General features: G+C 58.8%; 56 protein-coding genes (1 of these 56 running past the window's edge). 31 read left to right on the forward strand and 25 right to left on the reverse strand.

The annotated features are described in order from the left end of the window. Positions 1 to 550 precede the first annotated feature (550 nt). Entirely contained in the window at positions 551 to 1,372 is an 822-nt protein-coding gene (locus GOV88_RS07025) for an MBL fold metallo-hydrolase (protein WP_171239972.1), read from the forward strand. 38 nt (positions 1,373 to 1,410) lie between these two features. After that, entirely contained in the window at positions 1,411 to 2,862 is a 1,452-nt protein-coding gene (locus tag GOV88_RS07030; protein WP_171239973.1) for an FAD-binding oxidoreductase, read from the forward strand. On the opposite strand, the gene GOV88_RS07035 is transcribed toward GOV88_RS07030, so the two are convergent. The 3 genes from GOV88_RS07035 to GOV88_RS20605 form a co-directional block, all read right to left on the reverse strand. Then, complete coding sequence (locus tag GOV88_RS07035; RefSeq protein WP_171125662.1) at positions 2,863 to 3,345, reverse strand: fasciclin domain-containing protein; 483 nt, start codon at positions 3,343 to 3,345, stop codon at positions 2,863 to 2,865. Positions 3,346 to 3,514: 169 nt separating this feature from the next. Beyond that, positions 3,515 to 4,054 carry an adenine phosphoribosyltransferase gene (locus GOV88_RS07040; RefSeq protein ID WP_171121877.1) on the reverse strand — a complete coding sequence of 180 codons (540 nt, stop codon included), beginning with the start codon at positions 4,052 to 4,054 and terminating at the stop codon, positions 3,515 to 3,517. An 80-nt stretch (positions 4,055 to 4,134) separates the two neighbouring features. Next, positions 4,135 to 4,269, reverse strand: coding sequence for a hypothetical protein (locus GOV88_RS20605; protein ID WP_255431662.1), 135 nt, complete (start codon positions 4,267 to 4,269; stop codon positions 4,135 to 4,137). A 106-nt stretch (positions 4,270 to 4,375) separates the two neighbouring features. Here GOV88_RS20605 and GOV88_RS07045 point away from each other — a divergent pair, with 106 nt between their 5' ends. Further along, positions 4,376 to 4,549 carry a hypothetical protein gene (locus tag GOV88_RS07045; protein ID WP_219635839.1) on the forward strand — a complete coding sequence of 58 codons (174 nt, stop codon included), beginning with the start codon at positions 4,376 to 4,378 and terminating at the stop codon, positions 4,547 to 4,549. A gap of 4 nt (positions 4,550 to 4,553) precedes the next feature. Here the strand turns inward: GOV88_RS07045 and GOV88_RS07050 are convergent, their stop codons facing one another. Together GOV88_RS07050 and GOV88_RS07055 are read right to left on the reverse strand one after the other, a co-directional pair. After that, positions 4,554 to 5,183 (reverse strand): LysE family translocator, encoded by a 630-nt coding sequence (locus tag GOV88_RS07050; protein ID WP_171239974.1) that lies wholly within the window; start codon positions 5,181 to 5,183, stop codon positions 4,554 to 4,556. Positions 5,184 to 5,235: 52 nt separating this feature from the next. Next, positions 5,236 to 6,252, reverse strand: a complete 1,017-nt coding sequence (locus tag GOV88_RS07055) for a DUF418 domain-containing protein (RefSeq protein WP_171239975.1) — start codon at positions 6,250 to 6,252, stop codon at positions 5,236 to 5,238. A gap of 237 nt (positions 6,253 to 6,489) precedes the next feature. On the opposite strand from GOV88_RS07055, the gene GOV88_RS07060 reads away from it, so the two are divergent. Then, the gene (locus GOV88_RS07060; RefSeq protein ID WP_171239976.1) at positions 6,490 to 7,347 is read left to right on the forward strand and encodes an alpha/beta hydrolase; all 858 of its coding nucleotides are present in this window, start codon (positions 6,490 to 6,492) and stop codon (positions 7,345 to 7,347) included. Positions 7,348 to 7,350: 3 nt separating this feature from the next. Here the strand turns inward: GOV88_RS07060 and GOV88_RS07065 are convergent, their stop codons facing one another. Both GOV88_RS07065 and GOV88_RS07070 read right to left on the reverse strand, forming a co-directional pair. Continuing rightward, positions 7,351 to 8,223 carry an S-methyl-5'-thioadenosine phosphorylase gene (locus GOV88_RS07065; protein WP_171239977.1) on the reverse strand — a complete coding sequence of 291 codons (873 nt, stop codon included), beginning with the start codon at positions 8,221 to 8,223 and terminating at the stop codon, positions 7,351 to 7,353. A gap of 72 nt (positions 8,224 to 8,295) precedes the next feature. Beyond that, on the reverse strand, positions 8,296 to 8,856 hold the full coding sequence (locus GOV88_RS07070) for a hypothetical protein (RefSeq protein WP_171239978.1): 561 nt from the start codon (positions 8,854 to 8,856) through the stop codon (positions 8,296 to 8,298). 167 nt (positions 8,857 to 9,023) lie between these two features. Between GOV88_RS07070 and GOV88_RS07075 the strand changes: the two genes are divergently transcribed. Beyond that, complete coding sequence (locus tag GOV88_RS07075; protein WP_171125652.1) at positions 9,024 to 10,658, forward strand: SulP family inorganic anion transporter; 1,635 nt, start codon at positions 9,024 to 9,026, stop codon at positions 10,656 to 10,658. A 139-nt stretch (positions 10,659 to 10,797) separates the two neighbouring features. On the opposite strand, the gene GOV88_RS07080 is transcribed toward GOV88_RS07075, so the two are convergent. Then, on the reverse strand, positions 10,798 to 11,403 hold the full coding sequence (locus GOV88_RS07080) for a flavin reductase family protein (RefSeq protein ID WP_171121884.1): 606 nt from the start codon (positions 11,401 to 11,403) through the stop codon (positions 10,798 to 10,800). Positions 11,404 to 11,475: 72 nt separating this feature from the next. Here GOV88_RS07080 and GOV88_RS07085 point away from each other — a divergent pair, with 72 nt between their 5' ends. The 5 genes from GOV88_RS07085 (at position 11,476) to GOV88_RS07105 (ending at position 14,521) form a co-directional block, all read left to right on the forward strand. Continuing rightward, entirely contained in the window at positions 11,476 to 11,970 is a 495-nt protein-coding gene (locus GOV88_RS07085) for a GNAT family N-acetyltransferase (RefSeq protein ID WP_171121885.1), read from the forward strand. A 53-nt stretch (positions 11,971 to 12,023) separates the two neighbouring features. Then, a complete protein-coding gene (locus GOV88_RS07090; RefSeq protein ID WP_171125646.1) occupies positions 12,024 to 12,767 on the forward strand; it encodes an EcsC family protein in 744 nt (247 codons plus the stop codon). Positions 12,768 to 12,888: 121 nt separating this feature from the next. Next, positions 12,889 to 13,353 carry an NUDIX hydrolase gene (locus GOV88_RS07095; RefSeq protein ID WP_171239979.1) on the forward strand — a complete coding sequence of 155 codons (465 nt, stop codon included), beginning with the start codon at positions 12,889 to 12,891 and terminating at the stop codon, positions 13,351 to 13,353. Between the two features lie 71 nt (positions 13,354 to 13,424). Beyond that, on the forward strand, positions 13,425 to 13,880 hold the full coding sequence (locus GOV88_RS07100; RefSeq protein ID WP_171239980.1) for a DUF1178 family protein: 456 nt from the start codon (positions 13,425 to 13,427) through the stop codon (positions 13,878 to 13,880). A 2-nt stretch (positions 13,881 to 13,882) separates the two neighbouring features. Then, positions 13,883 to 14,521 carry an SDR family NAD(P)-dependent oxidoreductase gene (locus tag GOV88_RS07105; RefSeq protein ID WP_171239981.1) on the forward strand — a complete coding sequence of 213 codons (639 nt, stop codon included), beginning with the start codon at positions 13,883 to 13,885 and terminating at the stop codon, positions 14,519 to 14,521. Here the strand turns inward: GOV88_RS07105 and GOV88_RS07110 are convergent. Beyond that, entirely contained in the window at positions 14,518 to 14,871 is a 354-nt protein-coding gene (locus GOV88_RS07110; protein WP_171121890.1) for a hypothetical protein, read from the reverse strand. The two genes, GOV88_RS07105 and GOV88_RS07110, sit on opposite strands and share 4 nt — an antisense overlap. A gap of 165 nt (positions 14,872 to 15,036) precedes the next feature. Between GOV88_RS07110 and GOV88_RS07115 the strand changes: the two genes are divergently transcribed. From GOV88_RS07115 to GOV88_RS07140, 6 genes are all read left to right on the forward strand, one after another. Then, a complete protein-coding gene (locus GOV88_RS07115) occupies positions 15,037 to 16,275 on the forward strand; it encodes an aspartate kinase (protein WP_171239982.1) in 1,239 nt (412 codons plus the stop codon). A gap of 47 nt (positions 16,276 to 16,322) precedes the next feature. Further along, entirely contained in the window at positions 16,323 to 18,566 is a 2,244-nt protein-coding gene (gene ptsP, locus GOV88_RS07120; RefSeq protein ID WP_171125639.1) for a phosphoenolpyruvate--protein phosphotransferase, read from the forward strand. A gap of 140 nt (positions 18,567 to 18,706) precedes the next feature. After that, the gene (gene zwf, locus GOV88_RS07125; protein WP_171121893.1) at positions 18,707 to 20,152 is read left to right on the forward strand and encodes a glucose-6-phosphate dehydrogenase; all 1,446 of its coding nucleotides are present in this window, start codon (positions 18,707 to 18,709) and stop codon (positions 20,150 to 20,152) included. Between the two features lie 2 nt (positions 20,153 to 20,154). Further along, positions 20,155 to 21,960 (forward strand): phosphogluconate dehydratase, encoded by a 1,806-nt coding sequence (edd, locus tag GOV88_RS07130; protein WP_174834507.1) that lies wholly within the window; start codon positions 20,155 to 20,157, stop codon positions 21,958 to 21,960. Positions 21,961 to 21,963: 3 nt separating this feature from the next. Further along, a complete protein-coding gene (locus GOV88_RS07135; RefSeq protein ID WP_171239983.1) occupies positions 21,964 to 22,596 on the forward strand; it encodes a bifunctional 4-hydroxy-2-oxoglutarate aldolase/2-dehydro-3-deoxy-phosphogluconate aldolase in 633 nt (210 codons plus the stop codon). 50 nt (positions 22,597 to 22,646) lie between these two features. After that, positions 22,647 to 23,837, forward strand: coding sequence for an alanine--glyoxylate aminotransferase family protein (locus tag GOV88_RS07140; protein WP_171239984.1), 1,191 nt, complete (start codon positions 22,647 to 22,649; stop codon positions 23,835 to 23,837). A gap of 28 nt (positions 23,838 to 23,865) precedes the next feature. Here GOV88_RS07140 and GOV88_RS07145 read toward each other — a convergent pair whose 3' ends face one another. After that, positions 23,866 to 24,972: a pyridoxal phosphate-dependent aminotransferase gene (locus GOV88_RS07145; RefSeq protein ID WP_171240100.1), complete on the reverse strand. Its 1,107-nt coding sequence runs from the start codon at positions 24,970 to 24,972 to the stop codon at positions 23,866 to 23,868. Between the two features lie 94 nt (positions 24,973 to 25,066). On the opposite strand from GOV88_RS07145, the gene GOV88_RS07150 reads away from it, so the two are divergent. Continuing rightward, entirely contained in the window at positions 25,067 to 26,143 is a 1,077-nt protein-coding gene (locus tag GOV88_RS07150) for an SMP-30/gluconolactonase/LRE family protein (protein ID WP_171239985.1), read from the forward strand. 58 nt (positions 26,144 to 26,201) lie between these two features. Then, positions 26,202 to 26,984, forward strand: a complete 783-nt coding sequence (locus GOV88_RS07155; RefSeq protein ID WP_171239986.1) for a crotonase/enoyl-CoA hydratase family protein — start codon at positions 26,202 to 26,204, stop codon at positions 26,982 to 26,984. Here the strand turns inward: GOV88_RS07155 and GOV88_RS07160 are convergent, their stop codons facing one another. The 3 genes from GOV88_RS07160 to GOV88_RS07170 all read right to left on the reverse strand — a co-directional run bounded on the left by GOV88_RS07160 (position 26,985) and on the right by GOV88_RS07170 (position 31,794). Further along, the gene (locus tag GOV88_RS07160) at positions 26,985 to 27,317 is read right to left on the reverse strand and encodes a DUF1992 domain-containing protein (protein WP_171121898.1); all 333 of its coding nucleotides are present in this window, start codon (positions 27,315 to 27,317) and stop codon (positions 26,985 to 26,987) included. Positions 27,318 to 27,349: 32 nt separating this feature from the next. Continuing rightward, positions 27,350 to 28,513, reverse strand: coding sequence for a benzoate/H(+) symporter BenE family transporter (locus GOV88_RS07165; RefSeq protein WP_171239987.1), 1,164 nt, complete (start codon positions 28,511 to 28,513; stop codon positions 27,350 to 27,352). A 125-nt stretch (positions 28,514 to 28,638) separates the two neighbouring features. Beyond that, complete coding sequence (locus GOV88_RS07170) at positions 28,639 to 31,794, reverse strand: valine--tRNA ligase (protein WP_171239988.1); 3,156 nt, start codon at positions 31,792 to 31,794, stop codon at positions 28,639 to 28,641. Between the two features lie 134 nt (positions 31,795 to 31,928). Between GOV88_RS07170 and GOV88_RS07175 the strand changes: the two genes are divergently transcribed. Both GOV88_RS07175 and GOV88_RS07180 read left to right on the forward strand, forming a co-directional pair. Further along, on the forward strand, positions 31,929 to 34,220 hold the full coding sequence (locus GOV88_RS07175) for a xanthine dehydrogenase family protein molybdopterin-binding subunit (protein WP_171239989.1): 2,292 nt from the start codon (positions 31,929 to 31,931) through the stop codon (positions 34,218 to 34,220). Further along, on the forward strand, positions 34,198 to 35,274 hold the full coding sequence (locus tag GOV88_RS07180; protein ID WP_171121902.1) for a DUF2235 domain-containing protein: 1,077 nt from the start codon (positions 34,198 to 34,200) through the stop codon (positions 35,272 to 35,274). Before GOV88_RS07175 ends, GOV88_RS07180 begins: the two co-directional genes overlap by 23 nt. Before the next feature lie 139 nt (positions 35,275 to 35,413). On the opposite strand, the gene GOV88_RS07185 is transcribed toward GOV88_RS07180, so the two are convergent. The 3 genes from GOV88_RS07185 to GOV88_RS07195 form a co-directional block, all read right to left on the reverse strand. After that, the gene (locus tag GOV88_RS07185; protein ID WP_171210909.1) at positions 35,414 to 35,932 is read right to left on the reverse strand and encodes a GNAT family N-acetyltransferase; all 519 of its coding nucleotides are present in this window, start codon (positions 35,930 to 35,932) and stop codon (positions 35,414 to 35,416) included. A 290-nt stretch (positions 35,933 to 36,222) separates the two neighbouring features. Further along, positions 36,223 to 36,798: a GcrA family cell cycle regulator gene (locus GOV88_RS07190; RefSeq protein WP_171125618.1), complete on the reverse strand. Its 576-nt coding sequence runs from the start codon at positions 36,796 to 36,798 to the stop codon at positions 36,223 to 36,225. 70 nt (positions 36,799 to 36,868) lie between these two features. Next, positions 36,869 to 37,792 (reverse strand): DMT family transporter, encoded by a 924-nt coding sequence (locus GOV88_RS07195; protein ID WP_171239990.1) that lies wholly within the window; start codon positions 37,790 to 37,792, stop codon positions 36,869 to 36,871. A gap of 294 nt (positions 37,793 to 38,086) precedes the next feature. Here GOV88_RS07195 and GOV88_RS07200 point away from each other — a divergent pair, with 294 nt between their 5' ends. Beyond that, the gene (locus GOV88_RS07200) at positions 38,087 to 39,274 is read left to right on the forward strand and encodes an aspartate aminotransferase family protein (protein ID WP_171239991.1); all 1,188 of its coding nucleotides are present in this window, start codon (positions 38,087 to 38,089) and stop codon (positions 39,272 to 39,274) included. 75 nt (positions 39,275 to 39,349) lie between these two features. Then, positions 39,350 to 40,276: an ornithine carbamoyltransferase gene (gene argF / locus GOV88_RS07205; protein ID WP_171239992.1), complete on the forward strand. Its 927-nt coding sequence runs from the start codon at positions 39,350 to 39,352 to the stop codon at positions 40,274 to 40,276. On the opposite strand, the gene GOV88_RS07210 is transcribed toward argF, so the two are convergent. Together GOV88_RS07210 and GOV88_RS07215 are read right to left on the reverse strand one after the other, a co-directional pair. After that, positions 40,273 to 40,869 (reverse strand): ferric reductase-like transmembrane domain-containing protein, encoded by a 597-nt coding sequence (locus tag GOV88_RS07210; RefSeq protein WP_171239993.1) that lies wholly within the window; start codon positions 40,867 to 40,869, stop codon positions 40,273 to 40,275. The two genes, argF and GOV88_RS07210, sit on opposite strands and share 4 nt — an antisense overlap. 3 nt (positions 40,870 to 40,872) lie before the next feature. Further along, a complete protein-coding gene (locus GOV88_RS07215) occupies positions 40,873 to 41,352 on the reverse strand; it encodes a twin-arginine translocation pathway signal (protein WP_171125607.1) in 480 nt (159 codons plus the stop codon). Positions 41,353 to 41,532: 180 nt separating this feature from the next. On the opposite strand from GOV88_RS07215, the gene GOV88_RS07220 reads away from it, so the two are divergent. The 3 genes from GOV88_RS07220 to GOV88_RS07230 all read left to right on the forward strand — a co-directional run bounded on the left by GOV88_RS07220 (position 41,533) and on the right by GOV88_RS07230 (position 44,500). Then, the gene (locus GOV88_RS07220; RefSeq protein WP_171239994.1) at positions 41,533 to 42,378 is read left to right on the forward strand and encodes a phytanoyl-CoA dioxygenase family protein; all 846 of its coding nucleotides are present in this window, start codon (positions 41,533 to 41,535) and stop codon (positions 42,376 to 42,378) included. Between the two features lie 117 nt (positions 42,379 to 42,495). After that, positions 42,496 to 43,458: a pirin family protein gene (locus GOV88_RS07225; RefSeq protein ID WP_171239995.1), complete on the forward strand. Its 963-nt coding sequence runs from the start codon at positions 42,496 to 42,498 to the stop codon at positions 43,456 to 43,458. Between the two features lie 67 nt (positions 43,459 to 43,525). Then, positions 43,526 to 44,500: a 2-dehydropantoate 2-reductase gene (locus tag GOV88_RS07230; RefSeq protein WP_171239996.1), complete on the forward strand. Its 975-nt coding sequence runs from the start codon at positions 43,526 to 43,528 to the stop codon at positions 44,498 to 44,500. 4 nt (positions 44,501 to 44,504) lie between these two features. Here GOV88_RS07230 and GOV88_RS07235 read toward each other — a convergent pair whose 3' ends face one another. The 3 genes from GOV88_RS07235 to hrpB all read right to left on the reverse strand — a co-directional run bounded on the left by GOV88_RS07235 (position 44,505) and on the right by hrpB (position 49,128). Further along, the gene (locus GOV88_RS07235) at positions 44,505 to 45,983 is read right to left on the reverse strand and encodes an inorganic phosphate transporter (protein ID WP_171239997.1); all 1,479 of its coding nucleotides are present in this window, start codon (positions 45,981 to 45,983) and stop codon (positions 44,505 to 44,507) included. A 92-nt stretch (positions 45,984 to 46,075) separates the two neighbouring features. Continuing rightward, a complete protein-coding gene (locus GOV88_RS07240) occupies positions 46,076 to 46,534 on the reverse strand; it encodes an NUDIX hydrolase (protein WP_171239998.1) in 459 nt (152 codons plus the stop codon). 161 nt (positions 46,535 to 46,695) lie between these two features. Then, on the reverse strand, positions 46,696 to 49,128 hold the full coding sequence (gene hrpB, locus GOV88_RS07245) for an ATP-dependent helicase HrpB (protein ID WP_171239999.1): 2,433 nt from the start codon (positions 49,126 to 49,128) through the stop codon (positions 46,696 to 46,698). A gap of 227 nt (positions 49,129 to 49,355) precedes the next feature. Here hrpB and meaB point away from each other — a divergent pair, with 227 nt between their 5' ends. From meaB to GOV88_RS07265, 4 genes are all read left to right on the forward strand, one after another. Beyond that, positions 49,356 to 50,327, forward strand: coding sequence for a methylmalonyl Co-A mutase-associated GTPase MeaB (gene meaB, locus GOV88_RS07250; RefSeq protein WP_171240000.1), 972 nt, complete (start codon positions 49,356 to 49,358; stop codon positions 50,325 to 50,327). A gap of 163 nt (positions 50,328 to 50,490) precedes the next feature. After that, positions 50,491 to 50,778 (forward strand): 50S ribosomal protein L28, encoded by a 288-nt coding sequence (gene rpmB, locus GOV88_RS07255; RefSeq protein WP_039532366.1) that lies wholly within the window; start codon positions 50,491 to 50,493, stop codon positions 50,776 to 50,778. Positions 50,779 to 51,140: 362 nt separating this feature from the next. Further along, positions 51,141 to 51,536, forward strand: a complete 396-nt coding sequence (locus tag GOV88_RS07260) for a hypothetical protein (RefSeq protein WP_254428701.1) — start codon at positions 51,141 to 51,143, stop codon at positions 51,534 to 51,536. Positions 51,537 to 51,580: 44 nt separating this feature from the next. Further along, entirely contained in the window at positions 51,581 to 52,048 is a 468-nt protein-coding gene (locus GOV88_RS07265) for a copper chaperone PCu(A)C (protein ID WP_171125559.1), read from the forward strand. An 82-nt stretch (positions 52,049 to 52,130) separates the two neighbouring features. Here the strand turns inward: GOV88_RS07265 and GOV88_RS07270 are convergent, their stop codons facing one another. Next, positions 52,131 to 52,739: an HdeD family acid-resistance protein gene (locus tag GOV88_RS07270; RefSeq protein ID WP_171240001.1), complete on the reverse strand. Its 609-nt coding sequence runs from the start codon at positions 52,737 to 52,739 to the stop codon at positions 52,131 to 52,133. A gap of 64 nt (positions 52,740 to 52,803) precedes the next feature. Further along, positions 52,804 to 53,499: an NAD-dependent deacylase gene (locus GOV88_RS07275; protein ID WP_171240002.1), complete on the reverse strand. Its 696-nt coding sequence runs from the start codon at positions 53,497 to 53,499 to the stop codon at positions 52,804 to 52,806. Positions 53,500 to 53,527: 28 nt separating this feature from the next. Here GOV88_RS07275 and GOV88_RS07280 point away from each other — a divergent pair, with 28 nt between their 5' ends. Beyond that, positions 53,528 to 53,971, forward strand: a complete 444-nt coding sequence (locus tag GOV88_RS07280; protein ID WP_171240101.1) for a low molecular weight protein-tyrosine-phosphatase — start codon at positions 53,528 to 53,530, stop codon at positions 53,969 to 53,971. Here the strand turns inward: GOV88_RS07280 and GOV88_RS07285 are convergent. Beyond that, the gene (locus tag GOV88_RS07285) at positions 53,968 to 54,909 is read right to left on the reverse strand and encodes a LysR family transcriptional regulator (RefSeq protein ID WP_171210897.1); all 942 of its coding nucleotides are present in this window, start codon (positions 54,907 to 54,909) and stop codon (positions 53,968 to 53,970) included. The two genes, GOV88_RS07280 and GOV88_RS07285, sit on opposite strands and share 4 nt — an antisense overlap. A gap of 66 nt (positions 54,910 to 54,975) precedes the next feature. Further along, complete coding sequence (locus tag GOV88_RS07290; RefSeq protein WP_171240003.1) at positions 54,976 to 55,284, reverse strand: hypothetical protein; 309 nt, start codon at positions 55,282 to 55,284, stop codon at positions 54,976 to 54,978. Positions 55,285 to 55,539: 255 nt separating this feature from the next. On the opposite strand from GOV88_RS07290, the gene lepA reads away from it, so the two are divergent. Beyond that, positions 55,540 to 55,793, forward strand: partial view of a translation elongation factor 4 gene (lepA, locus tag GOV88_RS07295; protein ID WP_170707663.1) — the 5' portion only. 1,546 nt of this gene lie beyond the right edge of the window; 254 of the gene's 1,800 nt are visible here — the first part of the coding sequence; its start codon is at positions 55,540 to 55,542; its stop codon lies beyond the right edge, outside the window.

Here is a 55,793-nt window from a genome sequence, read left to right on the forward strand (position 1 = left end):
AAACCCTCTCTTATCAAATCGACCTAAAATGTCCCATTGGCGCTGACGTCAGACACGCGGCACTTGCCCAATACCCGACGATTTTCTCGACATACGTCCAATTCGTAACTTGTTTGCACGAAGCTGGTGAAGAGCAGGCGTGTGCTGTGGCGAAGCGTGAGCTTTTTGCAAGGGAGCCGGACGCCTAGGTCAGCAGATACCGATCGTTGTTTCTGCAAAACCGGAACTACAACCGTCATGCTGATAGGATTGATGAGCGAATACGCGCAGCTGGAATTCCGGAATAAGTGAGACTGGCACTGTTGAAGCGTCCCTTGCCGCCTATCCAGCGGCGACTGGCCGTTCAGGGTAGAATTTGGCGTTCGCGCTTGGGGCGTTGTCTTAGCGATCGCATTCAAGGGCGATGGTTTCTCGACGTTAGGGGAAGTGTACCGATCGAACGGGGTAGGGGGCGCTGCCCCCGTCGCGGCAAGCGGCACCTCCCCCGAAGTATTTTTGAACAGAAGAATAAGGGGCATGACTTGGCGAACGCTTGCGCTACAATCAAGTCATGCGTTGGACGGTAGCAGCGGCATTGTTGGTGATCTCGGGTGGGGCGGCGGCGCAGGAGCGGCGGCCCAGCCACTGTATTGCCATCGCCGATGCGGCGCCGGGAATTGAATACGTTCATAAGGCTTCGTGGCAGGACCCGGTTCCCGAATTTTCGGTTCGGATCAGCTATGTCGCTCATGCCTCTTTCCTGATTCAGACGCAGGGCGGATTGAACGCGGTGACGGATTTCACCGGCTTCATTGGCGGTGCTGATCTGATTCCTGACATTGTCACCATGAATCACGCCCACAGCACCCACTGGACCGCTCATCCTGATCCAGCCATTCCGTACGTTCTGCCCGGTTGGGGAGAGTTCGGGCAAGGTATCGACCATTACCTTGATCTGGGTGAGATGCTGGTGCGCAATGTCTCAACCGACATCCGCTCGGCCTATAGTGGTATCGAAGAACTTGGCAATTCGATCTTCGTATTCGAGGTTGAAGGGCTGTGCATCGGGCATCTGGGTCATCTGCATCATGTTCCGTCAGACGAACAATTCGCGGCACTGGGCAGGTTGGATGTGGTAATGGCCGCCGTGGATGGTGGTACGACCATGCCATTGCCGGATATGATCCAGGTGCTGAAACGGTTGAAAAGCTCGGTCATTATTCCGATGCACTGGTTTTCGGGCTTTTCGCTGGATCGGTTTCTGGTCGATATTCGCGATGAATTCCCTGTGCAGCGGGACGGGGTTTCGGAAATTACAGTGTCTTTGAAGACACTTCCCGACCGGCCAACCGTTGTTGTTCTGGAGCCGCAATACCTGATCGATCTGGAATAGGGCTTGTGGCGCAGGCGCGGCTTGGGCATGGAAAGGGCATGAGACTGCAACCGGCAGATGATACCTTTGCCCATCGCATTCGCGCCGCTTTGGGTGACGATGTGCTGCGACCCGTATCCCAACGATATGTTGAGGAACCTCGCCGCCGGTTCCACGGTAAGGCCGGGCTGTTGGCCCTGCCGCGGTCGGTCCAGGAGGTTTCGACTTTGGTCCGGTTGGCGTCAGAGGCGACTGTACCGGTAGTTCCGTATGGTGGCGGGACGGGGCTGGTTGGTGGCCAGATCATGCCCGACGGCCCGGCCCCGTTGCTTGTTTCGCTGGAGCGGATGTCCGCCATCCGAGCCGTGTATCCTGCTGAAAATCTGATGATTTCCGAGGCGGGCGCAATTCTGGCAGATGTTCAATTGGCTGCGCAGCGTCAGAATCGTATTTTTCCACTGTCGCTGGCGGCGCAGGGGTCTTGCAGGATTGGTGGGAACCTTGCAACCAACGCGGGCGGGGTCAATGTGCTGCGCTACGGCAATGCGCGTGATCTATGTCTGGGTCTGGAGGCCGTCTTGCCGAACGGCGAGATTTGGAATGGCCTAAGCCGCCTGCGGAAAGACAACACCGGGTACGACCTGCGCAATCTGCTGATCGGGGCCGAGGGTACGCTGGGGATCATCACGGCAGCATCGCTTAAGCTGTTTCCGCGTCCGGCAGCCACTGGAACTGCGATGGTGCAGGTGGCCTCACCCGAAGCGGCGATTGATCTGCTGGCCTTGGCCCGAGACCAGATGGGCGACAGCGTCAGCGCGTTTGAGTTGATCCACCGCCAGGGTTTGCAATTCCTGTCCGAGGTTTTGTCCGACATCCGACAGCCGTTCACCGCGCATCCTGAGTGGTCTGTATTAATCGAGGTCGGGTTGTCTGCCGGACAGTCACCAACAGATGCACTTGAAACGCTCTATGAAGCAGCGGATGCGCGAAATTTAGTTGTGGATGCGGTGATCGCACAGAGTGAAGCGCAGCGCATGGACCTTTGGTCTGTTCGCGAACATATACCTGAGGCCAACAGGTTAATCGGGTCGGTGTCCAGCCACGATATCTCGGTCCCGATCGCTGAGATACCTGAGTTTATTCGCAGAGGCGCGGGTGTGATCGAAAAGATAGGTCGCTTTCGCATCAACTGCTTTGGGCATCTGGGCGACGGCAACCTGCATTACAACGTCTTCCCTACGCAGGGACGTGACCGATCAGAATTTGATGGGGTGAGAGTCGAAATCAAAGGCGCGGTCCATGACCTTGTGCACGCGTTCGGTGGATCCGTGAGCGCGGAGCATGGCGTAGGGCGTCTGAAAGTGGGGGATCTGGAAAGATACGGAGACCCGGTCAAGCTGGACGCGATGCGCGCCATAAAGGCGGCGCTTGATCCGAAAGGGATCATGAACCCCGGTGCGGTGTTGAAGACGTTAGAGCGGCCCGGGATCACCCGGACCGCTAGAAGGTAATTACGAGTCGGGCAGAATGACCTTGTCGATCACATGGATCACGCCGTTCGACGTTTCGATATCCGCCTGAACGACCGATGCGTCATTGATCATGACGCCATTGTCCAGGTCGATCGTAACCTCTCCGCCTTGGACTGTGGCGGCCTTCATATCATCGGACAGGTCCCCTGACATGACTTTGCCGGGAACCACGTGGTAGGTGAGGATGGCAACCAGTTGGTCTTTATTTTCGGGCTTGAGCAAGGTTTCAACCGTGCCCTCGGGCAGGGCTGCAAAGGCCTCGTCAGTTGGCGCGAATACCGTGAAGGGGCCTTCGCCCTTCAGGGTATCGACCAGTTCAGCCGCCTGAACCGCAGCGACAAGAGTTTCAAAGCTGCCGGCACCGACGGCTGTGTCAACGATGTCTTTCGAGTGACCATCCGCGAAAGCGATTGATGAGACGAACAGGCTTGCTACGCCAGCGATTGCGAGTTTGCGAAACATGATAGACTTTCCCTTGTTGGCATGCCTTCAGCGGCATCAACAGGGGTACGGTGAACCCTCGAAACAGGATCATTGAATATGTCTATCTTGTCGGGTTGATCTAGGGCAGGCCGGCGCTAAGCCAGCCTGAGCTGAAGTTTCCACTCACGATTCTGTGATCGGTTGACCGCTAAAGCCCTTCGAATTCGCATAGAACGTGCACATCCATACCCATGTCTTCCAGCACTTTGCGGCCCCCCAATTCGGGAAGGTCGATGATGAACGAGCACGAAACGATCTCACCGCCCAGCCGCTCGATCAGCTTGATACCGGCTGCGGCGGTTCCGCCAGTTGCCAGAAGATCGTCCACAACCAGGATCTTTTCGCCGGGCTGGATGGCATCATCGTGGATTTCGACAATCGCCTCGCCGTATTCCAGCTTATAATCTTGGCTGATTGTGGTCCCCGGCAGCTTGCCCTTTTTTCGGATCGGCACAAAGCCAACGCTAAGTTGGTGTGCGATTGCCCCACCCAGAATGAAGCCGCGTGCCTCAAGCCCGACGACCTTGTCGATCTGTTCGCCTGCATAGGGGTGCAGCATCTGGTCGATGGCCATGCGGAACCCGCGAGGGTCAGCAAACAGCGTCGTGACATCGCGGAACATGATCCCTTCATGCGGGAAATCAACGATTGTTCGTATGTAATCCTTGACCGACTTGTTTCTGGACATGTCCAACCCCTTTGGCGTGAAAACACGCTGGGCTGTTTGGCCCATTGGCATCGGTCATGCAAGAAAAGATTGCCGCCGCATTACTTGCGGTTTTTCGAAACCGAGTTCGGCAACCCGTAATAACGATACAATGCGGCAGGCAGCCACGAGAGGTGAGGTTTGCGCCAGTTACGCTGATCTCGCAACAGAAATGCCTGAGCTGCGTGAAGGTTCATTGCCATAATCCTATTTTGTTGTTAGTTGCTCGATAACTACATCTTCTATGCTATGTATATACAATGCATCGCTTAAAGAATCAAGGTTTTGATGGGGACAAAGCGCGTGGGAAAGAAAGACGGCAAGGGTTCTACCAAGAAAAACAGTCAGTTGGTCTTGCGCCTGGATAAGGATGAACGCGACGCTTTTGTCGAGTTGTGCAAGGAATTGGATACGTCGGCCGCACGGGAAATCCGTCGGTTCATTCGCGGCTTCATGAAGGAAAACGCCAGCGACTGACGGGTCAGGCCGGGCGTCGTAATATCGCGGTCGCCACACCCATACCGATTAATGTCAATCCGCCGAACCGTGTAATTGCGGTGATGACGCCCGCGCGTCCGATCATAACGCGCAACCGATCAGCCAACAGCGCATAGGCCAGCGCGTTGAGCCAGGCCAAGCCCACGAAGGTGGCGATCAGAATTGCGAACTGAGGGCCCAAAGGCTCTGACGGGCGCAGAAATTGCGGCACGAACGCAATAAAGAATGCGATGGACTTGGGGTTCAGGGCGGTGACGGCGGCGGCATGGCCAAACACGCTGCGCGCCGTGACATCCCGCCCAGATTCCACGGTTTCCAGCCCGCCAGACGGGGCGCTGCGCAGCAGTTTTGTCCCCAGCCAAACCAGATACGCCGCGCCAACCCATTTCAGAACAGAAAATAGTGTAGCTGAGGCCAGAACCAGCGCGCCCAGTCCAAGCAACGAGGCCGTCATTGCCACAAGATCCCCCAGCGCCACACCAGTGGCCGATGCAACGGCGACGCTTCGACCTTTTGACAAAGCGTAGCTGAGAACCAGCAGAACAGTCGGTCCAGGGATCAGCAACAGTGCTGTTGATGCAGCGACAAACGCCAGCCAAAGCTCTAGGGACATGAGGGTTCCTTTCGGGACAGTCGTGACACCAAGCCTTGCCCAAGCGCGAAGGTCAAGCCCGGCGAGGCTCGGTAACACGGCGCATCAGCGCTTCAAGCGGGCCGCGTTTGAATTTGCGCGCCCATATCACCGCAAAAACCGATGACACGGCGCAAAACCCAAGCGCATAAGTTACGATTTGCAGCGCGGATAGCGAACCGTTCAGAAGTCCGGCGGCCTCTAGAATGCCCATCCCGATCAGGATATGCGCCATATACAGCGTCAGGCTCATCCGTCCGGGCGTGGTGAGGGCAGGGGCTAGACCGGATTTTTCAATCAGTGGCCAAAGTTTCAAAAGTAACCCGATTGCCATGCAGGATGTGCCACTTCCCGCGAGGATGTAGAACGGCCCCGGCGGAATGGACTCAGTCCCCAGATAGGTCGCAAGTTCGGGGTCAGACACCAGAATCTGAGGGAATGCAGCCAGTACTGCCGTACCAAACCCCCACATGATCAGACGATGCTGAATGCAGATTGTGTTTAGCTCTGACCGACCGATCGCCATTCCAATCAAAAGGAACGCGGCCCAAGGAAGAACGGGGTGCCAGCCGTTGAACAGCGTGTTGCGCAAGAACCCCGACATTGTCCAAAGGTCTGCATATGTCAGCGTGGCCCAATCCCACCCGCGATCATAGTCGAATACGAGGTTCGCCGCGGATGCCAAACCGACGATTACAAGAGCGCCTGCCCATAGGCCGCGTGTTGTCGAGGTCAGAAACGCAGCGCCCACCACGAAATACAGCGCGTAAAAATGCAGTATATCGGCATCGAACACGGCCATGTTGATCAGGCCCAGCACAAACAGAAACGCAGCACGCCGCAGCAGCGCAGAAACCGGGACGCTGGACAGACCCACGCCTACCCCGGCAAGAATGACGAACAGCGCCGCCGCGCGTCCTTCCAGCGCATCGACAAAGGTGGATGCCCAACCATTGCCGGGCGCAACCTGCGCAGCAATGCGGAAATTCACCAATACCATGCCGCAAAATGCAAAAAAGCGAGCGGCGTCCAATGCGTCTAGTCGTTTCATGTCTGTCCTTGCCTCAACAGCCCCTGCTTGTCGCAACTTTGTGGCGCAACTGGGGCTGCGGTCAGTAAACAAATCGGGAGGTCAGCTACGCAGTTTCAATGGTTGACTGCGAATTGGCCGGGCGTCTGGCGTATCGGCAACAGTCTAAAGATTGCATTAAGCCGCGCGCCTGAACCTTGAAACGAGCGGCAGCTCCCCCAAACTCAGATCATCCGGCACCTAACCGGGAGGAGAGCAATGACCGACACGCACAACGAAACCGCGACTGTGTTCAAGCGCGAGGGAAGGTCCGCAGTATTCAAGAGCGTTCTGATTTTGGCGGTCGTCCTTGGTGCAGCGGTCTACGCTGGCATCGTTGGGTATATGTACCTCAACCAGCAATCTCTGCTGTTCAAGCCGGACGGAGACCTGCCAGAGCCCCGCGCAGTCGGTCTGGCGGATGTGGATGTGATCTCACTCCCGATGGCAGACGGCGCAGTCCTGACAGCGTGGAGCGCGCCTCCGGCAACAGAAGGCGCGCCGACGGTCCTGTTTTTTCATGGCCAGACCGGAAATTTGGGGGATCGTGCGGATCGCATGCGCGAGATTCTCAATAGCGGCTTTGGTCTGTTCGCCCCCAGCTATCGCGGCTATCCCGGCAGCGAGAGCGAGCCGTCCGAGCCTGCGCTGATAGCGGACGCAATCCAGATGTACGACAAATTGGCGGGCGAGGGCGCGGATGTCGTGCTGCATGGCCAAAGCCTTGGCACGGGTGTTGCCGCAGCCGTGGCGGAACAGCGTCCCAATGCGAAACTCTTGGTGTTGGAGGCACCATTTACTGCAACTGTCGACGTGGCCGCAGAACGGTATCCGTTCCTTCCGGTTTCTCTTTTGATGAAAGATCAGTTCGCGACCCGAGACTTAATCGACCGCGTTACCGTGCCCACCCTGATCTTTCACGGAACAGAAGATGAAACGGTTCCGTTGCATCACGGTCAGGCACTGGCTGACATGGCAGGCGACACCGCGCAGCTTCACGTTATCCCGGAGGGCAGCCATAACGACCTTTGGTCCCACGGGCTGTGGGATGAAGTTCAGCAAACGCTGGCGCAATAAGCGTCAGAGCACGCGCCCGGCAACGGCATCCAGCTTGGCAAGCAACGCCGGGTCGCGTTTGTCAGGCGCAGTTAGGATGGCGTATTCCAGTGCCCGGTCACATCCGTGCGGACATGGTGCGCGCTGGGCCCCCAGCAGGTTCGGCAGACCTTTGACCAACGCGCGGCCTTTCTCGGCATTGCCTGTCAGCGTTGCGATAATTGATGTCACGTCGACCTCACCATGGTCGGGGTGCCAACTGTCATAGTCAGTGACCATCGCGATTGATGCATAACAAAGCTCGGCCTCGCGCGCGAGTTTGGCTTCGGGCATGTTGGTCATGCCGATCACATCGCAGCCCCACTGTTCCCGATACATCTTGGATTCTGCCAGGGTCGAGAATTGCGGTCCTTCCATGGCCAGATAGGTTCCGCCGCGATGGATATTGATACCAGCGGCCTTGCCTGCTGTTTCACACGCATCCGACAGGCGCGGGCAGGTCGGGTGGGCGACACTGACATGGGCGACGCAACCCGAACTGAAGAAGCTTTTTTCTCGTGCAAAGGTCCGATCAATGAACTGATCGACGATCACGAAATCGCCCGGCGCCATTTGTTCGCGGAACGACCCGCAGGCAGATACCGAGATCAAATCCGTCACGCCCAGACGTTTCAGCGCGTCGATATTGGCGCGATAAGGCACATCGGTTGGCGAATGAACGTGACCCCGCCCGTGACGGGGCAGAAATGCCATGCCCACGCCACACAACGATCCGGTCAGGATTTGATCTGAAGGGTCACCCCAAGGGGTTTCAACGGTGACCCATTCGGCATTCTCCAGCCCGTCGATGTCGTAGATGCCTGATCCGCCAATGACTGCAATCTTGGTTTGGGTCACGTGAATTCTCCGGTTGAGGTGGCTGCATCTGGATTTGTGGGCTGTGTCGTTCTGATTGACAAGAGGGAATGCCTAATGCTGTGACGTCAACAGGTTACGAGCTTGCGCCTGCTGTTGAAAATCCTGCCAGGCTGCGTCGAATTCTTGCAACGGCCAAGTCAGGTCCTGCGCCTGCCCGTGCCGGTCGCGGAAAACAAAGCGATATTCAACGCCCTCCAGCATCGCCCGAACGATTTCATCTGCGCGCGGCCCTTTGAACGTGCAGCCAAGCCCAGTCAGGCAGCCCGGCCTGCGCGTACGCCAAGCAACGCCCTGTTCTCGATCAATGCGAAAGCCCGAGTGCGAGAACAGCGTACCCGGTTCAATACCAAACTCGATTTCCACGCCGTCGGGGGCCGGTGTGATGAATATGTACTGCGCCCCGAAATTTGGGCGATAGGAAAAGACCTCGGCGCGCCGGATGTAGCACCGCTGTTTCAAGGCACCGTATTCTTCGCGTTCATCGCAGATCGAATTCCAAACGCCGTGGGATTCGAAATGCGTTACACGCCAATTGCTGGCAGTGTCATTGCCCTGCAGGTCTTGTGCAAGCACAGTGATCGGGGCCAGTAGGAAAAGGATCAACCATCGCATGCCGCATAGGTGCCTGCGGTGGTTCAACTGTTCAATTCACGACTTTGCGAGATACCTGATATGCGCCTGGCGCATACCAGCCTCCCACTGGACGCGGTGGCTTTGCGGGGCAATGCCGGGTAGAAGACCCCTTTCGCGCGAACAGATCAGACCGACAGGACCATCCAATGCCCCGAGCTATGCTGGCAAGCTTTGCCTCTCGAATTGCAAAACCCGACCTGCGTTGGGTGCCGGACGAGGGTCTAACGGTCTCGCGGTTGCGGATTGAGCTGTTGTCCGGCCTTACGGTCGCGTTGGCTTTGGTTCCCGAGGCGGTGGCATTCGCGTTTGTCGCCGGCGTGCACCCGCTGGTGGGGCTTTACGCGGCCTTCATGGTGGGCCTGATCACGGCGCTGATCGGTGGCCGACCCGGTATGATTTCAGGTGCGACTGGTGCTTTGGCCGTTGTGATGGTGGCGCTGGTGGCTGAACATGGGGTGGAATACCTGTTCGCGACGGTGGTCTTGATGGGCATTCTGCAAATGATTGCCGGGGCTATGCACTGGGGCCGGTTTATCCGACTGGTCCCGCACCCGGTCATGCTGGGCTTTGTGAATGGTCTGGCAATTGTCATCTTTCTGGCGCAGTTGGGCCAGTTCAAAGTGCCCGGTACAATGGAGAACACCGGCCATGGCGTTGGCGGCGGAGAGTGGCTCTCGGGCCTCCAACTCTATACCATGTTGGGGCTTGTGGCGCTGACCATGGCGGTGATCTGGATCATGCCACGCATTACCCGCGTCGTTCCCGCACCCTTGGCGGGGATTGTCGTGGTGGCCGCTCTGGTGATCGGTTTTGGTCTGGACGTTCCGCGCGTCGGGGATTTGGCGTCGATTGAGGGAGGTCTGCCGCCCTTCCACATTCCGATGGTCCCGCTGAACTGGGAAACATTTGAAATCATTCTGCCCTATGCTGTCATTCTTGCGGCCATTGGCCTGATCGAATCCCTGCTGACCCTGAACCTTGTCGGTGAAATCACCGGAAAACGTGGCGGTGCATCGCAGGAGTGTATCGCTCAGGGCGTCGCGAACGTCGCCACCGGGTTCTTTGGCGGCATGGGCGGCTGCGCGATGATTGGCCAGTCGATGATCAACGTGAAATCTGGTGGCCGCACACGTATCGCCGGGGTCGCTGCGGCCTTGTTCCTGTTGGTCTTCATCCTGTTCGCCTCACCCCTGATTGAGCAGATCCCGCTTGCGGCTCTGGTAGGTGTGATGTTCATGGTTGTGATCGGTACCTTCGCTTGGAACTCGTTCAATATCATGCGCAAGGTGCCGCTGATGGACGCATTCGTCATCGTTCTGGTCACTGTTGTTACGGTTATGGAAGACCTAGCCGTGGCTGTTGTCGTCGGCGTCATTGTTTCGGCTCTGGCCTACGCTTGGAACAACGCAAAGCGCATTCATGCTATCACCCGTGAATCCGAAACCGAAAAAGGTGCGAAGGTCTATGAAATCCAGGGCCCGCTTTTCTTCGGGTCTTCCGATGGGTTCGTCGAACTGTTCGATGTTCCAAATGACCCGGAAACGGTCATTGTAGATTTTGCCGAAAGCCGTGTCGTTGACCAGTCGGCATTGCAGGCCATCGAGAACATCGCAGCCAAATACGAGGCAGCCGGCAAGCGCGTGATGCTGCGCCATCTCAGCCGCGACTGTCACAAACTGCTGAACAAGGCAGGTCACCTGATGGTCGATAGCGACGATGACCCGGATTACGAAATCGCAGTAGACTATTCTGTCCGAACTGGAATTCTGGGCGGTCACTGAGTCTTCTGCGAGGCTCTGCCTCGCGCTCCGGGATATTTCTAGCCAGATGAAGTACGGATCCCCCGCTTCATCTGGCTAGAAATATCCCGGGGGAGTCGCCCTGCAAGGGCGGCGGGGGCAGAGCCCCCTTGTTGCGCGTTCAGTCATCCGGTCGATTCAGCGAGAAAAGGTCGGTGACCACCGAATAGTCGCGATACCCCAGCCGGGCCAGGGGTTGGAAGGATGTGACATCGAACAGTCCGTCTTTCAGACAATCGTCGCGCAGGTGGATTCCGGTAACTTCCCCAAACACAACGCGATTTGCCTCGCCGGGGAGCGTCACGATTTGGGTGAGCTTGCATTCCAACGCCGCAGGCGCGTCCGCAACACGGGCGCAAGGGATCGTTTCGCACTCTATCGGTGTAAGTCCTGCGTGCTCGAATTCGTCAACGTGTTTCGCGAGCCCGGCTGAGCTGGCGTTCATTGCGTCTTTGTGTGCATGAGCAACCACATTGACGCAGAAGAACCCTGTAGCCTCGATATTCGCGACGCTGTCTTTTCCACCATCCTGATCATGTTTTGTGCCCGTTGTTGCGAACATCACCTGCGGGGGCGTGTAGGCAACCCCGTTAAAGAACGAGTAGGGCGCAAGGTTGTTTATCCCGTCGACGTCTCGCGAAGAAATCCATCCGATGGGCCGCGGGGTTATGATGGCATTGAAGGGGTTATGTGGCAGGCCGTGGCCGTCTTCGGGGCGATAGAACATGTGGTCTCCAAGCATTTGCCCAAGGCGTAACGAAGTGTTAGGCCAAATTCCAGCAAGGAAAAGAGGGCAGGCGTGCAGCAATTCGGGATCAGGCCGGAAGAGCCGGACGATTGGTGGGAGGTCGAGGCGCTTTATGACCTGTGTTTTGCGCCTGGCCGCGAGGCGCTGTCGTCTTATCGGCTGCGCGATGATGTCCCGCCGGTTTCGGGACTTTCCTTGGTGGCACGCGACGCGCAGGGTATTCTGGCGGGCGCGATCCGGTTTTGGCCCGTGCATGTGGGAGGTCACGACGCATTGCTGTTGGGCCCCGTCGCAGTTCACCCGACCCATCAGGGAGAGGGCCTTGGCGGTTTTCTGATCCACGAAGGGTTGCAGGCCGGGCGCGACAAGGGCTGGCAGAGGGTTATGTTGGTCGGAGATGCCCCATATTACGCGCGCTTTGGATTCTCGCGTCTGAATGGGGTGGAAATGCCGCCCCCTACCAACCCTGACCGTGTATTGGGCGCAGAGTTGGAACCGGGCGTTTGGCGTGGCGTGAGCGGTCCTGTTACACGTTGGACGCGCTGAGCTATTGAATTTGCAAAGCTAAATTCCAATGTTTTTAGGGCAGGAGGGAACGTATGCAGGACGTGGTTCTTGTCGAAAAACTGGATGCAGAAGCCGAACTTGACCGCTTGGCCCGCTACTACAAGTCTGCCGGTGGGCCAGGTATCAAGTTGTTGAACAGCCTCGGGGGATCGGCTGAATCCCTGTTGGAACAATTGCCTGCGTCCGTCAGGCAAGGTTTGACAGGGGCAACTGAGCAGGCGCTTTGGATGGCCATGCATGCGGCGGAAAGCTCTCGTCGGGCGGTGCCGGATCAGCGGCCTTGGGTCAACACGGCGCTGACAACGGCGATGGGTGCGGCCGGAGGGATTGGCGGCGTTTCAACCGCATTGATGGAACTGCCAGCGACAACCACCATGTTATTGCGGGCCATTCAGGGTGCCGCAGCGCAAGAGGGTTTTAATCCTTCGGAGGATGGCGTGAAATTCGACTGTGTCCGCGTATTGTCCGCTGCTGGTCCGCTGTCTTTTGACGATGGCGCGGATCTTGGTTTTTTCTCGGTACGGCTGACCCTGACGGGACCCGCGATGCAGCGGTTGATCGCTGCTGTTGCGCCAAAATTGTCCGTTGTCTTGGGACAGAAGTTGGCAGCGCAGTCTGTTCCTGTTCTGGGGGCGATTGCGGGGGGAGGGACAAATTTTGTCTACACCCGGTATTACCAACAGATTGCGCGTGTTCATTTTGGCTTGCGGCGTTTGGCGCTGGATGCCGACATTCCGCATGATGATCTGCTCCGAAAGCTGGCGGCTCGTATGTAATTTCCCGTAAGTGCTTGGAATAAAACACTTCATGTGGTAGGGTTGTTGCCAAGTCCCACCAAATAAGCGTCAAAGCGCAAAGGGGCTTGCGGAGACGGAGGCAGACGACGGGCGGCAAAGCGTGATCGAGCACAGGCTTTGGAAGCAAAATCAACAACTCACCGGACATGGTCCGGTCAAAAGGCAGTCGGCTGCCTTGTGCTATCGTGTTCTGGAAAACGGCCCTGAGGTCCTGCTTGTGACAACGCGCAAGTCAGGCCGTTGGATCATACCCAAGGGTGGGCTGATTGATGGATTATCGCCGTCAGCCACGGCGCGACAGGAAGCGTGGGAAGAGGCGGGGGCAATCGGCGACTGCACGCCCGACGTGATCGGAAATTTCTTGTATTACAAAAACCGGCGCCGGAAAGGGCCGGTGTTATGTGTGGTGGACGTGTTTCCGCTTTTGGTCCGTTCCACGGCGGCGTTTTATCCTGAATGCCATGAGCGTCAGCGCGCGTGGCTATCGCCGCAAAAGGCTGCCAGTCGGGTTCGTTCACCTGATCTTGCCCAATTGTTACGCAAGGTAGCCCTGTTTGCACACTGACGCGGGTTTAACGACCCTTGCTATTGGCTTGCGGGTCAGTATCTATTTTGCAATCGAACTTTGGATGGATCATGATTCAATACGCGTTGAAGTGCAGCAAGGGACACTCCTTTGATAGTTGGTTTCAGTCGGCCACAGCTTACGACAAGTTGGCAGCCGCCGGTATGATGACCTGTGCTGTTTGCGGCGATGCGCAGGTTGAGAAGGCGATCATGACCCCGCGCGTTCGTTCTGCCCGCAGTGTTGAGGCACGGACCGAAACGGCGGCCCCATCCGAAGACGCCGTGAACATGACCAGCCCGACCCCGGAGGTTGAGCAGGCTCTGAGCGAGTTGCGGCGCAAGGTCGAAGAAAATTCGGATTACGTCGGCAAGGACTTTGCAAGCGAAGCCCGGAAAATGCATCTGGGCGACGCACCAGAGAGGTCGATCTATGGCGAGGCGAAGCCGGAAGAGGCCAAAGCCCTGATCGAAGATGGGGTGCCGGTCGCACCGCTTCTTTTCATGCCCAGCCGAAAGACGAACTGATCATGCATATCGTGATTACCGGAGCCAACCGGGGCATCGGAAAGACACTTGCCGGCCGGTATCGGGCGCAGGGCCATGACGTGACAGGAACCGCTCGGGACGGCAGCGCCGAGGTGGTGCTGGATGTGACCGACACCGGTCACCATGCGGATATGGCTGCGCAATTGGGCGATCAGCCTGTTGACCTTTTGATCTGCAATGCCGGAGTGTATCTGGACAAGGCGGAACGCATTGATGGTTATCCCGCCGAGATGTGGGCGCAGACATTTGCGGCGAATGTGACCGGTGTTTTCCTGACCGTTCAGTCTTTGCTGCCCAATCTTCGCGCATCGCAAGGCAAAATCGCGATCCTGTCCTCGCAAATGGCGTCACATACGCGAGCACCGGGAGGTAGCTATATCTATCGCGCGTCGAAAGCGGCCGCGCTCAATCTGGGGCGTAACCTTGCCGCAGACCTGCGCGGCGACGGGATTGCTGTGGGTATATATCATCCGGGCTGGGTACAGACGGATATGGGCGGTGCTGCGGCTGCGATCACGGTAGATGAGGCTGCGGATGGTCTGGTTGACCGTTTTGCAGCCCTGTCTCTGGATACTTCGGGATGTTTTGAGACCTATGAAGGTCAGCCGCACGATTACTAATTATTCAAAGCGGCTTTGGGGAGTTCGTACACCTCTCCCGGCTCAACAAAAATGACCATGATGTCGCCCCGCGTTTCATAGCTGAGCTTGGCGGTTGAATTGGTCGAATCCGGGATGCCATCCGTGAAATAGATGTTGCGCACCTCGCCATTGCCCATGCCTACCGCCAGCGTTGCACCGCCATCGTCACGGCGCCTAAGCTCGGCGTTGCAGCTACGCAGGGCGTCGCCTGCAATGGTCGCGCAAGGGATGGTGCCCAAAGAGTTCTTGCCGTCGGTTCCGGCCAGAGTGGTTTCCTGTGCTAGCGCGGGCGTTGCAAGGACAGCTAAAGCGAAGACGAAACGTGGCATGGGGAACCCCTTGGTAAATCTGATGTTGGCAAGCTGACACCCCCGTGATCCGATGTAAAGCGATCGAGCGCAAGGACCTAAACGGTTTTGAACACTTGCCCTTGGGCCCCCCCTGACATAAGACGCACGAAACCTGAATTCCAAGGCGCGGAGACACTAGCCCCCATGCCCGTACTCGTGATGAAATTCGGCGGCACGTCGGTCGCCAATCTGGACCGCATTCGCCGCGCGGCGAAACGCATCGGCGTTGAAGTGGCCAAGGGATATGATGTGATTGTCATCGTGTCGGCCATGTCAGGCAAAACCAACGAGTTGGTTGGCTGGGTGAACGAAACATCTCCGCTGTTTGATGCACGCGAATATGATGCGGTTGTGTCTTCGGGCGAAAACGTCACCGCAGGTTTGATGGCTCTGACGTTGCAGGAAATGGATATTCCGGCGCGCAGCTGGCAGGGCTGGCAGGTTCCGCTGATGACGACCAGCGCCCACAGTCAGGCCCGGATCGAGGAAATCCCGACCGAGAACCTGACCCAGAAATTCGACGAGGGTATGAAAGTCGCCGTCGTCGCCGGGTTCCAGGGTATCAGCCCCGAAGGGCGTATCACCACGCTGGGCCGTGGTGGGTCGGACACTACGGCTGTGGCCTTTGCCGCAGCATTTGGGGCCGAGCGTTGCGATATCTACACCGATGTGGATGGCGTCTATACCACCGACCCGCGCATTTGTGAAAAAGCGCGCAAGCTGGATCGAATCTCGTTTGAGGAAATGCTCGAACTGGCCTCCCTGGGGGCCAAGGTTTTGCAGACCCGTTCGGTGGAACTGGCGATGCGCTATAAGGTGAAACTGCGCGTTCTTTCTAGTTTCGAAGAACAATCCGACGAGACCGGTACACTGGTCGTCGATGAGGAGGATATCATGGAATCCAATGTTGTGGCCGGTGTTGCCTATTCCCGTGACGAAGCCAAGATGACTGTCGTGTCCGTGGCCGACCGCCCCGGCATCGCCTCGATCATCTTTACTGCGCTCAGCGATGAAGGCGTGAACGTGGACATGATCGTGCAGAACATCTCTGATGAGGGGCGCACGGACATGACCTTTTCCTGCCCGACCGATCAGGTGGCGCGGGCGGAAAAAGCATTGCTGGCGATTAAGGACGCGGGCGAGTTGAACTACACCGAACTGGTCGCGGATGAAGACGTCTGCAAGGTCTCGGTCGTGGGGATCGGGATGCGGTCGCAATCCGGCGTGGCGGCAAAAATGTTCAAGATACTCTCGGATGAGGGGATCAACATTAAGGTCATCACAACCTCTGAGATTAAAATTTCCGTCCTTGTGGACAGGAAATACATGGAACTTGCGGTTCAGGCACTGCATGATGCCTTTGAACTGGACAAGGCGGCCTGAGCATTTTCTGCCAAGGGTCTCGCCTGACGCACTAATTTGGGTGGGCCATGGCGGACGGCACTGAAACAGAATCCCGCAAGCTGCTGGGGCGGCTGCGCGAAGAGATGGCGAACGAAGCCGCCGGTCAGGAACGTCTTGACCGGATCACTCATCTGATCGCTGACAGTATCCGGGCCGAGGTGTGCTCGATTTACCTGTTCCGGGATGAGGATACTCTTGAACTCTGCGCGACCGAAGGTCTGTCGCCCGAGGCGGTTCACAAGACCCGTATGCGCATGGGTGAGGGGCTTGTGGGGCGCGTCGCGAAGTACGGCAAGATCGTGAACACACCGGATGCGCCTGCTGCCAAGGGTTTCCGTTACATGCCCGAAACGGGCGAAGAACGGTTTTCGTCTTTCCTGGGGGTGCCCATTCAGCGTCTGGGTGAAAAGCTGGGCGTTCTGGTCGTGCAATCCCGCGATGCGCGCGAATACTCGGCGGATGAGGTTTACGCGTTGGAAGTGGTCGCCATGGTTCTGGCCGAAATGACCGAGCTGGGGGCGTTCGTGGGTGAGGGCGCCGCCCTGTCCCCCCGCCACCAGCAATCTGTGCAGCTAACCGGTGGTCCGGCGCAGGAAGGTTCCGCCGAAGGGCATGTCTGGCTGCACGAGCCACGCGTTGTGGTCACCAACCCCATCGCCGAAGACCCCCATCGAGAGCGTGAGCGTCTGGCCGAAGCGGTCGAGGAACTGCGCGTGGGCGTCGACAAAATGCTTGAGATTTCCAAGGACGGCGACACCGAGCAGTTACAAGTGCTGGAAGCCTACCGGATGTTTGCGAACTCCAAGGGCTGGATGCGCAGGATGGAAGAGGACATTGCCCGTGGCCTGAGTGCCGAAGCTGCGGTTGAAAAGGAACAGTCACAAGCGCGTGCGCGGATGGGGCAGGTTACCGACCCTTATCTGCGCGAGAGGCTCGCCGATCTGGACGACCTCAGCAACCGCTTGCTGCGTATTCTAACTGGGCAGGGCAACACCAACGGGGCGGACCTGCCACCTGATCCGATCCTGATTGCCCGTAACATCGGCCCCGGCGATCTGTTGGAATATGGCCGATCTCTGAAGGGGATCGTGCTGGAGGAAGGATCAGTCGGCAGCCACGCGACGATTGTTGCCCGCGCGCTGGCTATTCCCTTGGTGGTGCATGTCGGCCGGATCACGACCGAGGCGCTGAACGGTGACCATATTCTTGTGGATGGGGATCAGGGCACCGTTCAATTGCGGCCCGAAGACACGGTCGTCAGTGCGTTTCGTGACAAGATTGCGATGCAGGCAAAGGCGCAGGAGCGATATGCCTCGATCAGGGATACTCCGACGGTCACTCGGGATGGTGAGCGCATCAATCTCGTGATGAATGCCGGTCTTATGGCGGACCTGCCTTCGCTGGACAATTCCGGAGCCGAGGGCGTGGGCCTGTTCCGGACCGAGTTGCAGTTCCTGATCAGAAACCAGATGCCAAAGCGGTCGGAACTTGTAACCCAGTATCAGCGAGTTCTGGACGCGGCCGGGGAAAAACGAGTGGTGTTCCGAACGCTGGATATCGGCTCGGACAAGGTTCTGCCCTACATGAAACACGTAGAAGAACCCAATCCTGCATTGGGGTGGCGTGCGATCCGGGTCGGTCTGGACAAGCGCGGCGTAATGCGGATGCAGTTACAGGCCCTGATGCGCGCAGCGAACGGGCGCCCCCTGACACTGATGTTCCCGTTTGTGGCGCAGGCGGATGAGTTTCGCGAGGCGCGTTGGGAGGTCAACAAGACCATCGAACGCGAAAAGCGGCTGGGGCATGTCCTGCCCGAAAGAATAGAAGTTGGCGCAATGCTTGAGACCCCGTCCTTGGGCTTTGCCCCTCAAAAATTTTATGATGAGGTGGATTTTGTCTCGATTGGGGGAAACGATCTGAAGCAGTTCTTTTTCGCGGCTGACCGAGAAAATGAACTGGTGCGCCGCAGGTATGATACGTTGAATGTAAGCTTCCTCAGTTTCATCGAACGTATTGTCGAGCGCTGCAACATATCGAATACACCGCTGAGTTTTTGTGGCGAAGACGCGGGCCGCCCGGTTGAGGCGTTGTGTCTGGCAGCCATGGGTATCCGTTCGTTGTCAATGCGGCCTGCCTCGATCGGGCCTGTCAAAAGCGTGTTGTTGCGCGCCGACTTGCAATCGCTGCGGAAGATCATTGCCGATGCGCGTCACCGGGGTGAGCAATCCGTTCGTCCGGCTGTGATGGAGTGGCTGCGAAACCAAGGGTGACCGAGTCGTAGATTTTGAAATTTTTTTCAAATCCAGTGTTGATTCTTAGTATGGTTTTTTATACTCCCGCGTTGAATGTTAGCGATAACATTACTGGTGTGGCAAAACGATGTGCCAGTGACAACTGAAGGAGCCTGCAGATGGTTTCACGCGTAATACCGGTAAATCCGTTCGACCTTGTGTTGTTCGGCGCAACGGGCGATCTGGCGCAGCGCAAGATTTTGCCGGGTCTGTATCACCGGTTTGAAGTGGACCAAATGCCCGAAGAGGCCCGTATCATCGGAACAGCACGGTCGGACATGGACAGTGATGCATTTCGAGAGCAGATTCGCGCATCCATGAAGAAATATGCCCCCGGGTTCAAACAGGATGTATTGGACCGGTTCCTTAGCCGGGTCGACTATGTCCCTGTTGATGCGCTGGGTGACTCAGGGTGGGCAGACCTTGCTGAAAAATTGCGCCCCGACGTGGTGCGCGCGTTCTATCTGTCTGTAGGCCCCAGCCTGTTTTCCGGCATTGCACAGCGGTTGAATGATAACGGGCTGGCAACACCGGACAGCCGAATTGTGGTGGAAAAACCGTTCGGTCATGATCTGGCTTCTGCCAAGGCCCTGAATGAAGGGTTGCGTGCCTGTTTTGAAGAACATCAGATTTATCGCATCGACCATTATCTGGGCAAGGAAACCGTCCAGAACCTTATGGCCCTGCGTTTTGCCAATTCCCTGTTCGAGCCGCTTTGGAATTCGACCCATGTTGATCATGTTCAGATCACAGTTGCGGAAACCGTAGGTGTTGAAGGGCGGGGGGCTTACTACGACCAGTCTGGCGCTATGCGCGATATGGTGCAGAACCATCTTGTTCAGTTGTTGTGCCTGACCGCGATGGAGCCTCCGTCCAAGTTTTCGCCCAATGCGGTGCGCGACGAAAAGGTCAAGGTTATTGAGGCGTTAGAACCCGTGGACCCCTCGGACATCGCGCGGGGCCAATATCGGGCTGATCAGGGAGAGGACGGTTATCTGGATCATGTCGGCAACCCGGCCAGCCGCACCGAAAGCTATATCGCCCTAAAGGTGCATCTTGGTAACTGGCGTTGGGCCGGAGTGCCGTTCTATCTGCGGACTGGAAAGCGTCTGCGCGCACGCGAATCCGAAATTGCCGTGTTCTTCCGCGATCCACCGCATACTATTTTTCCCAACGTAGGCCCCTTGCGTGGCAACGTTCTGGTCATTCGGTTGCAGCCCGACGAAGGCATCACATTGCGCACAACCATCAAAGACCCCGGTCCCGGTGGATTCCGCCTGTCAGATGTGTCGCTGGACATGAGCTTCGCCGAGGCGCTGGGCACGGATGCGCGTGCTCAGGATGCTTATGAGAGGCTGGTAATGGATGTGATCCGGGGTGATCAAACCCTGTTCATGCGCGGTGACGAAGCCGAGGCCGCCTGGGCCTGGGTCGATCCCATCATTCAGGGGTGGGAAGATCGGGGTGACCGGCCAGCCAAATATGATCAGGGCAGTTCAGGGCCGGAAGAAGCATTGATGCTGATGCATCGCGATGGACGCCGTTGGCGTCAGATCGGAGGGTAATCATGGTACATTCCGTCATCACCGACGTCACCCGGCGCATCATCGACCGCAGCGCCGAATTGCGCGGCCCGCATCTTGAGAGGATGGAACACGCCAAGTCCAAAGGGCCAGCCCGTGCGCATCTATCCTGCAGCGGTCAGGCTCATGCCTATGCCGGGGCGGGTGAAGATCAGCAATCCATGGCAACTGGAACGGCTGGCAATCTGGGCATCGTCACCGCCTATAACGACATGCTCTCGGCGCATCAGCCTTTCGAACGCTATCCGGCGCTGATCCGTGACGCGATCCGTGCGGCGGGTGGCACGGCGCAGGTCGCAGGCGGCGTTCCCGCCATGTGTGATGGCGTCACGCAGGGCGAAGCGGGGATGGAGTTGTCGCTATTCTCGCGCGATGTTATTGCGCTGGCCACTGGAGTGGCGCTCAGCCACAACACGTATGACGCCGCCGTGTTCCTTGGGGTGTGCGACAAGATCGTGCCGGGTCTGGTCATCGGCGCGCAGGCGTTTGGTCACTTGCCCGCCGTGTTCCTGCCTGCAGGACCCATGACAAGCGGCCTGCCGAACGACGAAAAGGCCAAGGTTCGTCAGCAGTTTGCCACCGGAGAAGTCGGCCGTGACGCGTTGATGAAGGCGGAAATGGCCGCCTATCACGGGCCGGGCACCTGCACCTTTTACGGAACCGCCAACACCAACCAGATGTTGATGGAATTTATGGGCCTGCATCTTCCTGGCTCCAGCTTCATCAACCCGAATACACCTTTGCGCGATGCGTTGACCGAAGAAGGCGCGCGCCGTGCCTTGTCACTTAGCGCGCTGGGTAATCACTATACGCCGGTCTGTCAGGTGCTGGACGAACGCGCCTTTGTGAATGGTATCGTCGGGTTGATGGCAACCGGAGGGTCCACGAACCTGCTGATCCACCTGATCGCCATGGCACGTGCCGGAGGTATCGTTCTGGATTGGGAGGATTTCTCGGACATCTCCGCCGTGGTCCCGCTGGTCGCGCGGGTCTATCCGAATGGATTGGCCGATGTGAACCATTTCCATGCCGCGGGGGGCCTTGGCTATTGCATCGGCACGTTGCTTGAAGACGGCCTGCTGCATCCCGATACGCTGACGGTCGCTGGGCAGGGTCTGCACAACTATACCAAAGAGCCAAAGCTGAAAGATGGTGAACTGGTCTGGGAAGAAGGCACTGCACACAGCTTGAACGAAAAGATCGTGCGCCCGGCCAAGGATCCGTTCCAGCCCACAGGCGGCTTGTCGCGCCTGACCGGAAATCTGGGCACCGCTGTCATGAAGGTATCTGCTGTCGCGCCCGAGCATCAGGTGGTCGAAGCTCCGGTACGTGTTTTCCATGACCAGGAAGAGGTCAAAGCAGCGTTCAAGGCGGGTGAGTTCACGGATGACGTCATCGTCGTTGTCCGCTTTCAGGGACCGAAAGCCAACGGAATGCCCGAACTGCACTCGCTGACGCCGATGCTTTCGATCCTTCAGGGCAGGGGGCAAAAGGTTGCTTTGGTAACTGATGGCCGGATGTCTGGAGCATCGGGCAAAGTTCCAGCCGCGATTCATGTGGTGCCCGAGGCGCTGGATGGTGGTCCCATCGCCTGTTTACGGGATGGCGACATCCTGCGTGTAGATGCGGTCAGCGGAGAATTGGAGATCATGACCCCCGGCGTACTTGATCGCGCCCCGGCAACCGCAGACCTTTCGGCAAACCAGCACGGCGTTGGCCGCGACCTCTTTGGCACGTTCCGCCAGAATGTCGGGTCGGCCGACACTGGTGCCAGCATTTTCGGAGTTTAATTCATGTCCAAAACCCAACGCACCCGCGAAATTTGCGCGCTTGCCCCTATCGTTCCTGTGCTGGTTATCGACGATGCCAAGGATGCGCGCCTACTGGCCGAGGCGCTTGTCGCTGGTGGGCTTCCCGCGCTTGAAGTTACGCTGCGCACGCCTGCGGCGCTGGATGCAATCCGGGCAATGTCTCAAGTGCCGAGCGGTGTCGTAGGGGCTGGAACACTGGTGACCCCTGATGACGTCCGTGCCGCGAAAGAGGCAGGCGCACAATTTGGTGTCTCTCCCGGCGCGACTGAAGCTTTGATCGCTGCGTGTGAGGCCGAAGGCCTGCCCCTCTTGCCCGGCGCGGCCACGGCAAGCGAGGCAATGCGTCTGCTGGAGCAGGGATATGATATGCTCAAGTTCTTTCCTGCCGAAGCTTCAGGCGGTGCGCCTGCATTGAAGGCAATTGGTGCTCCGCTTCCGCAGATCACGTTCTGTCCAACCGGTGGTGTCTCGCCTGCGAATGCCCGCGATTACCTGTCTTTGTCCAACGTTGTCTGCGCCGGTGGCAGTTGGGTTGCGCCAAAGCAGATGGTTTTGGATCAAGATTGGGCGGGCATCGAAACACTTGCGCGCGAGGCGTCCAAGCTGATGGATTGACGCTGCCGGGCCACACGTTAGGGTGAGGCCAATTCTAACAGGTTGATCCCATGAAAAATCACAACTCTCTCGCGCAGGGGCGTGAGTATTTGGCTATTCCCGGGCCGTCGGTAATGCCCGACGCCGTTTTGCAAGCGATGCACCGTCCCTCGCCCAATATCTATGATGGCGAGTTGATCGAGATGATGCCCGCGCTGACCCGCGACCTATGTCGCATCGCCCGGACCGAGCACAACGTCGCAATTTATATCGCCAACGGGCACGGCACTTGGGAAGCTGCCCTGTCGAACGTCATTGCCCCCGGCGAACGTGTTTTGGCACCGGCTTCGGGTCGGTTCACCCACGGCTGGGCAGAGATGGCGGAAGGGATCGGTGCAACGGCGCAATTGATCGACTTCGGCACGTCATCTGCTTGGGATTTCGAACGTATCGGTGACGCGTTGCGCGCTGATAAAGCGCATGAAATCAAAGCGGTTCTGGCCGTGCATGTGGATACCTCAAGTTCGATCCGAAACGATATTCCAACACTTCGCGCGTTGCTGGATGACTTGAACCACCCGGCGATTTTGATGGCGGATTGTATCGCCTCGCTGGGGTGTGATCGGTTCGAAATGGATGCCTGGGGCGTCGACGTCATGGTCACCGCCTGTCAAAAGGGGCTGATGACGCCTGCAGGTGTGGGGTTTGTCTTTTTTAATGACAAGGCGCGGGCCAAGCGCGCCACTATGCCCCGGGTGTCGCAATATTGGGATTGGGTGCCGCGGGCTAATCCGGAGCTGTTTTATCAGTATTTCAACGGGACAGCTCCGACCCATCACCTATATGGTCTGCGCGCTGCCTTGGATATCATCCATGCCGAGGGGATCGAACAGGTCTGGGCGCGCCACGAACGACTTGCAGGAGCTATTTGGACGGCCTGCGAAATCTGGGCCGAGGGCGGTGCTTTGCACTTGAACGTCGCAGATCGCCAAGACCGTAGCCGTGCCGTAACCGCCTTGCGGCTGACCGACGGTCGGGGCACGGCCCTTCGGGAATTTACGGAAACCCAACTGGGCCTTACCTTGGGCATCGGCCTTGGGATGGAGGACTGGGACGGATGTTTCCGTCTTGGTCACATGGGGCATGTGAATGGGCAGATGGTCATGGCCATTTTGGGCGGGGTTGAAACCGGGCTGGCCGCACTCGGGATCCCGCGCGGCACAGGCGCGTTGGAGGCTGCGGCGGCTGCGTTGGTTTCGTAACGCGAACTGCCGAGCGTATTGGCGCAGTTCATGCGCGCGCGTTTGCGGCCTCAAGCGCCTTTGGCAGAGCTGCGGCAAAGGCATCCAGATCGCACGCCTCGCCGCAGCTTACCCGAATGCACCTGTTCTGCGGCGCAGCAAAGGGCATTCGAACGAAAACACCCTGCGCGACAAGCGACTCGAGAACCGCCTTAGCAAAGTTACCGTCCCGCCGGCAATCAATGGCAACGAAATTCGTGGCCGACGGCAAGGGGGTCAGACCATTCTTTGTTGCGATCTGTCCGATCCGGGTGCGGGCCTCAGCGATCTTGTTCTGAATCCGTTTTAACCAGGCGTCGTCTTGCAGCGCTGCCAGCGCCCCAGCTTGCGCTGCGCGGTTCATGCCGAAATGGTTCCGTACCTTGTTGAACGCCGATATCAACTCGGGTGCGCCAATCGCATATCCGACGCGCGCCCCTGCCATTCCATAAGCCTTTGAAAAGGTGCGCATCCGGATAACGCGGGGATCATCGGCTGCGACAGGGGCTTCGGTCCCTTCGGGCGCGCATTCCACGTAAGCCTCATCCAGAATCAGCAGGCACCCGTCGGGCAAGTCGTCCAGCGCCGCGACGATATCCTTGCCGGAATGCCAGCTTCCCATAGGGTTGTCGGGATTGGCCAGATAGACCAGCTTGGCATCCGTTTCTACGGCCAGAGCAAACAGGGCCGCCGGGTCTTCGTGATCGTCGCGATAGGGAACGGTGTGCAACACACCACCGAACCCTGCCACGTGGTAGTTGAATGTCGGGTAGGCACCGTCCGAGGTGACAACGGCGTCGCCGGGTCCGATCAAAAGCCGGACGAGGTAGCCCAAAAGCCCATCAATCCCTTCCCCTACGACGATATTGTCTGCCCCAACGCCATGATGTTCAGCCAATGCGTGGCGCAGGTCATGGTTTTCGGGATCGCCGTACATCCAGATTTCAGTATTTGCCATTGCCTCGGCCGCGCGCGGCGAGGGGCCGAAGACACTTTCGTTCGCGCCAAGCCGGGCAATGAAAGGCGCACCCCGCTGGCGCTCCTGTGTTTCGGGGCCAACAAAGGGCACGGTCGCAGGCAGGGACAGGGCAAGCGGGGTGTAGCGTGGGTCAGTCATATAGGCAGATAAACGTAAGGTCACAGGGCGAGCAACCTTGTGTTGTGCGCGATTGCCGCCCACCCTACACAAAATTGTTGAGGGAGGGGTGCAGATGCGCGTTTTGTTGGGGTTGATCCTGATCGGGCTAGCCTATCTGATTTTTTGGCCGGTTGAGGTTGAGCCGGTCGCGTGGGAACCACCACAAGCACCTGAGTTCGCAGGCGAGTTTGCCGAAAACAACGCGCTGGATCAGCTTGAATTGATCGCATTTCCTGATGATGAGGTGGGTCCCGAAGACATCGCCGTATTGCCGGATGGAACCGCTTATACAACCACAGCGTCCGGCGCTCTGTTCCGTATTGACGGCGAAGCCCCCATCAAGGTCGACGAACTTGGTGGGCGCCCGTTGGGCCTCAAGGCGGGCCTGGACGGTGCGCTGTATATCGCGGACAGCTTTCGTGGGTTGATGCGTTGGAATGGTCCCGGTTCGTTAGAGTTGCTTACCTCTGAAGTTGACGGGAAGCCGTTGATCTATGCCAACCAATTGGATGTGGCCCGGGACGGGACGGTATATTTCTCCAACTCTTCAGATCGTTTCGACCCCGAAACAATGGGCGGTACCAAACCCACATCCGTGATGACGATCTGGGAGCAATCGGACACCGGGTATGTCGCCAAGTACGCGCCCGACGGCAGCACCGAAAAGGTGGCCGATGGGTTCGTCTACACGAACGGTGTTGCGCTGTCTCCGGACGAAGAATTTCTGCTGATCGCGGAAACCGGGCGTGCGCGGGTCCATAAACTGTGGCTGACCGGCCCAAGGGCGGGCGAGCGCGCAGTTCTGATGGACAACTTGCCAGGCTATCCGGACAATATCGAGGCGCAGGGTGACGGCACCTATTGGATGGCGTTCGCCAGCCCGCGCGTGCCGACCGAAGTTTTGATGCCTTATCCGTTCCTGCGCAAGGTGATTTGGCGGCTGGGTCCGATGGTGCGGCCTGCACCGATCCATCGCGGAATGCTGATTCAATTCGACGGAGAGGGAAACATCCTACAAAACCTGCAGGACCCACAGGGCCGGTTGGGGATTACAACCGGCGGGAAGATCGTTGGAAACCAGTTCTATGTCATGACGCTGGATTCCCCGTGGTTTGGGCGCATGGCCGTCGAGGGATTGCCCCTACGTTGATCTGGAACTTTGTGGGTGTTGCAGGCATCTTTGCCGAAACTGGAATAGGGAAGTTCACATGTCGCGTGTATCAGTAGAATACAAAGATCACATTGCCCACGTCACTTTGACGCGCGGCGAGAAGATGAACGCGCTGGATGATGCGATGTTCAATGCAATTCTGTCCGCAGGGCAGGAGGTTGCCGCCTCGGACGCGCGTGCGGTTGTGCTGTCGGGGCAGGGCGGAAATTTCTGCGCCGGTCTGGATATGGCCAGCCTTGCGAAATACGCCAATAACAACCCGTCCGAATGGCTGATGACCCGCAGCCATGGGGATGCCAACGACCTTCAGGAACTGGCGCTGACATGGCGCCGCGTTCCGGTCCCAGTGATTTGCGCTATCGAAGGCGTGGCCTATGGCGGCGGTCTTCAGATCGCGCTGGGGGCTGATATCCGTATTGCGCACCCTGACAGTAAACTCGCCTTGCTTGAAATGAAGTGGGGCATTATCCCGGATATGGGCGCGATGTATATGCTGCCGCATCTGGTTAGCAGCGATGTGATCCGCCTTTTGACCTATACCGCCCGGCCCGTTGGGGCGCAGCAGGCGGCGGATTGGGGGCTTGTGACTAAGCTTTCCGACGATCCTTTGACCGAGGCCACGGCGATTGCCGAGGACATCGCGTCCAAAAGCCCATCAGGTATTCGCGCGGCCAAGCGGGTCATAGATTTCGCCGAAAGCCATAGCCGCGCGGAAACTCTTATGGAGGAATCCATCGAGCAGGTAGAACTGATCGGAAAACCGGACCAGATGGAGGTGATTGCAGCCCAGATGCAGGGCCGCAAGCCTGTATTCAAGTAACTAGCGCGTAAAGGCGCGCCGTGCATCCCGTGCCATGTTGTACCGCATCTCCAGATCGGCGATGCGGGCCATCGCCTGTTTGCGCGCCTGCGGATCGGTCAGGGTGGTGTAGTCCTGGCGCGCTGCGTCCAGGTCTTTCTTGATCTTGAACTCTTCGGGCAGCACCCCGGCCTGAGCCATTATTCTGTATCCGGCGGCAGTTGCCGGGTCGCTTTGCTCCTCGCCAGAGCGATCGGGCAGGGGGCGGCCTTCGCCTTCAAGCCCCTGCAATTGGCCTTCGGCTTGCGCCTTTTTGATCTGACGCTCAATGAGCTTTCCCAGCGATCCAAACATATCTTTATTCTACAGTGTGCCGGGCCGCGCGGCTAGCGGCTTCGATTTGCAATCAAATAGGCGACGCCGCCTGCCAAAAGGCCCCAAACTGCGGCACCCAGCCCGAAGACTGATATGGCCGAGGCCGTGATCGCAAAGGTCAGGATTGCGGCTTCGCGTTCGGCAGGCACTTCGAGCGCCGCAAAGGTTGCATTGGCCATCACGCCGATCAGGGCAACGCCGGTCAGCGTGCCCATCAGCAACGGATCGGCATGAACGGCAAACCCTGTAATTGCGACGGCAAACACGCCGAACACGCAATAAAACACACCGGCCATCACAGCGGACCAATAGCGTTGATTTGGATCGGGATGGCTGTCTTCGTTCGAACACATCGCTGCGGTGATCGCAGCAAGGCAGGTTGCTGGCGCTCCGAATGTCGCCGACAGTACGCTTGCGCCACCCACGGCCGAAAACAGGCGCCTTGAGACTGGCTGGTAACCAAAGCTGCGCATCACGGCGATACCGGGGATGTTCTGCGTGGCCATCGTGACGATGAACAACGGAAGACTGATGCCGATAATGGAAGCCACTGAAAATGTGGGCCACGTCCAAACCGGAGTGGCCACCACCTGTGCCGGCGCAACCGATGCACCCTTGGCATTTAGAACGACCACGATGGCCGCCGCGATGACGGCGGCGGGCACAGCGAGCAGCCGGTTGAAACGCCCGGCGACAAACCATGTTAGGATCACGGGAAGGGCCTGCCACGGTAGGTCAACGGCGGCTTTGAAGGGCAGAATGCAAAGCGGCAACAGAACACCGCCCAACATAGCCTGTGCCAGCGTGGTTGGGATCGCCGCAGCAAGGCGGCCCAGCGGTTTCCACAGCCCGGCCAGAACTGTCAACGCGCCAGCGCACAAAAACGCACCCACGGCTTCTGAAAAGCCCGCCGCCGGCGTGGCGGACACGGCAAGCAGGGCCGCTCCGGGTGTGGACCATGCAACGCTGATGGGTTGGTGATATCGCAGGCCTAGACCTATGGCCGCCAGACCCATGGCGATAGCCGCCATCATTAATCCCGAGGCTGCTTGGGCCGGTGACGCGCCCATCGCGGTCAATCCCTGAAGGACAATGGGAAATGAGCTGAAGAAGCCGACGATGGCAACAACCAGCCCGGTCGAGACAGTTTGGATCGGTGGGGCTGTGCGCGTCATTTTGGCCTCGGTGGGGTTGCCTCGAACCGTGCTACCAAGCGTGAGGGTGGGGCGGCAACCCCCAGTTGCGCAAAAGAAAACCCCGCCAGTAAGGCGGGGTTAGAGTGTTGGGGCGTCAAGACGGATCAGGCGATCTCGGACAGGCGGGCCAATGCCTCATTCAGCTTCGCTTCTTCCTCTTCGCGGGCGGCGAGGTTGGCTTTGGCTTCTTCCACAACCTCTTCCGGGGCCGAAGCCACGAATTTGGGGTTGTTCAGACGCCCGCGCAGACCGCCCAGTTCCCTGGCCAGTTTGCCTTTGGCTTTCTCCAGCCGTTCCTTCTCGGCACCGATGTCGATGATATCCGCCAGCGGCAGACCAAAGGACGCGCCGGGGGCGGCGATCGAGATGGTGCCTTTGGGCAATTCATCGGCCTTGGTCAGGCTGTCGATCCGCGCCAGACGTTTGATCAGCGCCTCATTGCGGTCCCAAGCAGCTTGGCCATGCGCGTCAATATCCGTCACCAGCATCGGCACGTATAGACCAGCCGGAACGCGCATCTGCGCACGGGCGGAACGGGTGTTTTCGATCACCGAGATCACCCAGTTCATCTCACGATCCGCATCGGCGTCGATCAGGTCGGCAGCGGCATAGGTCGGCCAATCGGCGTGGACGACCATCTTGGTGCGGTCACCGGTCAGGCCCCACAGTTCTTCGGTGATGAAGGGCATGATCGGGTGCAGCAGGACCATGCACTGGTCCAGAACCCAACGCATAGTCGCGCGGGTCTCGGCCTGTGCTTCGGCGTCATCGCCCTGCAACAGGGGTTTCGACAGTTCTACATACCAGTCGCAGACCTTGCCCCAGACAAAGGCATAAAGCCCGTTGGCCGCGTCGTTGAAACGATAGCTTTCCAGCGCCGCGTCGACCTCTTCCCGCACGCGGGCGGTTTCGCCGATGATCCAGCGGTTGACAGCCGCCTTGGGCTTCAGATCAGCCACACCCAGTTGCGGGACGGCGTCGGTAAAGACCTCGTTCATCTCAGCAAACCGGACGGCGTTCCACAGTTTCGTACCGAAATTGCGATAGCCGGTAATGCGTTCACGAGACAGTTTCAGTACGCCGCCAATCGCCGCCATCGACGCATTGGTAAAGCGCAGCGCGTCGGCGCCGAATTCGTCCACGATCTCCAGCGGGTCGATGACGTTGCCGGTGGTCTTGGACATCTTCTTGCCCTTCTCGTCGCGGACGAGCGAGTGCAAGTAGACGGTATGGAACGGGATTTCATTCACCACGGCCAGTTGCATCATCATCATCCGGGCGACCCAGAAGAACAGAATATCCGCGCCGGTGATCAGAACGTCCGTGGGGAAATAGCGCTCCAGCTCCTCGGTCTGCTCGGGCCAGCCCAGAGTGCCGATGGGCCAGAGGCCGGAGGAGAACCACGTGTCGAGCACGTCGGGGTCGCGCCAGACCGGGTAAACCAACTTGGTCGGGTCTTGTTCAACTGCGTACCGAGCAAGGTTTTCCGCGAACTGATGGATCGCTTCCTGCTTGTCGGCGACTTCGACAACGGTAGCGTGGCTCAGAGGGCTGGGAATGTTTGCGTTGTCGTCCAGGAATTTCTCGGTAACAGCTTCAAGGCTCGCAGCGCATTCCATGATATTGCCACGGTGCAGCATGCCGCCTTCGTTCAGCAAACGGCCCAATTCGACCAGATCCAGGTCTCCGCCATTCTCGTCGTCGACGAAGTCTTCGGCGGACAGGTCCAGCCCATACCAAACCGGAATCTGATGCCCCCACCACAGTTGACGCGAAATGCACCACGGCTCGATGTTTTCCAACCAGTGGTAATAGGTCTTCTCGCCCGACTCGGGGATGATCTTGACCGTGCCGTCCTTGACCGCATCCAACGCGGGACCGACGACCTTTTCGGCGTCGACGAACCACTGGTCGGTGAACATCGGCTCGATGACCACTTTCGAGCGGTCACCGAAGGGCTGCATGATCGGCTTGCTTTCAACCAGCGGAACCAGCGCTGCCGGGTCGTCATCCTCATCCAGCTTCACACCCAGACGCGGGTCATCTGCGCGAGTCACGACGGCCAGTCCGTCGGCTGTGATTTCTTCCACCACCTTCGCGCGCGCCTCGAACCGATCCAGCCCGCGCAGGTGATCAGGGATCAGGTTGATCGCGTCGATCTCGTTCTCGGTGAAGTCCTTGCCGCGCGCGTATTCCTGCGCCTTGTCCGCTTCTTCTGCGTAGGGTGCACCATCGGCCCGCATCGCTCCTTTGGTGTCCATCAGGCGGTACATCGGGATGCCGCCACGCTTGGCGACCATGTTGTCGTTGAAGTCATGTGCACCAGTGATCTTCACCGCGCCCGAGCCGAAGTCGGGGTCCGGATACTCATCGGTGATGATCGGGATCTGACGGCGATGCTCTTTCGGGCCAACCGGGATTTCGCAGAGTTTGCCGACGATTGGCGAGTAACGCTCATCCGAGGGATGAACCGCAACAGCGCCGTCGCCCAGCATGGTTTCGGGGCGGGTCGTGGCGATGGAAATGTAATCGCGCTCTTCCGTCAGAACGACATTCCCGTCCTCGTCTTTTTCGACATAGGTGTAGGTCTCGCCCCCGGCCAGCGGGTATTTGAAGTGCCACATGTGGCCGGGCGTTTCGATATTCTCGACTTCCAAATCCGAGATCGCGGTCTCGAAATGCGGGTCCCAGTTGACCAGCCGCTTGCCGCGATAGATCAGGCCTTTTTCGTACATGTCGACGAAAACCTTGATCACTGCGTCGTGGAAGTTGGCTGAGTTTTCGTGGCCGGTGCGCGGATCGCGTGGTGCGCCCGCCATGGTGAAGGCGTTCCGTGACCAGTCGCAGGAAGACCCCAGACGCTTCAACTGTTCGATAATCGTGCCGCCATATTCGCCTTTCCACTCCCAGACCTTGTCCAGAAACGCTTCACGCCCCAGCTCGGTCCGGCTGGGCTGCTGTGTGGCGGCCAGCATCTTTTCGACCTGCATCTGTGTGGCGATGCCCGCGTGGTCCTGACCGGGCTGCCACAGCGTGTCGAACCCGCGCATCCGGTGCCAGCGGATCAGGATGTCCTGCAGCGTGTTGTTGAACGCATGACCCACGTGCAGCGCGCCGGTCACGTTGGGCGGTGGGATCATGATGGTAAAGCTTTCGTCGCGCGATTTGTTCGCGCCTGCCTTGAAGGCTCCGGCCTGTTCCCAGGTTTTATAGATACGGGCCTCGGCCTCGGCCGCGTTGAATGTCTTTTCCATCGCCATGGGGTGCGTCCTGCGTCATCAATCTTGGGTCAGCGCCTGCAATAGCGAATGCATGCGCCAAGGGGAAGGCCCCCTATGGACATCGTCCCCTCGCAGGCTAGTGTCGCGCGGTAGAGCAGCGGCAGGAGCCTTCCATGGAAAAGTTCGGTAAGAGTCAGCCGGTCAAACGGACCGAGGATCAGAGGTTTCTGACCGGGCAGGGGCACTACATGGATGATGTGGTGCCCGAGGGTGCGCTGCATGCTGTTTTCGTGCGCTCTCAGGTGGCGCATGGGGTGATATCCAGTCTGGACCTAGAAGAGGCGCGGTCGGCGGATGGGGTGCGTCTGGTGATGACGTTGGACGATCTGAAAGCCGAAGGGATCGACACCGTAATGAATGCTGCAATCCTAGACAATCGGGATGGATCGAAAGCCGCCGCGCCGGAACGTCAGATGCTGGCTAGCGACCGTGTGCGCTTTGTCGGCGAGCCGATCGCTGTTGTCATTGCCGATACCCCGTCACAGGCCCGCGACGCAGCCGAGATGATCTGGGCCGAGATCGACGAATTGCCCGCAAAGTTGGACGTAGATGCGGGTGGGGAAGTTTTACACCAAGACGCTCCCGACAATCGCGCCTTTGACTGGGGGCTGGGCGATGAGGCGGCGACCGAGGCCGCATTTCAGGCTGCAGCGCATAGGGTTTCGCTGAATGTGGCCGACAACCGGGTCATCATAACCTCGATTGAGCCGCGCGGCTGTCAGGCCAACTGGGTCGATGGCCGCCTGCATCTTGCCTATGGCGGGCAGGGGGTGTGGGCGATGCGTGCACAGCTGGCCGAAAAACTGCGGCTGGAGCCTGAGGCGATCCGCGTCACCACCCCGGATGTTGGGGGCGGGTTCGGCATGAAGGTAATGCCCTACCCCGAGTATTTCTGCACCGCCGTTGCCGCGATGAAGCTGGGACAACCCGTCCACTGGATGTCGGACCGGTCCGAGGCGATGCTGGCCGATCATCATGGCCGCGATTTGACTTCACTTGCAGAACTGGCATTTGACGACGACCACCGGATCACCGCCTATCGTGTGCACAGCAAGGTCAATCTGGGTTCGTATAACAGCCATTTCGGTCAGGCGATCCAGACCAACCTGTTCAGCCGGGTGCTGATGGGGGTCTATGACGTCCAGACCACCTATCTGCGGGTCGAGGGGTTCTTCACAAACACCACGCAGGTCGATGCCTATCGCGGGGCCGGACGACCCGAGGCGATCTATGTCCTTGAACGTGTCATGGACCGCGCCGCGCGTGAATTGGGCATCGATCCCTGGGAGTTGCGCCGCAAGAATTTCATCCGCCCCGAGGCATTTCCATACAGAACTGCGACCGGCGAGACTTACGATGTCGGTGATTTCAATATGATCCTGTCACGCACAGCTAGCCAAACTGCGGGGTTCAACGCGCGCAAGGCGACCGATGCCGAACGCGGCCTGATCCGGGGGCAGGGTCTTTGTTACTATATCGAAAGTATTCTGGGGGACCCTTCCGAGAACGCGAAAGTTGAGTTCTGCGAGGATGGCACCGTGAACCTCTATGTCGGCACCCAATCGAATGGGCAGGGGCATGAGACGGTTTATGCCCATTTCCTGTCGGATCAGACCGGGATTCCGGTAGACCGGATCAATGTAGTGCAGGGTGACAGCGATCAACTGCCACATGGGGGCGGCACCGGGGGGTCTCGGTCCGTTACGGTGCAAAGTACGGCAACGCTGGCGACAATCGACGTCATGCTTGCCGCGTTCACGCCGTATCTGGCGGATAAGATGGGGGTCGAGGAAAGCGATATCAGCTTCGACCACGAAACATTCCGCGCATCAGGGTCGAACCTGACACCAACCCTGACCGAGGCCGCTGACATGGCCCGCACCGATGGCCGTACCGATCTGTTGCGACATCAGGCACGGGCCAACCTAGATGCGCGCAGCTATCCCAATGGCGCACATGTTGCCGAAATCGTTATTGATTCTTACACCGGAGAAACCTGGGTTGACCGCTATACAGTGGTCGATGATTTTGGTAACCTTATCAACCCGATGCTGGCCGAAGGGCAAGTGCATGGTGGCGTCGTCCAGGGCATTGGGCAGGCGCTGACCGAGCGTGTTGTGCATGATGCGCAGGGGCAACTGCTCACGGCTTCGTTGATGGACTATGCCTTGCCGCGCGCCGCCGAGATACCCATGATTAAGTTTACGTCGGTGCCGGTCCCGTCAACTTCAAACCCGATGGGGATGAAGGGATGCGGTGAGGCCGGCACCGTGGGCGCGCTGGCCGCTGTGGCAAATGCGGTTCAGGATGCGCTCTGGGATTACGGGGTGCGGCAGGCGGATATGCCTTTTACACCTCACAAAGTATGGGAGTTGCTGACGCATGGTTCTGTCGCGGCTGAGTAGAAAGGTACTAGGATGGCTCGGACGGCCTCTGCGGTCCGAGCACTCGGCCGAGTCACGCCACCGCGAACCGATCAGCCATGTGATTATCCTCGACGGCACAATGTCGACGCTGGAACCGGGCCGGGAGACCCATGCAGGCCAGACTTTGCGCCTGTGCTGTGAGATGGGCAGCAAGGTCTCGGTTTTCTATGAATCCGGCGTGCAGTGGGAGAGCTGGAAGTCCTCGCTGGACGTGATGATGGGGCGGGGGATCAACCGCCAGATCAGGCGCGCTTATGGCTATCTGGCGTCGCGCTACAAGCCCGGCGACCGTATCTATTTCATCGGCTATTCACGCGGGGCTTACGGGGTGCGCAGCCTTGCCGGGGTGATCGACCTGATCGGGCTGCTCAAGGCCGAACACGCGACCGAGCGGAATATCAAGCAGGCGTACCGCCATTATGAGTGCAACGCCAATGGTGCCGCTGCAGGCGCATTCCGCAAACAGTTCTGTCACGAGGATGTGGCAATTGAGATGGTCGGCGTTTGGGACACGGTGAAAGCGCTGGGCCTGCGCCTGCCGCTGCTGTGGCGCTGGGCCGAGGAACGCCATGCTTTCCACAACCACCAGCTTGGCCCCGCCACCCGCCACGGCTATCATGCCATGGCGCTGGACGAGACGCGCGAAGTGTTCGAACCGGTATTGTGGAAATGTACCCCCGAGTTCAAAGGCCACGTCGAGCAGGTCTGGTTCCGAGGTACCCACGGCGATGTCGGGGGCCAGTTGAACGGGTTCGAAGAGGCCAGACCCCTCAGCAACATTTCCCTCATCTGGATGCTGGACAAGGCCGAGATGCACGGTTTGCCCCTGCCCGAAGGTTGGCGTGAGCGGTTCCCGACCGACACCCAAGCGCGCTCGGTGGGAACATGGCGCGGCTGGGGCAAGATTTTCCTGCTGCGCAAGCATCGCAAAGTTGGGCGGGACCGGTCCGAGCGTCTGCATGTCTCTGTGTCGCCGGATGAACTACCCGGCTGGGTGCCGATGCCGGATTTGCCGTCACATCCGGCGCAGTGAAAGGCTGAAGGTGGGCCAGAGGTTACAAGATCACTGACGGCTCAATGTCAAGTCGAACCCATTTTGAAAGATGCTGCGCGACGGGCGAAAGCCCGCTCTGCACGACATGGACACAGGAAAAGTCGCAAACCTTGCGCGGCTAGGCGAGCGAACGCTCCATGAAGTAGACCTTGTCTTGCCACTTATCCGGGAAGCTTTCTGGTTGCGGCATGGGAACAAAGCCAGCGTCCTCATACATCGCCCGGGCTTGTGTCAGAAACGTAGCTGAAGAGAAGAAGACGTGACTGTACCCGTCTGCTGCCAACTGCTCGAACATTTCGTTCAGCAGTCTGCGGCCAAGTCCGAGGCCGCGCCCTGCCTGACTTACAAACATTCGATTGAACTCGGCGGTGCCGGGACGGGCTTCACTGTACATGACGCACCCCATCGGTTTGCCATCCACCGATGCAACGATAATTCCGCCCAATGGTCGCTCGTGCAGAGCGGGTAGTTCCTTCAATATTGCCTCGAAGCTTTTTGGGTCCATTGGATGATCGTCACCCCTAGGCCAATCGGAGGGGTAGTTTTCCCAGTGCCACTTCAACCATTCTCGGCACAGCATACGTGCCGCCTCAATATCGTCTTCGCAGCTTGCAAGCCGGACAATTATATTGGTCATTCTGGTACCCCGAACAAAGTATAGAAAGCGTGCTGAAACGGGGTGCATGAGTCAATCAGCCGCAAACCGAAAGCTGCCATTGGCGCAAAAACTGCGAATTGGCGCTTTGTCCGCACAGCCGACACTCCGACCTAATACACCTTCGCAGCTTTCAGTGAAGGTGTTTTCTTAGTCAGAGCTAGTTACGCCTTGCATTGTTTTTTACTATGCAACACTTCCGGTAAGAGGCGTGGCGAAACGCCTGCGCCCCTTTCGCATTCCACAATGGAGACTTGGGTTTAGGTTCTCAATTACCGCCGCCGATCCCGGCGCGAGCTCATTGGTTGGAACGCCACGCCCACATGCGCTTCGCAATAGGGCTTGCCTGCCTCAACCGGCAGGCCGCAGAACCAGAAATCCTCGGTCGCGGGGTCTCCGACGGGCCATTTGCAAGTTTTCTCGGTCAGCTCCATCAACGTCAGCTTCTTGGCCTTCTTCTCGACCTCGTTGACCTTGGCGAGCGCCTCGGGGCTGATCTCATTGGCCGAGGGTTGCGGCGGCAGGGGCTGACCGGCCGGGATGATCTGACGGCGGGCGGGCACGGCAGGCTTCGCCTCGGTCGCCGGAGCAGGCGCAGGACGCGCAGGTTCAGTTTTGGGCGCGGGTTTGGGCTTGGCCTCGGCCTTTGGTGCTGGTGCCGGTTTTTCCTTGGGCTCGGCCTTGGCTGGGGTCGCGCCAGTTGCGCGGTTCGACAGGCCCAGACGGTGCACCTTGCCGATCACCGCGTTGCGGGTCACACCGCCCAGTTCCTTGGCGATCTGGCTGGCCGACTGGCCCTCGCCCCACATCTTTTTCAGCAGCTCTACACGCTCGTCAGTCCAGGACATCATTTGCCTTTCAAAAGCGGAAAGCGGCCCCGGATTCGGGCCGCCTTGGGAATTCGTCTCGGTCCCTATTTTAATCACTGTGTGCCGAGTTACAAGCGGTTCTCGAATCAGCTGCTGTGTGACGGTGTCGGGCTTCGCGCCAGACCAGAATCAGCCCCCCGGTCAAGATGATCGCAGAGCCGATCATGCTGATTCCATCCGGGATCACGCCGAATATGGCAAAATCGTAAAGCGCGGCAAAGACCAACATGGCATAGCTGATGGGTGCCACAAAAGACGCATCAGCGCGCGCCATCCCGTTTACAAAGCACGCCTGCGCGCAGGCCATCAGCAGGCCGATCCCAGCCAAAGCCGCCCATTGCTGGGGCGTGGGCCATTGATACACAAAACTCACCGCGACCGAGGCGATGGTCAGCCCCATTGCATTATTGATCAAAAGGATCTGAATCGGAATTTCGCGGCCAGCGAGTTTCTTGATAAAGATCAGCTCCATTCCGATCACGGCGGCGGCAGTCAGAGCCAAAAGCGCCGCAGGCTGGAAGCTTTCAGGCGTTGGACGTAATAGGATCAGCGCCCCAGCCAGCGCGACCGCTGCGGCCAGCCATCGCCAGGGGCCAACACCTTCTTTCAGCAAGGGGATGGCCAAAACCATGGCAAAGACCGGATTCAGAAAGGAAATCGCGGTTGCGTCGGCAATCGGGATGAATGCGACCGAGGCGAACATCAAAGTGATTCCTAGCCAACCAAAGCTGGTTCTTCCCAAATGAAGCCCCCAATGCGGACGGGTAAGGCGGGGGCGAAGAACGGCCACTGCGCCAATGATCACCAGAAAAGCGAACAGAAAACGGCCATGGCTGATCTGCAACGGGTGCAGAGCCGGGCCCAGCACATCTGTTCCCAACGCCTTGGCCAGCAGGGTGGTTCCGGCAAGAAGGGCGCTTGCCGCAACAATCAATAGGGCCGCAAGCGGCGGGTTCTGGCGCGTGGGTGTCATAAGCCACCGGTGCGCTAGCGCGGGGCAAATGGCAAGCGGCAATTGTACGGCTCGTTAAGGAAATCAGACTGTCCCGGGCAATTCGGGGTTTTCAGATGAGTGGAGTACGGCTATACGAGCCACCATGATCAAACACGCATATATCCTGCGACTCCGACGCCGACGCATCGCCGCGTAATCGGCCCGTTTGATCCTGTGTGCGCTGAGAATCCGCGCACTTCCCACCAAATCAGTTGACTAACATGGCCTTCGTGTATCACTCACGAGGCTCAATTTATCGAAAAGGATGATCCTATGATCCCGTCCGTTCTGCCGACCTATAACCGTGCACCCCTGACCTTTGTGAAAGGCGAAGGTGCTTGGCTGACCGAGGCAGATGGCCGACGTTTTCTGGATCTGGGCGCAGGTATAGCGGTAAATGCGCTGGGCCACGCACATCCGGCGTTGGTGAACGCGTTGACCGAACAGGCGCATGCGCTGTGGCATGTCTCGAACCTCTATCACATCCCGCAGCAGCAGGCGCTGGCCGACAAACTGGTCGAGCATACCTTTGCCGACACAGTATTTTTCACCAATTCCGGCACCGAATCCTGCGAACTGGCCGTGAAAATGGCGCGCAAGTACTTCTATGACAAGGATCAGCCAGAGCGGGTCGAGATCATAACGTTTGATGGTTCGTTCCACGGTCGGTCCTCGGCCGGCATTGCTGCCGCAGGATCCGAGAAGATGACCAAGGGGTTCGGCCCGCTGCTTCCCGGTTTCGTGCATGTCACCTTTGGCGATCTCGACGGCGTTACAAATGCCATCACCGACAAAACCGCCGCGATCCTGATTGAACCGGTTCAGGGCGAGGGCGGAATTCGCCCGGTTCCCGACGCCGAGCTAAAGGCGCTGCGCCAAATTTGCGACGACAACGGCCTTCTTTTGATCCTTGACGAGGTCCAGTGCGGTGTTGGCCGTACCGGGAAACTGTTCGCGCATGAATGGGCCGGGATCACCCCGGACATCATGATGGTCGCCAAGGGCATCGGCGGCGGATTTCCCCTTGGCGCAGTTCTGGCAACCGAAAGCGCGGCCAGCGGTATGACTGCGGGAACACACGGCTCGACCTATGGGGGCAACCCGCTGGGCTGTGCGGTGGGCTGCGCCGTGATCGACCAGGTGGCCACACCCGCGTTTCTGGAAGGCGTCAACCGAAAGGCAGGCCTTTTGCGGCAAAAGCTCGAAGGTCTGATTGCAGACCACCCCGACGTGTTCGAAGAGGTGCGTGGAGCCGGCCTGATGTTGGGTCTGAAATGCAAACCGACCAATATCGACGTGGTGAATGCGGGCTATGACAACGAGGTCATCACCGTCCCAGCCGCCGATAATGTGATCCGCCTGCTGCCGCCGCTGACCCTGACCGAGGACGACATCGCGCAGGCCGTTATCCGCCTCGAGAAAGCCGCGCAACAGGTTCACGCCAATCTGACCACCGCCTGACTTTTCTTCTGTTCCGAAATACTTCGGGGGTGTGGGGGCTGGCCCCCACCCGCCGCCAACCAAAAGCGACAAGATATGAACCACTTCCTTGATATTCACAAAACTGAAGCCGCTGACCTGCGGAAGATGATTGACCAGGCCGGAGCGATGAAACAGGCCCGCCTCGGGCGGCCTAAAGCCGCCCATGATGACGACCAACCGCTTGCAGGTCGCATGGTTGCGCTGATCTTTGAGAAACCATCCACCAGAACACGGGTTTCTTTTGACGTTGGCGTGCGTCAGATGGGCGGTGAAACCATGCTGCTGTCCGGCAAGGACATGCAGCTTGGCCATGGCGAGACGATCGCCGATACCGCCCGCGTCCTGTCGCGCTATGTCGACTTGATCATGATCCGGACGTTCGATGAAACGATCCTGACCGAGATGGCCGAATACTCGGACGTGCCTGTGATCAACGGCCTGACCGACCGCACCCATCCCTGTCAGATCATGGCCGATGTCCTGACTTTCGAAGAACACCGTGGCCCCATCGCGGGTAAAAAAGTGGTCTGGACCGGCGATGGCAACAACGTGTGCGCTTCGTTCCTGCACGCGGCTGGTCAGTTTGGTTTTAACCTGACCTTCACCGGCCCCGCGCAGTTCGACCCGGAGGAAGAGTTCATGGGGTTCGCCCGCCAAAAGGGATCGCAAATCGTGGTCGAACGCGATCCATTCAAAGCGGTCGAAGGCGCGGACCTTGTCGTTGCCGATACATGGGTCTCTATGCACGATTCCCAATCGGCCAAGGAACGGCGTCACAACCTGCTGCGACCTTATCAGGTCAATGAAGAGTTGATGTCGCATGCCAAGCCAGATGCGCTGTTCATGCACTGCCTGCCAGCACACCGCGAGGAAGAGGCGACATCCGAGGTCATGGACGGTCCGAACTCGGTTATCTTTGATGAGGCGGAAAATCGTCTGCACGCGCAAAAGGCGATCATGCGCTGGTGCCTGGGCGTCTAGCGCCTGCGTATATCCCACACTCGAAGTTTGGCGAGCGTCCGGACGCTCGCCACTAAGATCAGAATGCAAAGTGCGGTTTTGGACATAACTTCCATCGTGCCTTCGATCAGCATGGCATGAACAACGCTGCCGACGATCGTGATGAAAGCCAGCCCCGCGTGCCCAAGTCTCCAGACGCGAAACCGAAGATGAATGCGCTGCCGCAGCAAACCCAGAAAGGCTGCGGCGAAAGCAGCCCACATTGCAGCGACGCCCCACGCTGAAAACGGGGTGGGTGATACAAACAGCAGGGCATCCAACATGTCAGGGGGGCTGGTGATCCACAATCCGGCTACGTGAATGACAAGGGCACCCACCAGGGCAAGGCCGCATCTGCGGTGCCATAGACGGCTTTGCATGGAAGACAGCCCAGGCAGCCAACGACCTGCCAGCAAGGGTTGAAGCAATAGCAAACTCAGGCTGATAATCCCGGCAAACCCAGCCGCGATGTAGAAGGGGCTTCGCCACGCCAGGTAGGGGCTGGTTGCGGCCGCAAGGATGGGAACCAGCAAGACGACCGTTAGCGCGGCCCAGGCTTCAACGGTTCGCGTCACGTCTCAGGCGGGTTGCAATACAAAGTGAGCGGCCAAGGTCTTGTCCCTTGCGCTTGCCATGACCGGACGCAGGAACACGGTTTCGAATTCACCGTTATCATAGGCCAGGTGGCCATGCGGCTGACCAAAGGCGGGTACGATCTGAGGCATTTCCAGCCGGAACTCTCCTTTTTCATCCGTCAAGGTCGCGCCGTGGCTGTGGGGGTCGCGTTCATGCCCTTCGGTCGTATGAGCCCAGATCTGAATACGTTGACCGGGCAGGGGGGCACCGTCTCCCGCGCGCCGGACTGTTCCGGTCATCCAGAACCCGCCGCCGCCAATGCGCTGCACGATCGGAGCACCAGGCCGATAATTGTTGGCCCCTCCCCGCATTGACGGGGTGGCTGCAAGGCCATTGGCGCGGGCGGGCAACAGCAGACCGGATGCAAGGACAGCTCCGCCTGCAGCAATCAAAGAGCGTCGAGTGATTGAAACACGGGTCATGGGCCCCTCGCTTTCAAAGCCATTTCGTGTGCCCGCGTTCAGCCGGGCGCTATCGCCATGACAGAGTAGCACGAACGAACGATATTTCGAGCCAACAGAGGGAATTGTGAATTGCTTTGACGGCCCGCCCGCCGGGTGCGATCCTTTGTACTCGCCCCTCCTGTCGGAAGGCCCTCGCCCATGACCCAGTCCGAGCACGTTTCAGCCGCAGAAGTTGCTGCGTTCCAGCGGGACGGAGCAGTCGTCTTACGCTCAAAATTCTCTGCGTCTTGGCTGCAGACATTGCGCGATGGGATCGACGCTGACCTGACGACCCCTACAGGAAATTTTACCCGCCACACGAAAGACCCGGATGCGCCGGGTTACTTCGAAGATTTTTGGGCGTGGAACAAAATCCCACAATTTACGGATTTCGTACTCAACTCACCCTGTGCCCCGCTTGCGGCGCAGTTGTTGGGCGCGCCCTCGATCAATCTGGTCATGGATAACTGGTTTCTACGTGAGGCCGGGTCGATGTCTCGCCCTCCATTTCATCAGGACCTGTCCTATTTCGATTTCGAGGGAACGATGTGTGTCCTGTGGCTTCCTTTGGAGCCAGTGAGCAAGCAGAATGGCATCGCATTCGTGAAAGGATCGCATTTGTGGGACAAGCTATTCATGCGGGTGCGTTTCGCGGATGGGCATCCCAGTTATGAACCGACCGAGGTGGCCGGTCTCACCTACCACCCTCCGCCAGACGTCAATGCAAATCCCGATGCCTTTGACCTGCTGCAATGGGATATGGAGCTGGGGGATTGTATTTTTTTCGATATGCGAACCCTGCACGGGGGGCTTTCCTCCGTCACGCCGACCGAAACGGTGCGGCGTTTTACGCTGCGGATGACGGCCCCGGACGGGCTCATTCGGTATCGAGGGGACTGGGCCAAGGAGGAACGCGCGCAATTCGAAGCGGCGGGGTATCGCGAAGGTGATCGGCTAGACGGTGCGTTCTTTCCCCGGCTTTGGCCGCGACCCATTGGCGAATGAGGATATGTCGGGAAAGTTCCGCACGATTTATGTGCAGTTTTGCAAGTTTATTCGGTAAATTTAACCCTATATCCTGTACCAGTGAACAAAAGTTCTTTGAACGCAAGAGGTGCAGGAATGAGTTGGAATCCCACACACAACCCCGAATGTGTTTCCGAGAATTCAGCCCTTGAAACGCTGATCATACCCCGCGCTCGTGATCTGGGCGGGTTCGAAGTGCGCCGCGCTTTGCCGTCGGTCAAACGACAGCTTGTGGGGCCCTTCATCTTCTTTGATCAGATGGGTCCGGCTGAATTTATCACGGATGGTGGTATTGATGTGCGCCCACATCCCCATATCGGTTTGGGAACCGTCACCTATCTGTATCAGGGTGAATTTGAGCATCGCGACAGCCTTGGCACGCATCAGATGATCTACCCCGGTGAGGTCAATTGGATGGTGGCAGGTCGCGGCGTGACCCATTCTGAACGAACAAGCGAAGAAACACGCAGCAAAAGGCACAACCTGTTCGGTATCCAGACCTGGATCGCGCTGCCCGAAGCGCATGAGGACATGGCCCCTGATTTTGAACATCACAAACAAGGTGCGTTGCCCCATATTCAGGACAATGGCGTCAGCGCCAGATTGATCCTCGGGTCGGCATATGGTGAGACCAGCCCCGTTACGATGCTGTCTGAGACTTTTTACCTCGACGTTCAGTTGGATCCGGGCGCCTCTTTCCCGTTGCCGGATGATCATGAGGATCGCGGCGTCTATGTCACCCAAGGCTCTGTCGAGATTGCGGGCGACACGTTCGAGGAAGGTCGGATGATGGTCTTTCGTCCCGGTGATCGCCTGTCGGTCAAGGCAGGCCCGTTGGGCGTGCGCCTGATGCTTCTGGGGGGCGCGACATTGAATGAGGACCGATATATCTGGTGGAATTTCGTGTCGTCCTCGAAAGAAAAGATCGAGACAGCGACCCGCGAGTGGAAGACGGCCGACTGGGCAAATGGAGCTTTTCACCTGCCGCCCGGAGACGATCAGGAGTTCATTCCGATCTCGGAGGGATTGGCACGTACCCGCCCAAGGTTGGCGCGCTAACCGAACGTAATGGGGTCTTGTCCGCGTCCTAAATCCCGGCAATCCTTGCGCCTAGACGGAGGATGTCATGAAAATCGTGATTGCGGGCGCGGGCAGCATTGGATGTTACTGCGGGGCATTGTTGGCGGAGGCTGGGCATGACGTGACCTTTTTGGGGCGTGCCTATGTTCTTGATCCAATCCGTGCACAGGGGCTTAGGGTCAGCGATTTTGCGGACCTGAATCGCCGCGTGCCCGCTGTGAAACTGACCCTGACCCAATCGCCAGAAGGGATGGAAAACGCCGATCTGGTGATCGTGACTGTCAAAACCGGCGCGACGGCAGATATGGCGGCGCAGATCGCGAAACATGCGCCCAAAACGGCCCCTGTACTGTCGTGGCAAAACGGGATGGAAAACGTCCGAACTCTGCGCGCCGCCCTACCGGACTATGATGTCCGTGCAGGAATGGTGCCTTTCAACGTCGTCCCATCCGGTGCTGGCAGTTTCCACAGAGCGACATCCGGCGAGATTGTAATTCAAAGTGGCCCGGGCGACTTGGGGCGGCTTCTGAGCAGTAGTGATATGCCTGTGGTCGAAAGTGACGACATCGATGCCGTGCAATGGGGCAAACTGGTCATCAATCTTAACAACGCGCTGAACGCGCTTTCCGGGCTGACCCTGAAACAGCAACTTCTCGATCGAAACTGGCGTCGCCTGATGGCGGACCAGATGACCGAGGCGCTGGCGGTTCTGAAGGCAGCCGGTCTTCCTGTCGCCTCGACCACGCCGTTGCCGGCGTGGATGACGCCGCATATTCTACGTTTGCCGACACCCGTGTTTTCAAGAATAGCTGCGCGGATGGTCAGCATTGACCCCTCGGCGCGCACATCCATGGCCTATGACCTGCTGGCGGGGCGGACGACAGAAATCGACAGCCTGCAGGGGGAAATCGTCCGGCTGGGTGAAACCTGCGGTATTCCTACGCCAATCTGTCGGCGGGTGCGAACTCTGATCGAACAGAAACCGCAAACCGCAATGGGTCCAGAGGGGATCACGTCCTAACGCCTTATTGAAAGGCGGTCAGTATCCAGAAAATAACCGCTGACATTGTTGCGGCGGTGGGCACTGTGATGACCCATGCTGCCACGATCGTCATGAAATGGGATCGCCGGACCAGCTTGCGCCGCTTGTGTTCCTCGCGTGCCAAACGGCGTTCCGGCGGTCGCTGATAGTTCGAGGTTTTCCATCGGCGGTCCGAATGCCATTCGCGGTAAAACCCGACCCCAAAGACCGCACCAACCGCGATATGGGTGGAACTGACGGGCAGGCCCAGCCAACTGGCCACAATCACCGTGATTGCTGCGGACAAGGCGACGCAGAAGGCGCGCATGGGGTTCAGCTTGGTGATCTGGCTGCCGACCATGCGGATCAGCTTGGGGCCGAACAGGAACAAGCCGAAGGAAATGCCAAAGGCACCAATCACCATCACCCAGCTTGGGATCGTCACTTTGGACGCGAAATCGCCGAACTCGGCGGCGTGGACAATGGCGGCCAAGGGGCCAACGGCATTGGCCACGTCGTTTGCTCCGTGGGCGAAACTGAGGAATGCGGCGGAGATGACCAGTGGCAGCCCAAAAAGCGCCTTGAGGGATTTCGTGCGGTTTTCCAACCTTTCGGACTTGCGGCGAACCCATGGTACCGTAACGGCCCAGGCCAACAAACCAGCGGCCAAGCCGACCAGCAGGGCGACTTCAAGGTCCACTTTGACGATCCGCTTTAGACCCTTGACCGCCAGATACGTCGCAAATGCCCCGGCCATTACCGCGACCAGAATGGGAACCCAGCGCCGTGCGGCGGCAATCTTGTCGTCCTGATATTGGATTTTCGCTTTGATCAACGCCAGAAACCCGGCAGCAATAACGCCCCCAAGTACTGGTGAGATCACCCAGCTTGCAGCAATCGCACTCATCGTACCCCAACTGACCGCGCTCAGACCTGCTGCTGCGATGCCAGCCCCCATCACGCCGCCCACGACGGAGTGGGTCGTGGATACCGGTGCGCCGACCCACGTTGCCAGATTGACCCACAATGCCGAGGAAATCAGCGCCGCCATCATCGCCCAGATGAACACGTTGCTGTTTTGAACCGAGGCCGGGTCGATAATGCCCTTGGATATTGTCGAGACCACGTCCCCACCTGCCAGCAAAGCCCCTGCGCTTTCGGCGATGGCGGCGATCACAATCGCTCCGCCCATCGTCAGCGCGTTGGCACCCACGGCAGGGCCCATGTTGTTGGCAACGTCGTTGGCGCCGATATTTATCGCCATGTACGCCCCGAACGCCGCTGCCGCGACAACGATCAGCCCTCCGTCGGCCTGACCAAACAAAACTGCAGCGGTCAACCCGGCCAGCGCGATGAATGCCAGCGCAATGCCGGGGGCAAGCATGGGGCGTGCGACGTAAACATTCGCAGATTCAACGCGTGAAATGCGGTGCAAGTCGCTGTCCAGTGCCTGCCAGCGGGTTTTGGAATTCGAATTCGACATGAGGTTTCATCGGTTTTCTGGATTTGACGCACGCCGCTAAACGGTTTCGCCTGTGCGGGCAACCGCTCTGTCATCAAATTGTAGCGATTTTGTTACAAGTGACGTAGGATTTCGCTGAGTTCAGGCTCCCAAACGCGGTCAGCGGCCGTCTGGGGCGAGACCCACTCGCGCGTGCGCTGACCTGCTTCGGGGAAGTCATCCGCCAGTTCCTGAACGTCCACCCGGTACACATTCGTCAAAACCGGCTGAGCCGATCCGTCTTTAAGAATTTTGTCGTATGTGTAGTGCCCGACAGGGCTGCGGCCAAGCTTCGCTGGCCTTACGCCGGCTTCTTCCCATGCTTCTTGCCGGGCTGTTTCCGCGCCGTCCAAACCGTCCATGGGCCAGCCCTTGGGAATGACCCATCGGCCCGTATCGCGGCTGGTGATCAACAAAACTTCGGGCCCGTTTTGCGTTTTTCTCAGGCAAAGGGCGGCGAACTGCACCCGGCGGGGGCGCAGGAACAAAGGTCTGGCGACCTCTTCCCAGATATTTCGCAACCATTTTGTCAAAACAGGCTTACTTGAGTGGGTGAAACATGTGCGTGTGTCACATAACAACGGAATGGAATATCTTCAATGCACCTATCTTTACCCTGCGTCATCTCGGCGCTGATTGCTGCCGAAGGGCTGCAATTTCTAGCGGGAAAGGTGAGTATTTGCCGAACAGCGTTCTAGCTGCGCCGTTTCGCCCGCAACGTGGGGTCGGCCTGCGTTGGGTCTTCGGGCCAAGGGTGTTTGGGGTATTGCGCGCGCATGTCCTTGCGCACATCGGCATAGGATCCCGCCCAAAACCCCGGCAGATCGCGCGTGATCTGTATCGGTCGCTGCGCCGGAGACAGCAGGGTGATCTTCAACGCTTCACCCCCGACAATCGGGTGACGCGTGACGCCAAACAATTCCTGCAAACGTACCGAGATTTCGGGGACCGCGCCGCCATAGTCGATGGGAACCTTACGCCCGAGCGGTGTTTCAAAAGAGCCGGGCGCGCGGCGATCCAATTCTTGCGTCTGTCCCCAATCCAGACGAGAGCGAAGCGCGGGCAGCAGATCGAACCGTTTCCAGTCTTCAGCATTGCGCACTCCCTCAAGCATGGGCAGCAACCAGTCTTCCACTGTGTCCATCAGGCCCTGAGTCGAGAAGTCCGGCAGGTCCACCCCTTCGGCCCGAACCAGTTCCACGCGCGCCGCCAGACGCGCGGCGGCGCCGTTCAGGACCAACCCGAGGTCTCGCACGCCATCTAGCATGGCGTGGGCGACGGCATCGGACGGGGCCTCTTTCCATATCCGGTCCTCCAGAGTGATTGCGCCAAACCGTTCTTGTCGTCGGGCGATGACCCGCCGGTCGCGTTTCGACCAATCACACGTTTCGACCCAATCGATCTGATCCGCAAACAGGTCGCGGATTTCCCGCTCGGTAATTTGGGCGGCCATGCGTACACGCGCTTCTCGCGGATTTCCATCGGTGTCGGTGACCACAAGATACTGGGCGGCTGCCAGCGTATCTTCACCGCCCAGCACGACCCCTTTGCCGCCGGACAGGACATAGCGTGGCACATCACCCTTTCGCCGCTGTCCGATCCTGTCGGGATATGCAAGCGCGGCCATGGATGCGGGGCTTAGGTCCGAACGACTGCCCCGGTCCCTCAGCCGCTTGGCCTCGGCCTTGATCCGGTCCACCGCGCCTGTGTTCACCTGCCAGACCCGATTGCGTTGAAAGGCCCGAATGTCCCGCAACGCCTCTAGCCGCAGCAGGATATCCGCCGGAGCGCCTTTAAGTGGGTCACGTTCTGCCGTCAGCGCCGCCAGAATTGCTGCATCGGGTCCAGCCTGTACCAGCATGTGCCCAAGGCGCGGATGCAAAGGCAGCGCCGCCAAAGCTCGTCCGTGATCGGTAATCCGGCCGTTGCTGTCGAGCGCGCCCAGCATTTGCAGCAGGTTTCGTGCTTCGGCCATCGCTCCGTCGGGCGGAGGGGTCAGAAAGGCCAGATCACTGGGCGAAGCACCCCAAAGGGCCAACTCCAAGGTCAGCCCGGTCAGGTCGGCGGCTTCGATCTCGGCCGGGGGGTTGGCGGCCAGCGCCCCTTCTTCCCCTTTGGACCAAAGGCGATAGCAAACACCTTTGGCCACCCGCCCGGCGCGACCTGCGCGTTGTGTCGCTTCGGCGCGTGTGACGCGTTCCGTCACGAGGCGGGACATGCCCGAGCCCGGGTCGAACCTTGCCCGCCGCGCCTGTCCCATATCGACGACCACCCGAATATCGGGGATGGTCAGCGATGTTTCGGCAATCGACGTGGCCAATACCACTTTGCGGCCGCTATCAACCGGAGCGATCGCCTTGCGCTGTTCCGCGAAAGGCATAGACCCAAAAAGCGGCCTGATCATGCAGTCCTTGGGCAAGCGACGGGTCAACGCGGCCTCGGCGCGGCGAATTTCACCTTCGCCGGGCAGGAAAACCAGCATTCCACCATCGGTTTCCCGTTCGGCCTGAGTGACCAGATCCACTAATGCGTCCAGCCGTCGCGCCTGTGTTCCCAACGGATAGTCAAGCCAACGCGTTTCAACGGGAAAGCTGCGGCCTTCGGAGGTGACCAGCGGGGCATCCATCAGGCGTCCTACCGGTTCGGCATCCAATGTCGCAGACATGGCCAGAAGGATAAGGTCATCCCTGAGCGCCCCCGTTACTTCAAGACATAAGGCAAGTCCAAGGTCCGCGTTCAGTGATCTTTCGTGAAATTCATCGAAGATAACCGCGCCCACGCCGGGAAGATCGGGCTCGGATTGCAGCATACGCGTCAGAATCCCTTCGGTCACAACCTCGATCCGGGTGGTCTTGGACACTTTTGTTTCGCCACGTACGCGGTATCCGACCGTTTCGCCAGCGCGTTGACCAAGAGTTTCCGTCATGCGTTCAGCGGCTGCGCGCGCCGCCAGTCTGCGCGGCTCAAGCATGACAATCCGACCGTCACACAGCCCGGCATCCAGTATCGCTAACGGCACCCGAGTTGTCTTACCCGCACCCGGAGGGGCCTGAAGCACAGCGCGGCCCGAAGCTTTCAAAGCTTCGATAAGATCGGGAATAGCGTCGTCGATAGGCAGGCGTGTCATGGTGGCTTTATCCGCGAATGGTCCCCCAACGTCCAGTTCCGCCCTGCGGGAACATGGCCAGAGGTGTGCATCAACGGGGATCACGGTTTTCGCAGACGCCAACAGAGGACAGGCCGCAACACCCTAGCGCGAATAGCTGGCCGTGGGTGCATTTCTCGATCCCTATGGTCTGGACAAACACCCCTTCGGGGCGGCAAGTAGACCTGCCGCAAAAGATTGGGGTCAAAATGGAAATAGACGGCCTGGCAGACAGGATTTTGAACGGAGACAGGCGTGCTTTGGCCCGTGCCATTACGCTGGTTGAAAGTGGCCGCGCCGATCATCGGGCGCAGGCGACGGAATTGCTGGCTCAGTTGGCGGGGTTGGAGAGGCAGGCGCTGCGGATCGGATTGTCAGGGACACCGGGGGTGGGCAAATCCACCTTTATCGAGAGCTTTGGCATGATGCTGATCGGTTTAGGGCTTCGCGTCGCGGTTCTGGCTGTTGATCCCAGCTCTGCCCGATCGGGCGGCTCAATTCTGGGCGACAAGACCCGGATGGAGCGTCTGAGCCGTGAGCGCGCCGCCTTCATCCGTCCATCGCCCAGCCAGTCGCATCTTGGCGGCGTGGCCCGTCGCACACGTGAGGCAATCGCATTGTGCGAAGCGGCTGGGTTTGACGTTGTGCTGATCGAAACCGTAGGCGTGGGGCAATCGGAAACCGTTGTGTCCGAACTGTCCGACCTGTTCCTGCTGCTGCTCGCGCCTGCGGGCGGTGATGAGTTGCAGGGCGTCAAGCGCGGTATCATGGAAATGGCGGATATGATCCTGGTGAACAAGGCGGATGGCGATCTCAAGGCGACTGCCACGCGCACCTGCGCTGACTACGCCGGTGCCCTACGTCTACTGCGCAAGCGCCCGCAGGATCCCGAAGGGTTTCCCAAGGCCATGACGGTTTCTGCGGTCGAGGAACACGGGTTGGAAGATGCGTGGTCCGAAATTCAATCCCTGACCCAATGGCGTCGCGACTCGGGTCATTGGGAAAGGAACCGGGCGGTGCAGGCGCAGTATTGGTTCGAGCAGGAAGTGCGTTCGGCGCTTCTGTCGCGGCTGTCGACTGCGCCGGCGCGGGCCGAGATGGAACGTCTGAGCACCGAAGTTTCACACGGCCGGATAAGCCCTGCGGCGGCGGCGGAACAGATGCTGACAACGCTGGCCTGAAGGGGTGACAGGTAAAGTCAAAGAATTCTGCTGGCCTGTCTTGACCCTTCCGGCGATTCCCACTACACGCATCCAACCAGTTTTCGGGCGCGACTTCGGGTTGCGCCCCTTGTGATTTGGCCGAGGGCAGTATGCCCGGCCTCCAGAAACAAAGGAAGAAACCATGTCGCGCCGTTGCGAACTGACCGGAAAAGGCCCGATGACTGGCAACAATGTCAGCCACGCCAAAAACAGAACTCGTCGTCGTTTTCTGCCCAACCTGAACGACGTTACCCTGCAGTCCGAGACTCTGGGCCGTGGCGTCAAGCTGCGCATTTCTGCTGCTGCTCTGCGTTCGGTTGATCACCGCGGTGGTCTGGACGCGTTCCTGGCCAAAGCCAAGGACGAAGAACTGTCCGCGAACGCACTGAAAGTGAAAAAGGAAATCGCCAAGGCACAAGCTTCGGCCTAAACCTTTTTTACTGCGAATTTCAGGCCCTGTACCCATCTGGTGCAGGGCCTTTGCTTTTGCCTGAATTAAGAATGTTCACGATTTCGGCGCAATTGACCCCTGAAACGTAACTTTGATCACATACAGCGAATTCTGAGCGGAATATGTTTATGCATATTTTTGGCGGAGTTTGCCCTCATGTCTTTTAAATCTTTCGATTCTTTCTCAGTGTTGGCCGCATTTTTCGGCAAGACCTTTGGGACATGCTTTCGGATGCAACGTCAGGTGAACCGGCTGCATACGAGTCTGACCAAAGGGTCCGTCAAACGCCCGGAATTAGACCGCTGACACTTTCCTAGGATCCCAAGGCTTCAAGCGTCTGAATGCGCTTGAAGCCGGAATTGTCTCTGGCCTATACCCTAGGCAGAATGAAACCCGCTCTGACCAGAATTCTGCCCTTTGCGCTTTCGCTGCTCGTTATTTTGACGGGGCAGGGTTTTGCAGTTTCGCGCGGGGTCGATGCTGCGGTCGGTCAAATGGTGCTGTGCACCGGAAGCGGTCCGGTGGTTGTCTATGTCGATGCCGAAGGGCAACCGACGCAGGCCCCGCATTTCTGCCCTGACTTTGCTTTGACCGTGTTGGGCGCTCTTTCCATGGCGGAGGCTGCGATTCCCGACGCGCCGAAACAACCCCAGCCGAGGTTGAAGCGTGGCGTGGGTGACCTCATCACGCCGTCGGTTGCCTCACAATCGGCGCGCGCGCCTCCTAGTTTGGCTTGATACTGTTTTCCAATTTATCAAGAACTCAAATCAGGAGAGGCTTTATGTCCTTCACCTACAAACTGCTGGCCACCGTTGCCGCCGTTACTCTTACAACCGCCGCCTGGGCACAGGATAGCATCACCGTCGAGGACGCCTATGCGCGTTCGTCAGGCAAGTCCGCAAAGGCGGGTGCTGCTTTCATGATGATCCAGAACTCTGGTGAGACCGACGACCGTTTGATCGCAGCCGAATCGGATGTTGCGGCACGGGTCGAGCTGCACACTCATCAGGTTGATGCCAACGGTGTGGCCAAGATGCTCCATGTCGAAGAGGGGTTCGTCATCCCGGCCGGAGAAACTCACATGCTGAAGCGTGGTGGCGATCACGTCATGTTTATGGGGATTTCGGCGCCGTTCGAACAAGGTGCAACTGTGCCGGTCACGCTGGTTTTTGAAAATGCTGGTGAGATCGTCGTCGACATCCCAGTCGACCTGGAGCGCAAAGGCGACCACGGGTCACACAACCACTAAGGCTACGCCTGTCTTCGGGCCGCGATGCGGCCGTCATCAATGCGTCAGGCCGGGTAACTCCCCGGCCTGTTTGCGTTGTGCTTCAGCGGTTCACGACGCGCATTGCGATGCGATCATGGGCCCGTTTGAAGCGCGCGGCGAGAAAAAACATGACGACCGAGAAGGCCAGCGCCGAAAAGGCGATTGCCCAACCTAGCGCGACCATTCCGCTGCCGGGCCAGAACAACAGCACCAGTCCGATAACCAGCGCCACAATTCCCGAGTTGCGCACCGTGGCTGCGTCCGGGTTCTGGTCGGGCATCTGACGCCAGGCCATAACCGAGCCCACTCCAACGATCAACGCCCATGCGCCCAGCAGGAAGAAGGTCAGGCGGGCGACACCCTCGGGCCAGATCAACAGAATGAGGCCGATCAGTAGGGCGCCGATGCCGACGCCTCCGATCAGGCCGCGCCGCCCGAAGCCCAGCAAGGTCAGGCCGCCGTCGAATACCAGCAAGAGCCCAGCCAGTCTGAGCAGGAGCGAGATGCTGCCCGTAGGCCAGAACAACGCGGCGATACCAAGCACCCCGGCCAGAATGCCGCGCAGCAGGAAGGTCCACCACAGGTCTGCCAATTGATCGCCAAGCGCGTCTCGGCCATCCGGTCCCTGATCGTCCAGAATTTCGCCTTGTTGGGTATTGGGATCGGTCATGGGAGCCCCTTTGAGAATGGTTACTCCTTAAATGTTAACGATAATTCGGGCTCTTGTCTGCCGGTTATCGTGGCCCCAGCAGGTCGTCCACCCAGCGAGGCACGGTTTCTGACGCCGGGCCAAGTATCACATCATCGAAGCTGGACGCCCCGGTCGACGGCTCAAGGTTAAGCTCAACGGTGCGCGCCCCGGACATGGCGGCTTCGTGCACGAACGCGGCGGCGGGGTAGACCTGGCCCGAAGTACCAATGGATGCAAAGAACGAAGCCCCGGCCAGGTGGTCGTAAATCGTGTCCATGTGGTAGGGCATTTCACCGAACCATACCACGTCCGGCCGTGCGTTGAGGGCGGCGCAAGCTGGGCAGGGTTCACCCACGGACATCTCTGGCGGCGCGGTCCAGCGATGGCCGCACGCAGCACAGAGCGCGCCGGCGAGTATACCGTGCATATGGATTACATCCTGAGCTCCACCCGCTTCGTGCAAGCCGTCGACGTTCTGGGTTACGATCACGACTTCGCCCGGCCAATCGCGCTGAAGGCGTGCAAGCGCGCGATGGGCTAGGTTCGGTTCCGCTTTTGCCGCCTGCGCGCGTCGGGCATTGTAGAACCCCTGCACCAGTGCAGGATCGCGGGCAAACCCTTCTGGTGTTGCCACGTCTTCGATCCGGTATTGTGACCACAAGCCCCCTTCGTCGCGAAACGTGCCCAGTCCGCTTTCCGCAGAAATCCCGGCCCCAGTGAGAATGACGATCTTTTCCATCTTTGTCCCTCGCGCTACACCTTGGCCTATGAGCCACCGTATCCTGTTTGTCTGCCTAGGCAATATCTGCCGTTCCCCAGCCGCCGAGGGCGTTTTTCGGGCGCGTGCGCCGCACCACTCCAGCGACAGTGCCGGGACGGCGGGCTGGCATGTTGGCAATCCACCTTACGGCCCGATGCAAGAGGCCGCCCTTGCGCGTGGGATCGCCTTAAGCAATCTGCGCGCCCGTCAGTTTGCAGCCGAGGATTTCCGCAGGTTCGACCTGATTATCGGAATGGATGCGAATAACATCGCGGATATTGAGGACCTGCGCCCTGAAGGAAACGACACCCCCGTGCGCCTGCTAACCGATTTCGCACCCCACTTGGGGGCCGATCACGTGCCCGACCCGTATTACACGCGCGATTTCGACGGTGCGTTGGACTTGATAGAGGCCGCCGTTGATGGCTTGAATGAGTACTTGGGCGGTTAACCCATGACCTTGAGCCGGTCACTGAGCCATGGCAATTGCTCCAAGGTTGGATCGACGATCTGAGTGCGCATGAGGCGGCGCATCATGCCAGCGACCTCTTGCGGCACCTGATCGGACCAGTCGGTGCGGGTGAACAGTGAGATCATGCGCGCGTATTCCCCGAACGGGGCCGGATGTGCTTCGAGCCCGTCGTGGAAACGTGCCGCACGCATGTACCCCAGCGGGGTCGTTATCGCCCAGCCCAATCCGCGCGCAACCATCGCCATCAGTGCAAGGTGAGATCCGATTTCAAACCGTTCCTCAAATTCAAGCTGCTGCCGGGACATGTGCGCTTCAATCTGGCGGCTTATCAACTGTTCCCGCGCATAGCGCAAAAAGGGCAGGTCCTGCATCGCGTTTGAGGCCCCTTTGGGGGTCACAAGAATAAATGGGTCCTGAACCAACGGGTATTCCACAACGCCTTCAAGCACCTCACCGGAATGTGCGGATACGGCCATGTGCAGGCGCTGGGCCTCGAGGTCCGCAAACAGGTCAAGGCTGGGCAGCGTGATCAGTTTGAACTTTGACCGGGTCAGGCTGTCAGCCAGTAACGTTGCCAACCGCGGCGTCAGGTCGTTGTCGAAGTCGTCGATCAACCCGATGGACAACGTGGTCAGATGGCCAAGGTCCATCACTGTCAGTTCGCTCTGGGCCATCTGGAGTTCGGCCAGAATGGCCTCGGTTCGGGTCAGGAAACTGCGCCCGGCCTGCGTCAGCCGCATAGGGCGACGTCCATGGTCGACCAGTTCGGTGCCTAATGCATTTTCCAGATTGCGCAATTGTTGCGAGACCGATGGCTGGCTGAGGCCTGTAATCTCGGCAGCCTGAGCTACCGAACCTGTCCGCGCCAGCGCTTCGAACACTTCGAGGCCGCGCAGGGTAAGCCCTTTCATAACCATAGAGTACACCTTTCGCTGCGCCTTTTCTGGGGCGCAGGGCGTGTCAGGTCAAGGCGTAGGGCTGGCTTAGCTGCAAATCGCCTGAGCCATTTGGCCAAAGGCCCGATATCTGTCCCACAGGGCATCGTCCCGCGCAGTCTGAGACATCTTTAGCTCTTGCGCTTGGTGTGGGTCGGTGAACCACTTGGCGACGGTTTTCTGGTCGCTGCGTGTAAGGGCCTGATTGGCCACGCGCTGAATGCAACTGCACCGGTCTCGTGTGGCAGCCGAACGGTCGGACGCCAGACATGCCTGTTTGATCTGAGCCGCATCTGCCACCGGAGCCACCGCCATCAGCGACGCGGCCCATATTGCGATCAAGAGGAACTGTTTCATACTCGAGCCTCGTTTTTGCCTGCCCGGAGGGGTCTTGCGCCCCTCTCGGTATGCGCGTGAGTATGAATCAAAGTGGATTCGGGATCAATCTCACGATGCAGAAATGTGATTTCCTTAATTATTGCGAAAAGAATGGCCAAATTAGGGCCACGCGTGGCTGCGCGCGACCCGACAGGTTATTCCAAGGAAATAAGGATCGCAGGCGGCTTTGTCCCACCTTGACCAGCGCCCATTTTCGAACCATATCCCGACGCTATGACAGACCTCGCTCATATCCGCAATTTCTCCATCGTCGCGCATATCGACCATGGCAAATCCACCCTTGCTGACCGGCTCATCCAAGAGACCGGAACAGTCAAGGACCGCGACATGAAAGAACAGCTGCTTGACAGCATGGATATCGAGCGGGAACGTGGCATCACCATCAAGGCCAACACGGTGCGCATCGACTATACCGCCGACAATGGCGAGCAATACGTGCTGAACCTGATCGACACACCCGGCCACGT

The sequence above is a fragment of the Ruegeria sp. HKCCA5491 genome (genome assembly GCF_013034565.1).
GTDB lineage: Bacteria > Pseudomonadota > Alphaproteobacteria > Rhodobacterales > Rhodobacteraceae > Ruegeria.

Excerpts from the sequence above, each read along its gene's own strand:
- GOV88_RS07025 (WP_171239972.1), top strand. The coding sequence starts at position 551 with ATGCGTTGGACGGTAGCAGCGGCATTGTTGGTGATCTCGGGTGGGGCG.
- GOV88_RS07030 (WP_171239973.1), top strand. The coding sequence starts at position 1,411 with ATGAGACTGCAACCGGCAGATGATACCTTTGCCCATCGCATTCGCGCC.
- GOV88_RS07035 (WP_171125662.1), bottom strand. The coding sequence starts at position 3,345 with ATGTTTCGCAAACTCGCAATCGCTGGCGTAGCAAGCCTGTTCGTCTCA.
- GOV88_RS07040 (WP_171121877.1), bottom strand. The coding sequence starts at position 4,054 with ATGTCCAGAAACAAGTCGGTCAAGGATTACATACGAACAATCGTTGAT.
- GOV88_RS20605 (WP_255431662.1), bottom strand. The coding sequence starts at position 4,269 with ATGAACCTTCACGCAGCTCAGGCATTTCTGTTGCGAGATCAGCGTAAC.
- GOV88_RS07050 (WP_171239974.1), bottom strand. The coding sequence starts at position 5,183 with ATGTCCCTAGAGCTTTGGCTGGCGTTTGTCGCTGCATCAACAGCACTG.
- GOV88_RS07055 (WP_171239975.1), bottom strand. The coding sequence starts at position 6,252 with ATGAAACGACTAGACGCATTGGACGCCGCTCGCTTTTTTGCATTTTGC.
- GOV88_RS07060 (WP_171239976.1), top strand. The coding sequence starts at position 6,490 with ATGACCGACACGCACAACGAAACCGCGACTGTGTTCAAGCGCGAGGGA.
- GOV88_RS07070 (WP_171239978.1), bottom strand. The coding sequence starts at position 8,856 with ATGCGATGGTTGATCCTTTTCCTACTGGCCCCGATCACTGTGCTTGCA.
- GOV88_RS07075 (WP_171125652.1), top strand. The coding sequence starts at position 9,024 with ATGCCCCGAGCTATGCTGGCAAGCTTTGCCTCTCGAATTGCAAAACCC.
- GOV88_RS07080 (WP_171121884.1), bottom strand. The coding sequence starts at position 11,403 with ATGTTCTATCGCCCCGAAGACGGCCACGGCCTGCCACATAACCCCTTC.
- GOV88_RS07090 (WP_171125646.1), top strand. The coding sequence starts at position 12,024 with ATGCAGGACGTGGTTCTTGTCGAAAAACTGGATGCAGAAGCCGAACTT.
- GOV88_RS07100 (WP_171239980.1), top strand. The coding sequence starts at position 13,425 with ATGATTCAATACGCGTTGAAGTGCAGCAAGGGACACTCCTTTGATAGT.
- GOV88_RS07105 (WP_171239981.1), top strand. The coding sequence starts at position 13,883 with ATGCATATCGTGATTACCGGAGCCAACCGGGGCATCGGAAAGACACTT.
- GOV88_RS07110 (WP_171121890.1), bottom strand. The coding sequence starts at position 14,871 with ATGCCACGTTTCGTCTTCGCTTTAGCTGTCCTTGCAACGCCCGCGCTA.
- GOV88_RS07115 (WP_171239982.1), top strand. The coding sequence starts at position 15,037 with ATGCCCGTACTCGTGATGAAATTCGGCGGCACGTCGGTCGCCAATCTG.
- ptsP (WP_171125639.1), top strand. The coding sequence starts at position 16,323 with ATGGCGGACGGCACTGAAACAGAATCCCGCAAGCTGCTGGGGCGGCTG.
- zwf (WP_171121893.1), top strand. The coding sequence starts at position 18,707 with ATGGTTTCACGCGTAATACCGGTAAATCCGTTCGACCTTGTGTTGTTC.
- edd (WP_174834507.1), top strand. The coding sequence starts at position 20,155 with ATGGTACATTCCGTCATCACCGACGTCACCCGGCGCATCATCGACCGC.
- GOV88_RS07135 (WP_171239983.1), top strand. The coding sequence starts at position 21,964 with ATGTCCAAAACCCAACGCACCCGCGAAATTTGCGCGCTTGCCCCTATC.
- GOV88_RS07140 (WP_171239984.1), top strand. The coding sequence starts at position 22,647 with ATGAAAAATCACAACTCTCTCGCGCAGGGGCGTGAGTATTTGGCTATT.
- GOV88_RS07145 (WP_171240100.1), bottom strand. The coding sequence starts at position 24,972 with ATGACTGACCCACGCTACACCCCGCTTGCCCTGTCCCTGCCTGCGACC.
- GOV88_RS07150 (WP_171239985.1), top strand. The coding sequence starts at position 25,067 with ATGCGCGTTTTGTTGGGGTTGATCCTGATCGGGCTAGCCTATCTGATT.
- GOV88_RS07155 (WP_171239986.1), top strand. The coding sequence starts at position 26,202 with ATGTCGCGTGTATCAGTAGAATACAAAGATCACATTGCCCACGTCACT.
- GOV88_RS07160 (WP_171121898.1), bottom strand. The coding sequence starts at position 27,317 with ATGTTTGGATCGCTGGGAAAGCTCATTGAGCGTCAGATCAAAAAGGCG.
- GOV88_RS07165 (WP_171239987.1), bottom strand. The coding sequence starts at position 28,513 with ATGACGCGCACAGCCCCACCGATCCAAACTGTCTCGACCGGGCTGGTT.
- GOV88_RS07170 (WP_171239988.1), bottom strand. The coding sequence starts at position 31,794 with ATGGCGATGGAAAAGACATTCAACGCGGCCGAGGCCGAGGCCCGTATC.
- GOV88_RS07175 (WP_171239989.1), top strand. The coding sequence starts at position 31,929 with ATGGAAAAGTTCGGTAAGAGTCAGCCGGTCAAACGGACCGAGGATCAG.
- GOV88_RS07180 (WP_171121902.1), top strand. The coding sequence starts at position 34,198 with ATGGTTCTGTCGCGGCTGAGTAGAAAGGTACTAGGATGGCTCGGACGG.
- GOV88_RS07185 (WP_171210909.1), bottom strand. The coding sequence starts at position 35,932 with ATGACCAATATAATTGTCCGGCTTGCAAGCTGCGAAGACGATATTGAG.
- GOV88_RS07190 (WP_171125618.1), bottom strand. The coding sequence starts at position 36,798 with ATGTCCTGGACTGACGAGCGTGTAGAGCTGCTGAAAAAGATGTGGGGC.
- GOV88_RS07195 (WP_171239990.1), bottom strand. The coding sequence starts at position 37,792 with ATGACACCCACGCGCCAGAACCCGCCGCTTGCGGCCCTATTGATTGTT.
- GOV88_RS07200 (WP_171239991.1), top strand. The coding sequence starts at position 38,087 with ATGATCCCGTCCGTTCTGCCGACCTATAACCGTGCACCCCTGACCTTT.
- argF (WP_171239992.1), top strand. The coding sequence starts at position 39,350 with ATGAACCACTTCCTTGATATTCACAAAACTGAAGCCGCTGACCTGCGG.
- GOV88_RS07215 (WP_171125607.1), bottom strand. The coding sequence starts at position 41,352 with ATGACCCGTGTTTCAATCACTCGACGCTCTTTGATTGCTGCAGGCGGA.
- GOV88_RS07220 (WP_171239994.1), top strand. The coding sequence starts at position 41,533 with ATGACCCAGTCCGAGCACGTTTCAGCCGCAGAAGTTGCTGCGTTCCAG.
- GOV88_RS07225 (WP_171239995.1), top strand. The coding sequence starts at position 42,496 with ATGAGTTGGAATCCCACACACAACCCCGAATGTGTTTCCGAGAATTCA.
- GOV88_RS07230 (WP_171239996.1), top strand. The coding sequence starts at position 43,526 with ATGAAAATCGTGATTGCGGGCGCGGGCAGCATTGGATGTTACTGCGGG.
- GOV88_RS07235 (WP_171239997.1), bottom strand. The coding sequence starts at position 45,983 with ATGTCGAATTCGAATTCCAAAACCCGCTGGCAGGCACTGGACAGCGAC.
- hrpB (WP_171239999.1), bottom strand. The coding sequence starts at position 49,128 with ATGACACGCCTGCCTATCGACGACGCTATTCCCGATCTTATCGAAGCT.
- meaB (WP_171240000.1), top strand. The coding sequence starts at position 49,356 with ATGGAAATAGACGGCCTGGCAGACAGGATTTTGAACGGAGACAGGCGT.
- rpmB (WP_039532366.1), top strand. The coding sequence starts at position 50,491 with ATGTCGCGCCGTTGCGAACTGACCGGAAAAGGCCCGATGACTGGCAAC.
- GOV88_RS07260 (WP_254428701.1), top strand. The coding sequence starts at position 51,141 with ATGCGCTTGAAGCCGGAATTGTCTCTGGCCTATACCCTAGGCAGAATG.
- GOV88_RS07265 (WP_171125559.1), top strand. The coding sequence starts at position 51,581 with ATGTCCTTCACCTACAAACTGCTGGCCACCGTTGCCGCCGTTACTCTT.
- GOV88_RS07270 (WP_171240001.1), bottom strand. The coding sequence starts at position 52,739 with ATGACCGATCCCAATACCCAACAAGGCGAAATTCTGGACGATCAGGGA.
- GOV88_RS07275 (WP_171240002.1), bottom strand. The coding sequence starts at position 53,499 with ATGGAAAAGATCGTCATTCTCACTGGGGCCGGGATTTCTGCGGAAAGC.
- GOV88_RS07280 (WP_171240101.1), top strand. The coding sequence starts at position 53,528 with ATGAGCCACCGTATCCTGTTTGTCTGCCTAGGCAATATCTGCCGTTCC.
- GOV88_RS07285 (WP_171210897.1), bottom strand. The coding sequence starts at position 54,909 with ATGGTTATGAAAGGGCTTACCCTGCGCGGCCTCGAAGTGTTCGAAGCG.
- GOV88_RS07290 (WP_171240003.1), bottom strand. The coding sequence starts at position 55,284 with ATGAAACAGTTCCTCTTGATCGCAATATGGGCCGCGTCGCTGATGGCG.